Origin of the sequence: Actinomadura sediminis, from assembly GCF_042675525.1 — a bacterium.
GTDB classification, from domain to species: domain Bacteria; phylum Actinomycetota; class Actinomycetes; order Streptosporangiales; family Streptosporangiaceae; genus Spirillospora; species Spirillospora sediminis.
On record NZ_JBHTJA010000046.1, the window covers coordinates 1 to 54,435 of the forward strand.

General features: G+C 73.1%; 55 protein-coding genes. 30 read left to right on the forward strand and 25 right to left on the reverse strand.

Annotation, left to right across the window (positions count from 1 at the left end; genetic code table 11):
* The 6 genes from ACFQ11_RS21540 to ACFQ11_RS21565 all read right to left on the reverse strand — a co-directional run.
* A partial coding sequence (locus tag ACFQ11_RS21540) for an SseB family protein (RefSeq protein WP_378301338.1) occupies positions 1-1,001 on the reverse strand: 1,001 nt, incomplete at its 3' end.
* A gap of 88 nt (positions 1,002-1,089) precedes the next feature.
* Positions 1,090-2,292 carry an SseB family protein gene (locus tag ACFQ11_RS21545; RefSeq protein WP_378301340.1) on the reverse strand — a complete coding sequence of 401 codons (1,203 nt, stop codon included), beginning with the start codon at positions 2,290-2,292 and terminating at the stop codon, positions 1,090-1,092.
* Positions 2,293-2,390: 98 nt separating this feature from the next.
* Positions 2,391-3,923 carry a hypothetical protein gene (locus ACFQ11_RS21550; protein WP_378301452.1) on the reverse strand — a complete coding sequence of 511 codons (1,533 nt, stop codon included), beginning with the start codon at positions 3,921-3,923 and terminating at the stop codon, positions 2,391-2,393.
* Between the two features lie 150 nt (positions 3,924-4,073).
* Complete coding sequence (locus ACFQ11_RS21555; RefSeq protein WP_378301342.1) at positions 4,074-4,322, reverse strand: hypothetical protein; 249 nt, start codon at positions 4,320-4,322, stop codon at positions 4,074-4,076.
* 154 nt (positions 4,323-4,476) lie between these two features.
* Positions 4,477-5,175, reverse strand: a complete 699-nt coding sequence (locus ACFQ11_RS21560; RefSeq protein ID WP_378301344.1) for a cytochrome b/b6 domain-containing protein — start codon at positions 5,173-5,175, stop codon at positions 4,477-4,479.
* Between the two features lie 67 nt (positions 5,176-5,242).
* Complete coding sequence (locus ACFQ11_RS21565; protein ID WP_378301346.1) at positions 5,243-5,947, reverse strand: molybdopterin-dependent oxidoreductase; 705 nt, start codon at positions 5,945-5,947, stop codon at positions 5,243-5,245.
* Positions 5,948-6,031: 84 nt separating this feature from the next.
* Here ACFQ11_RS21565 and ACFQ11_RS21570 point away from each other — a divergent pair, with 84 nt between their 5' ends.
* From ACFQ11_RS21570 to ACFQ11_RS21580, 3 genes are all read left to right on the forward strand, one after another.
* Positions 6,032-6,622, forward strand: a complete 591-nt coding sequence (locus ACFQ11_RS21570) for an HhH-GPD-type base excision DNA repair protein (protein ID WP_378301348.1) — start codon at positions 6,032-6,034, stop codon at positions 6,620-6,622.
* A gap of 396 nt (positions 6,623-7,018) precedes the next feature.
* Positions 7,019-9,145, forward strand: a complete 2,127-nt coding sequence (locus tag ACFQ11_RS21575) for a SpoIIE family protein phosphatase (protein WP_378301350.1) — start codon at positions 7,019-7,021, stop codon at positions 9,143-9,145.
* A 265-nt stretch (positions 9,146-9,410) separates the two neighbouring features.
* Positions 9,411-11,042, forward strand: a complete 1,632-nt coding sequence (locus tag ACFQ11_RS21580) for an RNA polymerase sigma factor (RefSeq protein WP_378301352.1) — start codon at positions 9,411-9,413, stop codon at positions 11,040-11,042.
* 147 nt (positions 11,043-11,189) lie between these two features.
* Here the strand turns inward: ACFQ11_RS21580 and ACFQ11_RS21585 are convergent, their stop codons facing one another.
* The 4 genes from ACFQ11_RS21585 to ACFQ11_RS21600 all read right to left on the reverse strand — a co-directional run bounded on the left by ACFQ11_RS21585 (position 11,190) and on the right by ACFQ11_RS21600 (position 14,400).
* Complete coding sequence (locus ACFQ11_RS21585) at positions 11,190-11,933, reverse strand: YaaA family protein (protein WP_378301354.1); 744 nt, start codon at positions 11,931-11,933, stop codon at positions 11,190-11,192.
* Positions 11,934-12,077: 144 nt separating this feature from the next.
* On the reverse strand, positions 12,078-12,308 hold the full coding sequence (locus tag ACFQ11_RS21590; protein WP_378301356.1) for a DUF7455 domain-containing protein: 231 nt from the start codon (positions 12,306-12,308) through the stop codon (positions 12,078-12,080).
* Between the two features lie 119 nt (positions 12,309-12,427).
* Entirely contained in the window at positions 12,428-13,501 is a 1,074-nt protein-coding gene (locus tag ACFQ11_RS21595; RefSeq protein WP_378301359.1) for an ABC transporter permease, read from the reverse strand.
* The gene (locus tag ACFQ11_RS21600; protein ID WP_378301361.1) at positions 13,498-14,400 is read right to left on the reverse strand and encodes an ABC transporter ATP-binding protein; all 903 of its coding nucleotides are present in this window, start codon (positions 14,398-14,400) and stop codon (positions 13,498-13,500) included. The genes ACFQ11_RS21595 and ACFQ11_RS21600 overlap by 4 nt, the downstream gene beginning before the upstream one ends.
* A gap of 386 nt (positions 14,401-14,786) precedes the next feature.
* Here ACFQ11_RS21600 and ACFQ11_RS21605 point away from each other — a divergent pair, with 386 nt between their 5' ends.
* Positions 14,787-16,877 carry a DNA gyrase/topoisomerase IV subunit B gene (locus ACFQ11_RS21605; protein ID WP_378301363.1) on the forward strand — a complete coding sequence of 697 codons (2,091 nt, stop codon included), beginning with the start codon at positions 14,787-14,789 and terminating at the stop codon, positions 16,875-16,877.
* Positions 16,878-17,014: 137 nt separating this feature from the next.
* On the opposite strand, the gene ACFQ11_RS21610 is transcribed toward ACFQ11_RS21605, so the two are convergent.
* Complete coding sequence (locus ACFQ11_RS21610; protein ID WP_378301365.1) at positions 17,015-17,836, reverse strand: hypothetical protein; 822 nt, start codon at positions 17,834-17,836, stop codon at positions 17,015-17,017.
* A gap of 226 nt (positions 17,837-18,062) precedes the next feature.
* On the opposite strand from ACFQ11_RS21610, the gene ACFQ11_RS21615 reads away from it, so the two are divergent.
* The 3 genes from ACFQ11_RS21615 (at position 18,063) to ACFQ11_RS21625 (ending at position 20,456) form a co-directional block, all read left to right on the forward strand.
* On the forward strand, positions 18,063-19,229 hold the full coding sequence (locus ACFQ11_RS21615; RefSeq protein WP_378301367.1) for a sensor histidine kinase: 1,167 nt from the start codon (positions 18,063-18,065) through the stop codon (positions 19,227-19,229).
* A 7-nt stretch (positions 19,230-19,236) separates the two neighbouring features.
* Positions 19,237-19,890 carry a response regulator transcription factor gene (locus ACFQ11_RS21620; protein ID WP_378301369.1) on the forward strand — a complete coding sequence of 218 codons (654 nt, stop codon included), beginning with the start codon at positions 19,237-19,239 and terminating at the stop codon, positions 19,888-19,890.
* Between the two features lie 221 nt (positions 19,891-20,111).
* Positions 20,112-20,456: a steroid Delta-isomerase gene (locus ACFQ11_RS21625; RefSeq protein ID WP_378301371.1), complete on the forward strand. Its 345-nt coding sequence runs from the start codon at positions 20,112-20,114 to the stop codon at positions 20,454-20,456.
* A 24-nt stretch (positions 20,457-20,480) separates the two neighbouring features.
* Here ACFQ11_RS21625 and ACFQ11_RS21630 read toward each other — a convergent pair whose 3' ends face one another.
* Both ACFQ11_RS21630 and ACFQ11_RS21635 read right to left on the reverse strand, forming a co-directional pair.
* Entirely contained in the window at positions 20,481-21,641 is a 1,161-nt protein-coding gene (locus ACFQ11_RS21630) for an esterase-like activity of phytase family protein (protein ID WP_378301373.1), read from the reverse strand.
* An 87-nt stretch (positions 21,642-21,728) separates the two neighbouring features.
* Positions 21,729-22,214 carry a nitroreductase family deazaflavin-dependent oxidoreductase gene (locus tag ACFQ11_RS21635; RefSeq protein WP_378301375.1) on the reverse strand — a complete coding sequence of 162 codons (486 nt, stop codon included), beginning with the start codon at positions 22,212-22,214 and terminating at the stop codon, positions 21,729-21,731.
* A gap of 304 nt (positions 22,215-22,518) precedes the next feature.
* Between ACFQ11_RS21635 and ACFQ11_RS21640 the strand changes: the two genes are divergently transcribed.
* From ACFQ11_RS21640 to ACFQ11_RS21650, 3 genes are all read left to right on the forward strand, one after another.
* Entirely contained in the window at positions 22,519-23,121 is a 603-nt protein-coding gene (locus ACFQ11_RS21640; RefSeq protein WP_378301378.1) for a PadR family transcriptional regulator, read from the forward strand.
* 116 nt (positions 23,122-23,237) lie between these two features.
* Positions 23,238-23,615 carry an SgcJ/EcaC family oxidoreductase gene (locus ACFQ11_RS21645; protein ID WP_378301380.1) on the forward strand — a complete coding sequence of 126 codons (378 nt, stop codon included), beginning with the start codon at positions 23,238-23,240 and terminating at the stop codon, positions 23,613-23,615.
* Positions 23,612-24,010, forward strand: a complete 399-nt coding sequence (locus tag ACFQ11_RS21650) for a hypothetical protein (protein ID WP_378301382.1) — start codon at positions 23,612-23,614, stop codon at positions 24,008-24,010. Before ACFQ11_RS21645 ends, ACFQ11_RS21650 begins: the two co-directional genes overlap by 4 nt.
* Positions 24,011-24,082: 72 nt before the next feature.
* Here the strand turns inward: ACFQ11_RS21650 and ACFQ11_RS21655 are convergent, their stop codons facing one another.
* Positions 24,083-24,217, reverse strand: a complete 135-nt coding sequence (locus ACFQ11_RS21655; RefSeq protein WP_378301384.1) for a hypothetical protein — start codon at positions 24,215-24,217, stop codon at positions 24,083-24,085.
* 434 nt (positions 24,218-24,651) lie between these two features.
* Between ACFQ11_RS21655 and ACFQ11_RS21660 the strand changes: the two genes are divergently transcribed.
* Positions 24,652-24,897 carry a hypothetical protein gene (locus ACFQ11_RS21660; RefSeq protein ID WP_378301387.1) on the forward strand — a complete coding sequence of 82 codons (246 nt, stop codon included), beginning with the start codon at positions 24,652-24,654 and terminating at the stop codon, positions 24,895-24,897.
* Between the two features lies 1 nt (position 24,898).
* Here ACFQ11_RS21660 and ACFQ11_RS21665 read toward each other — a convergent pair whose 3' ends face one another.
* Positions 24,899-25,501 (reverse strand): cysteine hydrolase family protein, encoded by a 603-nt coding sequence (locus tag ACFQ11_RS21665; protein WP_378301389.1) that lies wholly within the window; start codon positions 25,499-25,501, stop codon positions 24,899-24,901.
* 61 nt (positions 25,502-25,562) lie between these two features.
* Positions 25,563-26,534: a GlxA family transcriptional regulator gene (locus tag ACFQ11_RS21670; protein WP_378301391.1), complete on the reverse strand. Its 972-nt coding sequence runs from the start codon at positions 26,532-26,534 to the stop codon at positions 25,563-25,565.
* Between the two features lie 141 nt (positions 26,535-26,675).
* Between ACFQ11_RS21670 and ACFQ11_RS21675 the strand changes: the two genes are divergently transcribed.
* A complete protein-coding gene (locus ACFQ11_RS21675) occupies positions 26,676-27,743 on the forward strand; it encodes a hypothetical protein (RefSeq protein ID WP_378301393.1) in 1,068 nt (355 codons plus the stop codon).
* Positions 27,744-27,882: 139 nt separating this feature from the next.
* On the opposite strand, the gene ACFQ11_RS21680 is transcribed toward ACFQ11_RS21675, so the two are convergent.
* Genes ACFQ11_RS21680 through ACFQ11_RS21690 form a run of 3 tightly spaced genes read right to left on the reverse strand, consistent with a single transcriptional unit; the run spans position 27,883 to position 29,295 of the window.
* Positions 27,883-28,173 carry a DUF397 domain-containing protein gene (locus ACFQ11_RS21680; protein WP_378301395.1) on the reverse strand — a complete coding sequence of 97 codons (291 nt, stop codon included), beginning with the start codon at positions 28,171-28,173 and terminating at the stop codon, positions 27,883-27,885.
* Between the two features lie 55 nt (positions 28,174-28,228).
* On the reverse strand, positions 28,229-28,438 hold the full coding sequence (locus ACFQ11_RS21685) for a DUF397 domain-containing protein (protein WP_378301397.1): 210 nt from the start codon (positions 28,436-28,438) through the stop codon (positions 28,229-28,231).
* Between the two features lie 2 nt (positions 28,439-28,440).
* Complete coding sequence (locus ACFQ11_RS21690) at positions 28,441-29,295, reverse strand: helix-turn-helix domain-containing protein (protein WP_378301399.1); 855 nt, start codon at positions 29,293-29,295, stop codon at positions 28,441-28,443.
* 254 nt (positions 29,296-29,549) lie between these two features.
* Between ACFQ11_RS21690 and ACFQ11_RS21695 the strand changes: the two genes are divergently transcribed.
* A complete protein-coding gene (locus ACFQ11_RS21695; RefSeq protein ID WP_378301402.1) occupies positions 29,550-30,266 on the forward strand; it encodes an ATP-binding protein in 717 nt (238 codons plus the stop codon).
* 33 nt (positions 30,267-30,299) lie between these two features.
* On the opposite strand, the gene ACFQ11_RS21700 is transcribed toward ACFQ11_RS21695, so the two are convergent.
* Genes ACFQ11_RS21700 through ACFQ11_RS21710 form a run of 3 tightly spaced genes read right to left on the reverse strand, consistent with a single transcriptional unit; the run spans position 30,300 to position 35,230 of the window.
* Entirely contained in the window at positions 30,300-32,792 is a 2,493-nt protein-coding gene (locus ACFQ11_RS21700; protein WP_378301404.1) for a DNA gyrase/topoisomerase IV subunit A, read from the reverse strand.
* Between the two features lie 54 nt (positions 32,793-32,846).
* Positions 32,847-34,061, reverse strand: coding sequence for an acyl-CoA dehydrogenase family protein (locus tag ACFQ11_RS21705; RefSeq protein WP_378301406.1), 1,215 nt, complete (start codon positions 34,059-34,061; stop codon positions 32,847-32,849).
* Complete coding sequence (locus tag ACFQ11_RS21710; protein WP_378301408.1) at positions 34,058-35,230, reverse strand: CaiB/BaiF CoA transferase family protein; 1,173 nt, start codon at positions 35,228-35,230, stop codon at positions 34,058-34,060. The genes ACFQ11_RS21705 and ACFQ11_RS21710 overlap by 4 nt, the downstream gene beginning before the upstream one ends.
* A gap of 114 nt (positions 35,231-35,344) precedes the next feature.
* On the opposite strand from ACFQ11_RS21710, the gene ACFQ11_RS21715 reads away from it, so the two are divergent.
* The 5 genes from ACFQ11_RS21715 to ACFQ11_RS21735 all read left to right on the forward strand — a co-directional run bounded on the left by ACFQ11_RS21715 (position 35,345) and on the right by ACFQ11_RS21735 (position 39,751).
* Positions 35,345-36,025, forward strand: a complete 681-nt coding sequence (locus ACFQ11_RS21715) for a GntR family transcriptional regulator (protein WP_378301410.1) — start codon at positions 35,345-35,347, stop codon at positions 36,023-36,025.
* A complete protein-coding gene (locus tag ACFQ11_RS21720) occupies positions 36,022-37,185 on the forward strand; it encodes a lactate 2-monooxygenase (protein ID WP_378301413.1) in 1,164 nt (387 codons plus the stop codon). The genes ACFQ11_RS21715 and ACFQ11_RS21720 overlap by 4 nt, the downstream gene beginning before the upstream one ends.
* 119 nt (positions 37,186-37,304) lie before the next feature.
* A complete protein-coding gene (locus tag ACFQ11_RS21725; RefSeq protein ID WP_378301415.1) occupies positions 37,305-37,982 on the forward strand; it encodes an ABC transporter ATP-binding protein in 678 nt (225 codons plus the stop codon).
* Positions 37,983-38,015: 33 nt separating this feature from the next.
* Positions 38,016-39,149, forward strand: a complete 1,134-nt coding sequence (locus ACFQ11_RS21730) for a sensor histidine kinase (protein WP_378301418.1) — start codon at positions 38,016-38,018, stop codon at positions 39,147-39,149.
* Positions 39,146-39,751: a response regulator gene (locus ACFQ11_RS21735; RefSeq protein ID WP_378301420.1), complete on the forward strand. Its 606-nt coding sequence runs from the start codon at positions 39,146-39,148 to the stop codon at positions 39,749-39,751. The genes ACFQ11_RS21730 and ACFQ11_RS21735 overlap by 4 nt, the downstream gene beginning before the upstream one ends.
* A gap of 12 nt (positions 39,752-39,763) precedes the next feature.
* Here the strand turns inward: ACFQ11_RS21735 and ACFQ11_RS21740 are convergent, their stop codons facing one another.
* Positions 39,764-40,453, reverse strand: a complete 690-nt coding sequence (locus ACFQ11_RS21740; protein ID WP_378301422.1) for a class I SAM-dependent methyltransferase — start codon at positions 40,451-40,453, stop codon at positions 39,764-39,766.
* 67 nt (positions 40,454-40,520) lie between these two features.
* Complete coding sequence (locus tag ACFQ11_RS21745) at positions 40,521-41,090, reverse strand: hypothetical protein (RefSeq protein WP_378301424.1); 570 nt, start codon at positions 41,088-41,090, stop codon at positions 40,521-40,523.
* A gap of 712 nt (positions 41,091-41,802) precedes the next feature.
* Between ACFQ11_RS21745 and ACFQ11_RS21750 the strand changes: the two genes are divergently transcribed.
* The 12 genes from ACFQ11_RS21750 (at position 41,803) to ACFQ11_RS21805 (ending at position 53,436) form a co-directional block, all read left to right on the forward strand.
* A complete protein-coding gene (locus tag ACFQ11_RS21750) occupies positions 41,803-42,825 on the forward strand; it encodes a methionine ABC transporter ATP-binding protein (RefSeq protein ID WP_378301426.1) in 1,023 nt (340 codons plus the stop codon).
* Positions 42,822-43,478, forward strand: a complete 657-nt coding sequence (locus ACFQ11_RS21755) for a methionine ABC transporter permease (protein ID WP_378301429.1) — start codon at positions 42,822-42,824, stop codon at positions 43,476-43,478. Before ACFQ11_RS21750 ends, ACFQ11_RS21755 begins: the two co-directional genes overlap by 4 nt.
* Before the next feature lie 15 nt (positions 43,479-43,493).
* Positions 43,494-44,330, forward strand: coding sequence for a MetQ/NlpA family ABC transporter substrate-binding protein (locus tag ACFQ11_RS21760; RefSeq protein ID WP_378301431.1), 837 nt, complete (start codon positions 43,494-43,496; stop codon positions 44,328-44,330).
* Between the two features lie 93 nt (positions 44,331-44,423).
* Positions 44,424-45,443: an STM4015 family protein gene (locus tag ACFQ11_RS21765; RefSeq protein WP_378301434.1), complete on the forward strand. Its 1,020-nt coding sequence runs from the start codon at positions 44,424-44,426 to the stop codon at positions 45,441-45,443.
* Between the two features lie 66 nt (positions 45,444-45,509).
* Positions 45,510-46,418: an STM4015 family protein gene (locus ACFQ11_RS21770; RefSeq protein WP_378301436.1), complete on the forward strand. Its 909-nt coding sequence runs from the start codon at positions 45,510-45,512 to the stop codon at positions 46,416-46,418.
* Positions 46,419-46,443: 25 nt separating this feature from the next.
* On the forward strand, positions 46,444-47,394 hold the full coding sequence (locus ACFQ11_RS21775) for an STM4015 family protein (protein ID WP_378301438.1): 951 nt from the start codon (positions 46,444-46,446) through the stop codon (positions 47,392-47,394).
* Positions 47,391-48,347, forward strand: coding sequence for an STM4015 family protein (locus tag ACFQ11_RS21780; RefSeq protein WP_378301440.1), 957 nt, complete (start codon positions 47,391-47,393; stop codon positions 48,345-48,347). The genes ACFQ11_RS21775 and ACFQ11_RS21780 overlap by 4 nt, the downstream gene beginning before the upstream one ends.
* A 27-nt stretch (positions 48,348-48,374) precedes the next feature.
* The gene (locus ACFQ11_RS21785; protein ID WP_378301442.1) at positions 48,375-49,343 is read left to right on the forward strand and encodes an STM4015 family protein; all 969 of its coding nucleotides are present in this window, start codon (positions 48,375-48,377) and stop codon (positions 49,341-49,343) included.
* Positions 49,340-50,434 (forward strand): STM4014 family protein, encoded by a 1,095-nt coding sequence (locus ACFQ11_RS21790; protein WP_378301444.1) that lies wholly within the window; start codon positions 49,340-49,342, stop codon positions 50,432-50,434. Before ACFQ11_RS21785 ends, ACFQ11_RS21790 begins: the two co-directional genes overlap by 4 nt.
* 1 nt (position 50,435) lies before the next feature.
* Entirely contained in the window at positions 50,436-51,227 is a 792-nt protein-coding gene (locus ACFQ11_RS21795; RefSeq protein ID WP_378301455.1) for an STM4013/SEN3800 family hydrolase, read from the forward strand.
* Positions 51,224-52,570, forward strand: a complete 1,347-nt coding sequence (locus ACFQ11_RS21800) for an STM4012 family radical SAM protein (RefSeq protein WP_378301446.1) — start codon at positions 51,224-51,226, stop codon at positions 52,568-52,570. Before ACFQ11_RS21795 ends, ACFQ11_RS21800 begins: the two co-directional genes overlap by 4 nt.
* Positions 52,570-53,436, forward strand: a complete 867-nt coding sequence (locus ACFQ11_RS21805) for an STM4011 family radical SAM protein (protein WP_378301448.1) — start codon at positions 52,570-52,572, stop codon at positions 53,434-53,436. Before ACFQ11_RS21800 ends, ACFQ11_RS21805 begins: the two co-directional genes overlap by 1 nt.
* Before the next feature lie 87 nt (positions 53,437-53,523).
* On the opposite strand, the gene ACFQ11_RS21810 is transcribed toward ACFQ11_RS21805, so the two are convergent.
* Positions 53,524-54,435: DUF6745 domain-containing protein (locus ACFQ11_RS21810; protein WP_378301450.1), on the reverse strand; the 912-nt coding region annotated here is incomplete at its 5' end.

Here is a 54,435-nt window from a genome sequence, read left to right on the forward strand (position 1 = left end):
GTGGCGCCGGGTGGGCCGCGGAGCGGGCACGGCGGCGCGCCGGGGGCTTCGGGCGGTGGGGCCTGGGTGGGCACGGGATCGGCGGGGGTCTCGCGGGAGGCGCGGCGGCGGCCGGGCTTGCGGGTGCGGCGGGACGGGCGCGGGGGGTCGGGGCGTTCGGGCTCGAACAGGGCGTTGGCGTCCAGGTACGAGGCGCTGGGCAGGCCCGGGTTGACGGCGAGCTGCCAGCGGGGGTTCGGCCAGTGGCGGGCGAGGCGGGCGAGGGACGCCTCCCGGTGGTGGACGGCCTGGCCCTGCAGGGATCGCTCCATCGCCTCGGGGGAGGTGAACGCCAGGATGAAGGTCCCGTCGCCGAACTGGGCGGTCGCGTACTGCGGGTCGGCGGCGCCGGCGTCGCCGGGGGCCGGGAGGTAGAGGGTGGCGCGGGCCAGGAGCTCGAGGTACCCGCGCTGGTCGCCGCGTTCGCGGGCGTCGGCGAGGGCGGTCTCCAGGGCCGAGCCGGACGGGCGTTCGGCGGGGCGCTCGCCGCCGTCGGGGAGCGCGACGGGGATGCCGAGGCCCGGGAGGGCGAGGGGGCCGCCGTCCTTGCCGATGCGGGCGGCCTGGTAGACGAGTTCGAGCGGGGAGTCGATGCCGTAGACGTCGCGGAACGCGCCGACCATGCGGCCCGCGAGCATCGCGCAGGCTTCGAGGCGTTCGGCGGCGGCGCGGCCGTCGCGGTCGCGGCGGCCCGGTTCGCGGACGTCGAAGTGGTCCCACCAGTTGCGGCGCCGCGCGTCGTCCGGGGGTTCCCAGCCGAGCGACCGGAGGCGGCGTTCCTGCAGGTGGCCGAGGGGGCGGGGGAGGAAGGCGCTGCCGACGGCCTCGGCGTCCACGCCCTCGTCGCCGCGCATCGCCTGCACGTAGGGCATGCCGGACGGCGCCTGCACGATGATGAACGACCCAACGGGGAGCCGGGAGAGTTCCAGGGTCAGCCGTTTGGCGAAGTCGTTCCAGTCCAACTCGGGTCCACTCTCACGTCCGTGGGGGCGGGGACCGCCGTACCCGGCGGTAGTAAGACGTTAGCGGAATGCCGCGCCGCGCGGACCGTCAGTCGGAGCGGGGCGCGGGCACGGCGTCGGCGCGGGCGGGCGCCCATACGCCGCCGATGGCGTCGTAGACGGCCACCGGGGCCTGGTCGTTGGCGCCGTTCCACCGCCAGAGCCGGGTGCCGTGCGGCGGCCGGATCGGGACGCCCGCGGGTTCGGCGACGCGGGGCGGCGCGCCGAGCGGTTCCGGTTCGGGCACGGCGTCGAAGTAGGGGGTGCCGGCGTCGAGGGCCTTCTGCAGGTCCTCGACGGAGTAGGCGTCGATCGTCGTCTGCGGGACCTCCTGCTCGCCGTTCACCGACGGCGAGCCGTGCTCGGCGCTGAGCCGGGCGAGCGCGGTGACGTCGAGGAGGACCTCGCTCGGCAGCCCCGCGTTGATCGCGAGCTGCCAGGACGGGTCGGGCCAGCCGGCCGACAGCGCGGCGAAGGACGTCCGCCGGTACAGGCCGGGGTGGCGGTCGCCGGTGCGGGCGAGGGCGCCGGGGGAGGTGAACACGGTGACGTAGGTGCCGGTGCCGATGGTGACCGTGGGCAGTTCGGCGCGGTCGGGGTCCTCCACGGCGGGCCCGGTGGCGGGCAGGACGAGGTCGGCGCGGCCCAGCAGCGAGAAGTACGCGCCGTGGTCGCCGCGCTCCTTGGCCTCGGCGAGGAGGGGCTCCAGCCCGTCGGAGTCGGCGCCCAGCAGCCCCCCGGCCGGGGGGACGGCGCCCGCGGACGCCTCCACCGCGGCGTCGGGGTACGCGTCGCGGCGCCGGGTGACCCGGGACGGGTCGGCGATGTCGATGCCGAAGCCGGGCAGTTCGATCAGCCCGGTGCCGTGCCGGTGGAACGACTCGTACACCAGCTCGGACGGGCGCCGCACGCCCTGGACGTCCCGCAGCGCGGTGACCATCACGTCGGCGAGGCGGGCGAAGTCGCCGGGCAGGCCGCCGCCGGGCAGCTCGGTCCACCAGTTGCGGGGGGCCGGGTCGGCGGGCGGCCGCCAGCCGGCCTCGCTCATGACCTCCTCGTCGGCGGGCGTGAGCAGCAGCGGGCCGACGAGGAAGTTGTTGCTGACGGCCTCGGCGTACAGCCGGTCGGGCTCGCGCATGGCCTGGACGTAGTGCCGGCTCTCGTCCCGCTCGCGCACGATGAGGATCGTGTCCCGTTCGAGCGCCGCCAGCTCGCGCGCCAGCCGCCGGCCGAACTCGGACCACTCCAACAAGATCACTCCCTACGGCCGGGGGCCGGTCTCTCGCCCCCTGGAGACCGTGCCCGGAAACCGATGATTGTCGCAGGGGCCGCCGCGCGCAAACCGGCGCGTCACCCCGGCGGGGGTTCGTGACGCAGCCCACGCAGGGCGTCGCGGAGGGCCCGCGGGTCGCCGTCGTGGTCGTCCAGGACGTCGATGAGGCGGTGCAGGATCTCGTGCCGCGGCCAGCCGTCGTCCAGGAGGGCCTGGGCGGTCTCCCACAGTTCGGGCGGGTCGCCGTCCCAGAGCCGGGCGGTGACGCGCTCGTGGGCGTCGAGGTGCTCGTCGCCCGCGCTGGGATGCTCGAACTCGAGGATCACGCGGCGGTCGTCCGGGTCGGACGGGTCGAGGGCCGACAGGTCGATCGCGCCGTGCCGTCCCGAGCTGCGGTGGGTGCCGGTCAGGAACGGCAGCGCGAACGCGCGGCGGGGCAGCGCCTCGAGGTCGCCGTCGGGCAGCAGGCGGCCGACGATCTCGCGGTCGAGGCCGAACACGGACGGGTCGCGGTAGGCGTCGGCGAACGTCGCGGTGGCGTCCCAGACGGCGTCCAGGGTCGCGCGGACGCCCTCCTCGGGCAGGCCGGTGCGCCGCCCCGCCCACCGCACCCACGCGGCCAGCACGTGCGGTGCGGCCTCCTGCTCGCTCGGGGACAGCAGGACCTTGCGCGGCAGCCAGTCGAGCAGGAACATCTCGCACTTGACGGGGCTGACCCGCAGCGGGCGGCCGAAGTCGTGCGCGCAGCCGTACTCGATGATCCGGTCGACGCAGCGGCTCGCGGCGGAGCGGTCGGAGAGCTCCTCGGCCTCGTCGGACGCGAGGAACCGCGCGGCGAGCGTGGCGCGCCGGTCCCGCCCGTACACCGGGGGCTGCGGGAGCCGCCCGCCGGGCGGGAGGATCCCGGCGCGCGCGCGGACGAACGCGTGGTACGACCCGAAGTTGTCGTTCACGGGCGGGTCGTCGACGGCGTCGGTGAGTTCGAGGGCGCTCTGCAGCAGTGCCTTGGTGTCGCGGGGGTCGAGCTGCTCGAACCGCATCAGCGGGTTGTCGCGGCCCTCCGTGCGGCAGTGGTCGAGGAGCTTGTCGACCCGCGACGACACCCACGCGTCCCGGACCATCCCGCACGCGGGCGGGCGTCCGCGGCGCGCGCCCGGCGCCTCGCCCGGGTCCGGGACGGTCTCGGCCTTCGTCCGGTCGACCAGGACGACGAGCGCGTGCCGTTCGGCGTCGCCGTAGGAGTAGACGCAGACGATCGAGTCCTGGTCGCCGTAGACGTCGCGGGACACGAAGCACTGCTCGGGCGTCACCGTCCCGACCCGGTCGGCCCAGCCGGGACGGGCGACGCCGCGCCGCATCAGCCCGAGGGCGGCGCGCTCGGCCAGTGCGGCCTGCCGGGGCGTGCCCAGGTAGGCGACGCCGGTCAGCAGGGCGAGCGCGGCGGGCGTCGCGGCCCGTTCGGCGTGCCCGATCAGGGCCTCGCCGATGACCTCCTCGACGTCGCCGCCGGGCACGCGGTGCCCCCACCACGACCCGAGGATCTCGCTGACGATCAGCTCGGCGTCCAGGGGGCTGCGGACGGCCAGCAGTTCGCGGGCGTGGTGGAGCATGCCGTCGAAGATCTCCGCGACCTCGCCGGAGGGCGCGTGCTGCGCCGGTTCCCCGGGGGAGCGGTGGCGGCTGCGGGGAGTCACGCCCCTAGCTTGTCAGATTCCGGGCGGCCGGTCTCCGGAACGCGGAGGCGGTTCGGCGGAGTCGGTTCAGCCGTCGGCGCCGCCCGGGAGACGTCCCGAGGGAGGCTCGGATTTCAGCATGCCCGTGAGGTGCTCGCGCGCCATCCGCTCGACGCGATGCGGCGTGGGCTCGAGACCGAGGTGGGACATGCGGGCCTGGACGTCCGCCACGCAGCGGTGCACGGCGTCCGGGGAGACGTTCGCGAACTCGTCCGAGAGCCGGCGGGCGAGCGCGTCGCTCCGGTGACCGGCCAGTGCAGGCAACTGTGCAGGCATCTGCGCACACCTCCGCGCACGGGGTTCCGGCGGACGGGGACGGCCCGCCGGGCGAGGCGCGGCGCGCACCGGCCGCCCGCGCCGATCACCTGCGCGCGGTCGACCCGCCCACACCTTGCCTCGATGTCCCATTCCAGCCTTTTTGCGGGGAGAGTCAAGGCATGCCGGGTGGTCGTTTCGCAAATTCTGGACCGGCTCGCGGGCGTTCCGCGCCGCGCCCGGCGTCCGCCCGCCCCGCCGGGTCGTTCACGGCCGCGTCCGCCCAGCCCGCGTGGTGGCGCCGCGCCCAGCCGAGGTCGGCGCGCCCGGTGCGCATCGCGGTGAGCGCTCCCCGGTCCCCGAACGCCATCCACAGGTGCCCGGCCGTGACCGCGAGGACGATCAGGAACAGCCAGTCGTGGACGAACGTCGCGCCCGTCCGCCACTCGTCCGGCCACGGCCCCGGGAACGTGAGGATCTCCCCGGTCGCGAGCATGAGCAGGATCGCGCCGGCGGTGAACGCCGCGTTGAGCTTCTGGCCCGCGTTGAACTTCCCCACCGGCAGGATCCCGCGCCCGCCGCGCACGTCCCGGCGGTCGCGGCGCCGCAGCCACTCCCAGTCGTGCGGGGCGAACCTGTTCAGCCGCCGGACGTCCGCCCGGAAGGCCCGCGACAGCAGACCGAGCACGATGGGCACGGGCAGAGCGAAACCGCACCACACGTGAACGGTCTTGACCGTCTCCCGACGCCCCACGAGCGTCGTCAGGAACGGGAAGTACAGCAGCGCCGCCGTCACCAGGCACACCAGCATCAGCAGGGCGGTCGCGTGATGAACGGACCGTTCCGCCCTGGTGAACCGCATGAGCCACTGCACGGACGACCCGTCCGAACCCGGCCCGCGCGGGTTCGGCTCAGGCCGGGGCGGCTCAGGCCGGGGCGGCTCAGGTGGGGACATCGTCGCGCCCGTTCGACCGCCCCACCCAGGCGTCGATGTCGTACCCGCGTTTCTCCCAGTAACCCGGTTCGACCTCCTCGGTCAATTCGATGCCGTCCAGCCACTTGAGGGACTTGTAGCCGTACATGGGCGCGACGTAAAGGCGCGTGGGCCCGCCGTGGTCGTGCGTGACCGGCTTGCCCTCCATCTGCGTCGCGACCAGGACGTCCCGGCGGCGCGCCTGCTCCAGCGTCAGCGACTCGGTGTAGACCCCGTCGAACGACGTGAACCGCACCGCGCGCGCCCGCGGCGACACCCCGACCGCGTCCAGCAGGTCGGGCAGCGCGACGCCCGCCCACCGCACGTCCGCGACCCGCCATCCCGTCACGCACTGGAAGTCGCGGGTGAGGGCCGTCTGGCGCAGCCGCGCGAGATCCGCCATCCGGAACGTCCTGGGCCGCGCCACCAGCCCGCCGACGCGCAGCCGGTACGCCGCGGCGGTGCGCCGGTCGACGCTCGGTGTCACCGAGTAGTAACGAAAACCGCCCGCCGCGGGCAGGACGTTCTGGATCGTCCCGACGGGCGCCAGGGCCTGGCTCACCCTGTCCTGCAGGGAGGCGCCCACCGCCACCCCCGCCGCGCCGAGCCCCAGCATGCCCAGGACGATCCGTCGCCCGACCGGTGCGCCTTCTTCCGCATCCTCCTCGTTCACGCCCCCCATTAAGGCAGCACGGTCCGGGCGCGAACAGGCCCGTGCCGCCGCCCGTAAGAGTTCCGACAGATCTAAGCTGAGGGCATGGCCACGAAGGTTCATCTCGCACAGCGGCCCGAGGCCGACGAACTGCTGGGGCGCAGCCCGCTCGCCGCGCTCATCGGCATGCTCCTCGACCAGCAGGTGCCGATGGAATGGGCGTTCTCCGGCCCCTACACCATCATGGAGCGCCTCGGCGCGGACGACCTGGACGCCGGCGAGATCGCCGCCTGCGACCCCGAGCGGTTCGCCGCGCTGCTCTCGGAGAAACCGGCCGTCCACCGGTACCCGGGGTCGATGGCCAAACGCGTCCAGCAACTGTGCCGGTACCTCGTGGAGCACTACGACGGGGACGCCGAGCGGCTGTGGACGGACGTCGCCGACGGTAAAGAACTGTTCAAGCGATTGAACGCCCTCCCCGGCTACGGCAAGCAGAAGGCGCAGATCTTCGTGGCGCTCCTCGGCAAGCAGTACGGGGTCCGCCCGGACGGCTGGCGCGAGGCCGCAGGCGACTACGGAGAAGAAGGCGCGCGCCGCTCCGTCGCCGACATCACCGGGCCCGACTCGCTGGCCGAGGTCCGCGCGTTCAAGCAGCAGATGAAGGCCGCGGCCAAGGCCGCGAAGGCGTCCGGATAGGGCCCGGCGGACGGGCGGGCGCCGCGCGCCCCCGCGGACTCGCCGAAGGACCCGAGATCCCATCGTTCGGCGCGCGCGCACCGTAACATCTCCTACTCGCCGATCCGATGGAGCGCCGCCGGCGTGCCGCGGGCCGGCGGCCCGAGCCCGAGGAGGTCGCCCATGGCCGGAGGACGACGATGTCGCCGGGGGTTCCGTAGGCGGCGAACCATCGGGATGATGAGTACCTGACTCCGACCGGTGTTGTGATGGAGGCGGGAGCGCTAACCTGCTCCCATTCACTCATAGTGATGAAAACTTGCCGCGCGGTACGGGATCTTCGGGGCGGAGGTGGTGTCCGTGAGCACTGAGACGTCCGTCCCGCATCCCCGCGTTTCAGGGGTGGAGGAGCAGCCCATGGATGCGTCCGACGCCGCGCTCTACGCGACCCTGCTGAAGGAGGCCCCCGGCGGGCTCGCCTTCTACGACGCCGACCTGCGCTGCCGCCGGGCCAGCGACGGGCTCGCCGCCCTGCTCGGCCGGCCCGTCCGCGACCTGCAGCAGCACCGCCCCGCCGAGTGCCTGCCCGAGCCGCTGGCGACCGCGTTCGAGACGGCGCTGCGCACCGTCCTCGCCGAAGGCCGCCCGCTGGACGACGAACTGGTCGTCCCGGCGCCGGACGCCGCGCCCGCCGCCGAACCCGCGGCGGCCGCGGAGGCCGCCGGCGGGGCCGTGGACGCGCCGCCCGCCGCGGCCGTCGGCGAGCGGGTCCTCGCCTGCACCTGGGTGCCCGCGCGCGGCCCCGGCGGCGAACGTCCCGGCGGCGAGCCGTCCGGCGTCGTCCTCACCGTCCTGGACGTCACCGAGCGCCGCCGCGCCGAGGAGATCGTCCGCCGCAAGGAGCAGCGCTACCGCTCGCTCGTCGAGGCCGGGGAGCAGGTCGTCTGGGTGGCCGCCGCGGACGGCCGGGTCCTCGACGACGCGCCCGAGTGGCGCGCGATCACCGGCCAGGCGCCCGACGAGTACGCCGAGGGCGGCTGGCTGTCGGTCGTCCACCCCGAGGACCGTCCCCGCATCGAGGCGATCTGGGCGGGGGCCGTCGAGGAGAACCGCGTCTTCGAGACGAACTACCGCATCCGCACCAAGAGCGGCGCCTACCGGCACTTCGACGTCCGTGCCGTGCCGATCTGGGAGGGCGGCGCGGTCATCGAGTGGGTCGGCGCCAACACCGACGTCACCGGGCAGCGCGAGGCCGAGGAGATGCGCGGCCGGCTGACCGAGCAGCTGTCGGCCGCCGCGCTGCGCACCGCCCGGCTCCAGCAGGCCACCTCGATGCTCGCCGAGGCGCTCACCGTCTCCCAGGTCGTCCAGGTGATCACCGAGGTGGGGCGGTCGGCGATCGGCGCCGACTACTCCGCCGTCGCGCTGCTGGACGACGACAAGCTGCGGCTCAGCATCGTCACGCCGTCCCAGCCGGGCGCCGAGGACGACGCCGGGCACGACCACGCCGCGGAGATCAAGGTCAGCGACCAGACGGTCATGTCGATCGCGGTGCGGGAGGGACGGCCGTTCCTGGCCGAGCACCCCGACAGCCTCCGCCTCCAGCTCGGCCGCGACGAGAAGGGGCTGTTCGCCCGGCACACCGAGGAGCGCGCCTGGGTGGGCCTGCCGCTGCTCGCCGCGGGCGCCCCGATCGGCGCGCTGCGGTTCTCCTTCACCCGCCCCCGCGAGATCACCGAGGAGGAGCGGGTCTTCCTGGAGGCCCTCGCCGGCCAGTGCGCCCTGGCCGTGGAGCGGGCGCTGCTGTTCGAGCGCGAGCACAAGACCGCGGAGGAGCTCCAGCGCAGCCTGCTGCCGAGCGACCTGCCGCAGCTGCCCGGCATGGTGCTCGCCGCGCGCTACAACCCGGCGACGCGCCACGTGCAGGTCGGCGGCGACTGGTACGACGTGTTCCGGCTGCCCGACGACCGGCTCGCCGTCGCGGTCGGCGACGTCATGGGCAAGGGCGTCCTCGCCGCGGCCGGCATGGGCCGGGTCCGCAACGCGCTCCGCGCCCTCGCGCTCAACGACGCCCGCCCGGCCGCCGTCCTCGCCGGGCTCGACCGGCTGTTCAGCGCCACCGAGGACGAGGAGCAGTTCACGACCGTCGCGTACGCCGTCATCGACCCCGAGACCGGGCGCGGCGCGTTCAGCAACGCCGGGCACCCGCCGCCCCTCCTGATCTCGCCGGACGCGCCCGCGAAGGTCAGCGAGGAGGAGGCCGGGACGCCGCTCGGCTGGCCCAGCCCGAGAGAGCAGACAAGTTTTTCCATCGAAACCGGCAACACTGTCGTCTTCTATTCCGATGGACTTGTGGAGAACCGTAGACGTGGGGTGCACGCAGGTCTGGAGGAGCTGGTCGCCGTGGCCGAGGACGCCCCACCCGAAGTGGTAGGAGATCCCGAGAGACTCGTCGACTTCCTGGTCGATCGGATGCTTGCCGGATACGAGCAGGTAGACGATGTGACCGTGCTCGCCCTGCACGTCCCGCCCAAGCCCGCGTGAGATCGTCCGGACGCGACGCGAAGACGTCACGAAGACGGAGCCGTACGTACGAAGGACCGCCCCGCGCCCTCTAAGGTGGAGAGTTACCGGGTAGGACATCAGAGGCGGAAAGCGCAGCAGTACCGGAATGCTCGACCCAGTGAGAGCAGGTACGCTGCGGTCCGCACCGGAGGTCCCGCCCAGTGTGAGGTCCCACGCCGTGTGAGGCCGGGCCCGTCAGGGCACTTGGGTATATCCAAGCCACACGTTCGTTCGAGAGGTATTTGTGTCGCCTGCTAGCTCGACCTCGAAAGCGTCAGATCTGCACGATCACGTCATCGCGCAACTGATCGAGCGTGGACGGTCCCAGGGAAATCGCCTCGATGCCGACGACATCCGCCGCACGTTCGAGGAAGCCGACATTCCGGTGTCGGCGGGCCGTGACATCCTGCGGAGCGTCAGCAAGGAGGGTGTGATCGTCATGGTGAGCGCTGCCGACTCCGCGGCGCCCAAGCGTTCGCGCAAGCGCGCGGCGCCCGCGACGCGCCGGCCCCGGACGGCCGCCGCGGCCAAGGAGCAGCCCGACACGGTGACCGCCGTCGTCGGCGACGCCGAGGCCGAGGCCCCCGAGGCCGAGCGCCCGGCCCCGCCGGCGCCCGCCAAGCCGGCCGCCAAGCAGGCGAAGCCGAAGAAGGCCGCCGCCAAGACCAAGAAGGCCGCGGCGGCCCCCAAGAAGGCCGCCGCCAAGACCCCGGCGAAGAAGGCCGGCGAGGACGCCGAGCTCGAGGAAGACGTCGACGTCGAACTCGAGGACATGGGCGACGACCTCGAGGTCGAGCTCGTCGACGCCGCCGCCGACGCCGAGGAGACGCCGGAGGTCGAGGAGGAGGAGCCCGCGAAGGCTCCCGCCGCCAAGGCCGGCGCCGCGCCCTCGTCCGACGAGGAGGGCTTCACCCTCAGCGACGACGAGGAGGACGCCCCGGCGCAGCAGATCGCCGCCGCCGGCGCGACCGCCGACCCCGTCAAGGACTACCTCAAGCAGATCGGCAAGGTCCCCCTGCTGAACGCCGAGCAGGAGGTGGAGCTCGCCAAGCGGATCGAGGCCGGGCTCTTCGCCGAGGAGCGGCTCGCCGCCGACGGCCCCGCCCTCTCCGAGGAGGACCTCGAAGACTACGAGTGGATCGCCGAGGACGGGCGCCGCGCCAAGAACCACCTGCTGGAGGCCAACCTCCGGCTCGTGGTGTCGCTGGCCAAGCGCTACACCGGCCGCGGCATGCTGTTCCTGGACCTGATCCAGGAGGGCAACCTCGGTCTCATCCGCGCCGTCGAGAAGTTCGACTACACCAAGGGCTACAAGTTCTCCACGTACGCCACCTGGTGGATCCGGCAGGCGATCACCCGCGCGATGGCCGACCAGGCCCGCACCATCCGCATCCCGGTGCACATGGTCGAGGTCATCAACAAGCTGGCGCGCGTCCAGCGGCAGATGCTCCAGGACCTGGGCCGCGAGCCCACCCCGGAGGAGCTGGCCAAGGAACTCGACATGACCCCGGAGAAGGTCGTCGAGGTGCAGAAGTACGGCCGTGAGCCGATCTCCCTGCACACTCCGCTGGGCGAGGACGGCGACAGCGAGTTCGGCGACCTCATCGAGGACTCCGAGGCGATCGTCCCGGCCGACGCGGTCAGCTTCACCCTCCTGCAGGAGCAGCTCCACTCGGTGCTGGACACCCTCAGCGAGCGCGAGGCCGGGGTGGTCTCGATGCGGTTCGGCCTCACCGACGGCCAGCCGAAGACGCTCGACGAGATCGGCAAGGTGTACGGCGTCACCCGCGAGCGCATCCGCCAGATCGAGTCCAAGACGATGTCGAAGCTGCGTCACCCGTCCCGCTCCCAGGTCCTGCGCGACTACCTGGACTGACGACCACCCGGACTGACCCGAGTCGGCCCTGCGAAGGCCCCGCCGCGCGGCGGGGCCCTCTCGCATGCCCGGAATCATCCGCGGCCCGCCCGTCTCGCCCGGGCGACGGGCCCGCCGCCGCGTGCCCGGCCGGGGCCGGGCCGCCCGTCAGTCGTGCAGGACGACGTCCAGGGCGCCGTCGTTGAGCTCGGCCGTGTGGCCGAGGTCGACGACGGCCTTGAGCAGCTCCTCCGGGGTTCGCGGGTCGGCGCCGGCGGCGAGGAGGTCGTGGGCGATCTTCCCGCGGGTCGCCTTGGCCATGTGGCTGACCACCGACCGCCTGGGCGCGCCGCCGATGATCCGCTCCCGGAACACCCGTACCGCCACGGCCGGCCGCGGAGCCTTCCACACCGAGGCGTAGGGCCCGGACCGCATGTCGACGACGAGGCCGTCGCCGAGGGTGAGGGCGTCCCGCATGGCGGGACGCCACAGGGCGGCGAGGCGGCCCTCGGGCGGCAGCGACACCGCCATCGCGAGCCGGTAGGGCGGGACGCGGTCGGTGAGGCGGAGGGCGCCCCACAACCCGGAGAACACGATGATCCGGTCGGCGGCGGCGCGCTCGTCCAGGCTCGGAAGGTCCAGGTTGTCGTACAGGACGCCGGTGTAGAGGCGCGCGACGGGCAGCGCGGGGGCCTCGCGGAGCGCGCGGTTGCGGGCGAGGGCCTCGTCCTTCTGCCCGGCGGGGAGGCCGAGGACGTCGGCGGCGTCGTCGCGCCCGCAGGTCTCGCCGAGCGCCGCCAGGACGCGTTCGCGCACGGGGTTGAGGCCGGGGAAGCTCAGCGTTCCGAGGTCGAGCGGCGGACCGTCTCCCGCGGTGGCCTTCTTCTCCGACGGCGGCAGCAGAATATGCACGTTCCTCCTGAAAGGCGAGACGACGCCCCCCACGATAATCGCATATGGTGATCAGTCAATTACACTAAGTGCTCGACTGGGAAAGGTGAACGGCGGCCACCGTCTCCGGTGACCGCCGTCCTCGGGTCGTTTCTATGGACAGGCCTACCGCTCGTCCTCGCGAGCCGCAGCCGGGGTTTCGTTGAGCCTGTCGGTCTCGTCCTGAATGTCGGCCCCATTGGCGCGAAGCGCCTCTCCGTACTTGCGTCCGTGGTGGGCGCAGAACAGAAGGTCGCCGCCGCCTACAAGGACTGCACGGACGTAGGCCTGGGCGCCGCAGCGGTCGCATCGGTCGGCGACGGTCAGCGGCTTGGTCGGGGCAAGGGCTCCAGTCACGGCACCTTCCTCATGCTCGGGGTCGGTACTTAGGAGAACATCTAACCCGACGCAGACGTTCCCAACCTGCTTGTTCGTACGCCCACAGCAGAATGGGCCCATTAGTGACCGACGTCACATTAGGCGTCGTCCCATCGGAACAGCCGGACGGCGACCAGCGCGCCGACGATCGCAACGCCCAGCAGGACGCCGATTTGCGGCAGTGCGGACATGGGGCCGAGGCCGCGTCCCATCACGTTCAGCATCCCCTCGTTCAGATATCGCAGCGGGAAGATGTACGAGAGCGTCCGCATCCACTGCGGGGACGCCTCGAGGGGGAAGAACGACCCGCCGAGGAACGCCATCGGCAGGACGATCAGTTGCGTGACGGCCTGCGCGGTCTCCTGCGTCTTCGCCCACGCGCCGATCACCATCCCGATCGACAGGAACGCCAGGACGCCCGCCAGGACCATCGGGACGGCCATCCACCAGGCCCCGCTCAGCCGCAGGCCGAACATCGGGAGCTGGGCGACCAGGACGAACAGGGCGAACTGGATCAGCGCGACGGCGAGGCTGACGGCGACGCGCGCGGCGAACACCGTCGGGATCGGCGCGGGCGAGAGCTGAAGGCGGCGCAGGATGCCCTTCGTGCGCCACGACACGAGCGTCTGCGACGCCCCGAACACCCCGGCGGACGCCAGCGCCCACCCGAGCAGGCTGGGCGTGAAGAACTGGATCGCCTGCAGGGAGTCGTCCTCGACCTGCTGCGCCGACATCGAGTACGCGGGCGGCCGCCCCGTGGCCGCGACGTTCGACGACTGCACGATCCGGTTCATCACGCTGCGCACCGTCCCCGCCCGGACCTGGTCGGCGGCGGAGTAGTGGACGATCAGCTCGTTCCCGCGCTGCTCCACCACCGCGGCGGCGTCGCCCTTCTCGACCTCCCGCAGGGCCTTCGCCCGGTCGGGCGCCGCGGTCACCTCGAGCACCCCGCCGAGCTCGTCCGGCGCCCCGGCCATGGCGCGGTCCACGATGGGCACCGGCCCGACCTTCAGCACCTCGACCTTCGAGGTCGACTGGCTCCCGAAGATCCCGGCGAAGATCACCAGGAACATCAGCGGGAACACGATGGTGAAGGCGAGAGCGCCCCGGTCCCGCAGGAACCCGAGGAGCATGGCCCGCGACAGGCTCTTGAAACTGGCGTAGGTGCTCATGCCCGGTATTCCCGTCCCGTGACGTGGAGGAAGACGTCCTCGAGGGTGGCGCCGTGGATCTGGACGCCGTCCAGCGCGTCCTTCGCGGCCATCGCGGCGACCACGGCGGACGGCTCCCGCGTGGAGATCGTCAGCGACACGCCGTCGTCGGCCGCCGTGTCCGCGCCGGGCAGCCGCCGCGCGTCCTCGGCGGGGAGCACCCCGCTCGGCACGCTGATCCGCGCCGGGGCGTCCAGGCCGCGCACCAGGACGGCCGGCGGGCCGAGGCGCAGCATCCGCCCCGCGTCCATGATCGCCACGCGGTCGCAGAGGATCTCCGCCTCGTCCATGTAGTGCGTCGTCAGCACGATCGTGCGGCCGCCTGTGTTGATGCCGCGCAGCAGGTCCCACAGGTTGCGGCGCGCCTGCGGGTCGAGCGCGGCCGTCGGCTCGTCCAGGAACACCAGCTCCGGATCGTGGACGAGCGCGCACGCGATCGACAGCCGCTGCGCCTGCCCGCCCGACAGCTTCTCGACCCGCACGTCCGCCTTGTCGTCCAGCCCGACCGTCTCCAGCATCGCGTCGGCCCTGCGTGCCGGGACGCCGTAGAGCGAGCCGAACGTGCGCAGTTGCTCGCGCGCGGTCAGCCGCTCGAAGAACGAGGACGCCTGCAACTGGACGCCGATGCGGGGTAGCAGCCGGGGGTTGCGGGGCCACGGCCGCGCCCCGAGCACCGAGATCTCGCCCCCGTCGGCCTCCCGGAGGCCCTCGATGATCTCCAGCGTGGTCGTCTTGCCGGCCCCGTTCGGCCCGAGGATCCCGAAGAACTCGCCCTCGCCGACCTCGAAGGTGACCCCGTCCACCGCGTGGACGTCTCCGTAACGCTTCCGGAGGCCGGAGACCTCGATCGTGTTCGCCATGCCGAGGACACTAAGGAGGCGGCACCTGCGGACACACCCCACGCAAGGTGGATATTCCGGATGTCCACCCGCAGGTCCAGAGCCTCCCGTGATCGCCGCGCGCCGGGCGCGTCCGATGCGGCGGGACGGCGACGCCTTCCGCGAGTTCGATTGCGTGTTCGAATCCCGTGGCTTAGTGTCTCCGCCGTGGTGCGCGATGGGAGGCGCGCCCGAACGCAGGATCAGCCACGGACGGCACCGCCCCGCGACGCGGAGGCGGGGACGGACGCGGGGGACCGGCGTGCCCGAGCCGGATCGGACACGCGACGGAACACGCAACCCGTGTTCCGTCTCATAAGGGCGGTACCCTCGTGCCGAATGTCCTACCCCCGAGGAGCACACGCACGTTGACCGCCGCGACCGCCGAAGTGACGACCGAAGACCCGCACGGCTACTCCGCCCGGCACCTCTCGGTGCTGGAGGGGCTGGAGGCCGTGCGCAAGCGACCCGGCATGTACATCGGGTCGACCGACAGCCGCGGCCTCGCCCACTGCCTGTGGGAGATCGTCGACAACTGCGTGGACGAGGCGCTGGCCGGGTACTGCACCCACATCGGCGTGACGATGCACGCCGACGGTTCCTTCGAGGTGGCCGACGACGGCCGCGGCATCCCCGTCGACCTGGAGCCCAAGACGGGCCTGCCGGGCGTCGAGCTGGTCATGACCCGGCTGCACGCGGGCGGCAAGTTCGGCGGCGTGTCGTACACCGCGTCCGGCGGCCTGCACGGCGTGGGCGCGTCCGTCGTCAACGCCCTGTCGGCCCGGCTCGACGTCGAGGTCGACCGCGACGGCCACACCCACGCGATCAGCTTCCGGCGCGGGCTGCCCGGCGAGTTCGCCGACGACGGGCGGCCGAACGCGCGGTTCAAGAAGAAGTCCGGGGTGCGGCAGATCCGCAAGGTCGCCAAGAAGGTCACCGGGACGCGTGTCCGGTTCTGGCCAGATCTGCAGATCTTCCTGAAGGACGCGACGGTCGAGCGCGAGCTGGTCATGGACCGGATGCGGCAGACCGCGTTCCTCATCCCCGGCCTGACCATCGACGTCCGGGACGAGCGCGGCGACGAGGTCGTCGACGAGACGTTCCGGTTCGACGGCGGCATCGGCGAGTTCTGCACGTACCTGTCCAAGGACGCCCCGCTCATCGACGTCCTGCGCCTGCAGGGCCGCGGCCACTTCACCGAGACCGTCCCCGTCCTGGACGAGCAGGGGCATCTCACCCCGACCGACGTGGAGCGCGACCTGGAGGTCGACATCGCGCTGCGCTGGGGGAGCGGCTACGACACCGTCACCCGCTCGTTCGTCAACGTGATCGCCACCCCGAAGGGCGGCACCCACGTGCGGGGGTTCGAGAAGGCCGTGGTCAAGGTCATCAACGACCAGCTTCGGGCCGCCCGGCTGCTGAAGAACGGCGACGAGGACGTCATCCGCGACGACGTCCAGGAGGGGCTGACGGCCGTCGTCACGGTCCGGCTGCCGGAGCCGCAGTTCGAGGGGCAGACCAAGGAGATCCTCGGCACCTCCGCCGCGACCCGCATCGTCTCCAAGGTCGTCGACCGCGAGCTGCGGGCGATCTTCGAGAACCCGCCGCGCGCGCAGAAGCAGGCGCTCCGGGCCGTCCTCGAGAAGATCGTGGGCGCGGCCAAGACCCGCATCGCCGCCCGCACGCAGCGCGACAACCAGCGCCGCAAGAACGCCCTGGAGAACTCGGCGCTCCCGGCGAAGCTCGTCGACTGCCGGACGACGGACGACCGCAGCGAGCTGTTCATCGTCGAGGGGGACTCCGCCCTCGGCACCGCCAAGCTCGCCCGCAACTCCGAGTTCCAGGCGCTGCTGCCGATCCGCGGCAAGATCCTGAACGTGCAGAAGGCGTCCGTCGCCGACATGCTGAAGAACGCCGAGTGCGCCGCGATCATCCAGGTGATCGGCGCGGGCTCGGGCCGCACGTTCGACATCGACGCCTCCCGCTACGGGCGGATCATCCTGATGGCCGACGCCGACGTCGACGGCTCCCACATCCGGACGCTGCTGCTGACGCTGCTCTACCGGTACATGCGGCCGATGCTGGAGGAGGGCCGCGTGTACGCGGCCGTCCCGCCGCTGCACCGCATCGAGCTGATCAAGCCCCGTAAGGGCCAGGACAGGTACGTCTACTGCTACAGCGACGCGGAGCTGCGGCAGAAGCTCGTCGAGTTCGAGCGCAAGGGCCGCCGCTGGAAGGAGCCCGTCCAGCGGTACAAGGGCCTCGGCGAGATGGACGCCGACCAGCTCGCCGAGACGACGATGGACCCGCGGCACCGCATCCTGCGCCGCATCCGGATCGGGGACGCCGAGGAGGCCGCGAAGGTGTTCGACCTGCTGATGGGCAGCGAGGTCGCGCCGCGGCGGGCGTTCATCACCGCGGGCGCGTCCGAGCTGGACGCCGAGCGCATCGACGTCTGACCCGCGTCCGGGCGGGGCACCGAGCGCCTGCTCGGCCGGAGAGAGCGTCGGACTTCTGATCCGATGCCCTCTGGGGCGCGCCCGTGCATGTCGTCGGGGCGAGCCCGGGGCCGCGCGGCGGACCCGGGCTCGCGGCGTCAGCCGCCGATCCGCAGGCTCTTCAGCCTCTGGACCGGGTCGCCCGCCGAACGCGCGGCGGCGCCGGTGAGCGGCGCGTACGTGGCGAGGGCCAGGTACGTGTCGAACTCCGCCGTGTTGTCGCCGGACGGCGACGGGAGCCCGGCCAGGTGGTCGGTGATCGGGCCGAGCAGCCAGCACCCGGACGTCTTCGGCACGGAGAACGTCGTGTCGCGGGCCGGCATGTTCAGGATGGGCGGGTGGTGGAAGGTGTCGTTGACGTCGCCCTCGGTCACGATGGTGATCTCGCTGAAGTCGACGCCGAGGTTCAGCCGCAGCGGGTCCTGCGCGGAGCCGATCGCGCAGCCCTCCGGGGCGAGCGCGTTCAGCACGTTGATCTTCATGTCGAGTCCCGCGTTGGGCAGCTCGAAGGTGAAGCCGCCGGTGTACTCGGGCTGCACCTCCACCTTCACCCCGGGCCAGTCGTCGATGGCGGGGATCGGGTAGCCGAGGAGCCCGAACACGCCGCCCGGGATCTTCATCGGCCTGCCGCTCATCGTCACGCTGGTGAACTCGGAGTTGCTCGTCGGCGTCCGCTGCAGCGCCTGCACGACGATGCGCATCTCCTCGGAGATCTCCTGGGTGATGCCGCCCAGCTTCATGGACCCGTCCTGCACCACCATGATCATGCAGGTGGCGAGCCGCGGGTCCTGGCCCGCGGGCAGCGGCGGGCACTCCGCCGACGGGTCGATCGCGGGCACGCCGGCCACGGGCGCCGCCGGAGCGGCCTGGGCGGGCTGGGCCGCGAACGCCGCCAGGGCGATGCTGAGGGGTGCCGCCATCAGGGCAGCGCGAATCTTGGCTTTCACAAAGGGCCTTCCGTGCGTGGACGCGGGACCTGGAGCGGTCCACGCGTTCCCGGACACCGATTCAAAAACCTGAGAGTTTCTCAAACAAGATCGCGAGTGTGGCCGCATCCGGCCAAGTCGGTCTCCACCCGGCGGTGGAGACGGGGTTCCAGCCGGGCGCCGATGCCTCCGGCGGCCGGGAACGCATACCGTCTGTTCCATGGACGAGTCGGTGAACTGCGGCGGTGTGTTCCGGCGCGCCGATCTGGTCGCCCGGACGATCGTCGTCGGCGCCCTCATCGGCTGGGGAGTGGGTTCCTACGTCTACCGCCTGTTCACCACCGATCCGGCGCCAGGCCTCTCCGGTGCGGGGCTCCCCGTCCTGCTGCTCAACATCGCGCTGTTCGCCCTGCTGATCTGCGGGCTGCGCGGGCGGAAGGACCCGGGTCCGTGCGCGGGCTCGCGCTCCCGCAGCCCGCTGATCCCCTGCCTGGTCGCGGCCTTCCCGGTCGCGGCGGCGCTGTACATCGTCAACCCCGACTTCGACGGCGCCTTCTACCTGTGCATGCCCGCGCTCTGGGCGCTGAGCATGCGGCTGCCCCTGCACTGGGGGCTGGTCAACGGCGCGCTCATCGCCGCCGCCGTCGCGGCGCTCGGCCATGTCGTCGGCGGCGGCGCCGACCTCGGCCTCCTGATCGCGTTCGCCGGCATCATCCTCGGCGGCGTCGCCACCCGGCAGGGCATGGCCGCCCAGCAGGCCGCCCGCCGCGCCGAAGCCGCCAACGCCGTGCTCGCCGAACGCTCCCGCATCGCCCGCGAGATCCACGACATCCTCGCGCACTCCCTCTCCGCCCAGGTCGTCCACCTGGAGGGGGCGCGGCTGCTGCTGTCCCGGGACGGCGACCGCGTGCAGGCCCTCGACCGGGTCGAGCGCGCCCGCAACCTCGCGCGCTCCGGCCTCGAGGAGACCCGCCGGGCCCTCGCCACCCTCCGCGGCGACGTCCCCGAACCCCGCGAGGTGCTCGCCGACCTCGCCGAGGACTTCTACGCGTCCACCGGCCGTCCGTGCGACGTGCAGGTCACCGGCCCGGTCCGCGAACTGTCGCCGCAGGCCGGGCTGACCGTCGTCCGGACGGCCCAGGAGGCCCTCACGAACGTCCGCAAACACGCCCCCGGCGCGCGCGCGAACGTCTCGCTGCGCTACCTCAAGGACATCGTGGAACTGGAAGTGACGGACACCGGCGGGACGGAGCCGGGCCTACACTTGGGCGGCGGCGGATACGGCCTCGTGGGCATGCGCGAACGCGCGGAGCTCATCGACGGAACGCTCGAAACGGGCCCCGACGGGCAGGGCTTCCGGGTCGCCCTCCGCGTTCCGGTGGGATGAGGGAACGGTGAGCAGCACGAGAATCCTGGTCGTGGACGACCAGACCGTGGTCCGCGAGGGACTCGTCCTCCTCCTCGAACTGCTTCCCGGCATCGAGGTCGCCGGTTCCGCGGCGGACGGCGAGCAGGCCCTCGCCATGGTCGCCGACAGGCGCCCCCACGTCGTCCTCATGGACCTGCGCATGCCCCGCATGGACGGCGTCGAGGCGACGCGCCGCATCCGCGAGGAGCACCCGGACACCGAGGTCGTCGTCCTCACCACCTACGCCGACGACGAGTCGATCTTCGCCGCGCTCCGCGCGGGCGCGCGCGGCTACCTCACCAAGGACGCCGGCGCCGACGAGATCGCGCAGGCCGTCGCGGCCGTCCGCGACGGCGCCGCCCAGCTCGACCCGTCCGTGCAGCGCCGGCTCATCGAGGCGGTCGCGACGGGAGACCGCCCGCGCACGTCCCGCACCGGGCTCCCCGACGGGCTCACCCGCCGCGAGGGCGAGGTCCTCGCCCTCATCGCCCGGGGCCGGTCCAACGCCGAGATCGCCGGTGACCTGTACATCAGCGAGGCCACCGTGAAGACCCACATCAACAACCTGTTCGCGAAGGCGAACCTGCGCGACCGCGCCCAGGCGGTCAGCTACGCCTTCAAGCACGGCCTCGCCGACTGATCCCACCGCCGTAACTCGGGCGGTGTAACTCGGGCGGTGTAACTCGGGCGGTGTAACTCGGGCGGTGTAACTCGGGCGGTGTAACTCGGATGGTGTAACTCGGATGGTGTGATTACAGCGGCGTCATCGCCGGCCGCGATCGGGGTGTCCGCCCACCGGGAAACGGCCGGGGCCGGGCGGCCGACCGTTGCTAGCCTCCCGCCATGCCATCTCAAGAGCACATGAAAGCCGCACTCCAGGCCTACGTGGACGGCTTCAACGCCGGTGACCCCGCCGTCGTCGTCGCCCTCTTCGCCGACGACGCCACGATCGAGGACCCGGTCGGCAATCCGCCCATCACCGGACGGGACGCGATCGCCGAGTTCTACGCGAACAACGTCGCGTCCGGCGCCAAGCTGTCCCTCGACGCCCCGATCCGCGGCTCCCACGGCAACGCGGCGGCCATGGCCTTCACCGTGGAGATGCCGAACATGCGCATCCGCGTCATCGACGTCATGACGTTCGGCGACGACGGCAAGATCAGCACGATGCGGGCGCACTGGGGCCCCGCCGACATCGAGTCCTGAGCGCGGGCTCCCCGGCCGGTCCCGTCACGGGAGGGCGAGGGCGATGATCTTCGTGGGGAGGTCGGGGCCGAAGGCGCCGAAGTTGTCGTCGGCGACGAGCACCAGCGTCCGCTCTCCGGTGCGGAGCCTCGGCCCCCAGGTCATCCCCTCGACCACGCCCACGCCCGCCAGCTCCGCCACCGGCCTCTTGCGGACGGGACGGACCCACGGCGCATCCGCGAGCGAGTGCACGCGCGCGACGTCCGTGGCGCCGTCGAGGACGGCCTCGTGGATGCGGACCCGCGTGCCGAGGCTCCCCCCGGCGCCGACCCCGACCTCCCGCTCCAGCACCAGGTAGCGGCCGTGACCGGCGGCGAGGATCGCGGAGACGCCGGTCGCGCCCGCGGCGGCCGACAGCGGCCCGACCGGGTACGCGTACTGGCCGGTGACTCCGCCGCCGCGCGTCTGCACGGTCAGCCGGACGAGCGCGCCCGCGTCCGGCCCGGGCTCCGGGCCGTCCTGCAGCAGCGGGGCCTCCAGGACGCTCGTCACCAGCCGGCCCCCGGCCGCGAACGTGAAGCCCTCGATGCCGCGGTTCTGCCGCGGCCCCCGGTCGTCCGCGACGATGTGCCCGTTGCGCGGCAGGCGGAGCCGCCCCGCGAACCGGCCGTCCGGCCGTGCCCGCCGGATCGAGGGGTCGATCAGCGTCGGCGCACCGCTCCGCGGGACGATCCGCTCGCCCTCCTGGCTCCACCACACGTGCCCGCTCAGCGGGTCGAACCGGATGTCCTCGGGGTCCACCGGGGCGAGAGGGTCGCATCGCGCGCGCGGGCCCGCGCACGGGGCGGCCGTCCACGCGTCCATCGACGGGTAGGTCGTGCCGTCCGGCCGCAGGAACGGGCGCGTCCCGGTGATCTCGACGGCGCCGAGCCCGGACGCGGAGACCTCGATGTCGGCCGTGTAGAACCGGGCGGGGGCGAGCCGGGACCGGTCGTCGGCGACCAGCACGTACCGTCCGGTCCGCGGATCGCGGTCGATGCCGGACAGCCCGCCCACGGTCGTCCCCGCGTACTGCAGGCCGGACGGGAGCGTCCTCGTCCCGAGCACCCGCGCCTCCCGGTGCGGCGGCGCCGCCGCGGCCGGCGGTGGAGCCGCCGCGAGGGCGGCCACGGTCAGCCCGGCGGCGATGCACGCGCGTGAGATCATGCCCGTATCGCAGCAGCGGAGCGGGCCCGCGGACATCGACCTTCCCGGTCTGCGGGAAACGAGGCCGGACGGCACGGGCCGCGCGGGTCAGCCGGATCCGCCCTCGCGGGGGACGAACCGGACGAACGGCGTCCGTTCGCCGACGGCGCGGAAGTCGTCCACGCCGCCGTCGACCGCGTAGCCCATGATCGAGCAGAGGCGCCGGGCGGTGCGGGGATGCCGCGGCCCGTACCGGGCCATCAGCTCCGCGCCCTCCTCGCGCGTCAGCGGGACGGCGGTGACCGGGACGACGCGCCGCCCCACCTGCACCGTGACGTCCGGAGTCTTCAGCACGTTCCGGTACCAGTCGGCCCGGGGCCCGAAGCCGGACGCCGCCACGTACCCGTCCGGCCCTCGTTCGACGACCTCGATCACGGCGCGGCGCGTCCTGCCCGACGTGCGGCCGATGTGGGTGAGCAGCATGATCCGCCGCGGCATGAGCGCGCCGAGCCGCCATCGGTAGAAGTGGATCGGCAGCCGCCAGAGCAGGCGGCGCACGCCGGACGGCGGTGCGGGCGTCCTGACGATCTCCACGATGGCCTCCGCGCGATCGGGCGTTCGCTTGAGTTGGTCGCCCGATCAATGTAGGGGCGGCGGGCCGCTCCCGTCATCGCGATTCCGCGCGGTGCTCAGGGGCCGCAGATGCCCGGCGCCCTGCCGGTCACGGCCGGGTTCTCGGTCGTGCCCACGCTCGGCCCCCTTCGCCAGCGCGTGCACGCCCGTCCGGCCCGTCGCGTCGATGACCAGGAGGCGCCTGTGATGCCTCCCTCCATAATGCAGGTTGCTCTATAGAGGACGCAGACAGCTATAATGCAAGCTGCACTATGAAGGGAGGCGCATGGCCCGGCGCGCCGATCTGGTCGGCCTGACGGTGCTCGCCCTGCTCACGGTTCGGGCGAGCCACCCGTACGAGCTGCACCGCCTGATCGTCGACACCCACAAGGACTACGTGACGGGGCTGCCCAGGAGCCTCTACCACGCGGTCGAACGGCTCACCGCCGACGAGCTGATCGCGCCGGTCGAGACGGTCCGGGAGGGGCGCCGCCCGGAACGCACCGTCTACGAGATCACCGACGAGGGCCGCCGCGAACTGGCGACCCGCCTCCGGACGCTCCTCGAGACCCCGGGCCCCGACCGCCGCACCTTCACCGCGGCCGTCTCGCTCGTCGGCGTCCTGCCGCCGGCCGACGCGCTGCAGTCGCTGCGCACCAGGGCGGCGACGCTCGAGGGGATGCTGGCCGGGGCGGACGGCCACCTGGGCGCCATGCGCGAGAGCGGCCTGCCCGACCTGCTGATGATCGAACTCGACTACGAGCGGACGTTGACCGCGGCCGAGCTCGACTGGGTGCGGGCGCTCGTCGCGCGCCTGGAGTCGGGCCGGCTGGACTGGTCGAGCACCACGGACCCGGAACTGCTGGCCAAGGTGCTCGGCGAGCGATGAAGAAAGCGGCCGCCGGGGTGCGCCAACACCCCGGCGGCCGGACATCCGAACAAGGCGCCTGGCCTGTCCGAACACGCGATCCCAGGATAGGCGCCGCGACCACGAGGAGTTGCGTCGTGTCCGTACACACCGAAGTCGCCGGCCTGCTGGAGGGCCTCGCCCGGGCATGGAACGCCGGCGACGCCGCCGCCTACGCGGCCGCGTTCACCGAAGACGCCGACTACATCTCGTTCGACGGGCGCCGCACCCGCGGGCGGGACGCCATCGAGTCCTCCCACCGGTGGCTCTTCGAGGGTCCGCTGAAGGGCTCCACGATGGGCGGGGCCGAGAGCGAGGTCCGCCCGCTGACCGACGGCGCCGCCCTGGTGATCTCCGTGGGCGGCACTGCCGTCGCGGACGGCCCGCGGCGCCCGTCGATCGCCACCCTGACCGCCGTCCACACCCCGGACGGCTGGCGCTTCGCCTCCTTCCAGAACACCCGGGTCACGGCATGAGGAGGCCGCGACCGCTCGCCGAGGCGGCCGGGATCGTCGAGGCGCCCGCCGCACGCGTCTGGGACGCCCTCGCCGCCGAGCTGCTGCCGGACGGCAGGCGCACCGGACGGTTCCGGGTCCAGGACGCTCCCGGCCACACCTCGACGGTCGAGGTGACCGGCCGGACGATCGCCTTCCAGGGCGGCTGGTGGTACCGCGGCGAATGGAGCGTGGAGCCGCACGCCGACGGCGCCCGGATCGTCCACCGGGTCTTCAACGTCGCGCGCGCGACCCGCTGGGCCGTCCCGCTCGCCAACCGCATGTTCGTCGGCTTCGCCGACGACACGCGCACGGCCTTCATCGAACGGCTCGACCGCGTCGGCCACCGTTTGAACCGCCCCACCCGCCCGGCCTGACCCGCCCGCATCGGTGGCCGCGGGGGCAGCCGCGGCCACCGATGCGGGCGCCGGCACCGGCGCCGGACGTGCCTACCCGCCGAGAACGTCCACCCGCAGACCCGCGTCCCTGAACCGGGTCGCGAGTAATTCCAGCTCGACGAACGTCCCGTCGATCCCCCGGGACCGCAGGCGCGCCGCCGTGGCCGTCACCTCGGAGAGGGGCACCCCGAGGTGATCGCGGACCGCTTTCAGGGTGAGAAGGGGGCCCGCGGGTTCTCCGGCGATCGTCAAGGTGGCCGGGCCGTGCTCCGACAGGAGCGCCCGCCTCAGCTCGTCCGGCGCTCTCCCCGGCCCGCAAGCGTGGGTCTGGGAGCCGCACGGCTCGCATCGCCTCTCGATGTTCCATTGCAGCTCATCGCGAAAGACGAGCTGCGATCCGGTGCATTCGAGCGGTGAGCGGCACTCGGGGCACCGGGCGCGCCACGACGCCGATCGGCCGATCGGAACAGGCCCGGCCATGATCGCTAGGCCGGTAGTGCGTCGAGGACACGGGCGAGCGGGTCGATGTCGCTCGAATCACCTGCCACTGGACCTCCGTACGGATCGGTTTCCGGCTATGACTGATAGCACGATCGGCGCACCGATCCTTGGGAGGCCCCGTGTCCGGCGGCGTCCTGCTCGCCGTCCGGCGCACCGAGGAGGACCGCATGCCCATCCGGCGACCGTCGTTCCTGCCGTCCCTGGACGAGCTGGAACGGCAGGCCCAGGACCGTTCGGCCCGCCGCAGCCCGCCCGGCTCGCAGTTCGATCACCCCACGGCGAAGTACGTCCTCCTCGCCGTCCTCGCCGTGACCGTGCTGGCGCACGTCATCGGGGGCATCGTGTTCGCGATCGTCGGGTTCTGACTCAGCCGGGCAGGTCGTCGACGCGGGGCGCGACGAGCCCGAACAGGTCGCCGATCGTGGTCAGCGCGGCGGCGTGCAGCGCGTCCGCCGGCACGGCCGAGCCGTCCGGACCCGCCAGCGGACGGGTCGCGCACGCCTCGGCCACGACGGTGGGCCGGTAGCCCAGGTTGAACGCGCCCTGGGCGGTGAACTGGACGCACATGTGCGTCATGAAGCCCGCGATGACCAGGTCCGGCCCCGCGTCCATGCGGCGCAGCACGTCGTGCAGGTCGGTCTCGTGGAAGGAGTTCGGGAACCCCTTCACCACGACCGGCTCGCCGTCCCGGGCCGCGACGGGCGCCGCGATCTGCCCGATCTCGGCGCGGATGTCGTACGGGCTCCCCTCGCCGCCGTCGTTGACCACGTGCACCACGGGGGTCCCGGCGGCGCGGGCCCGTTCCAGGAGGCGGGCGCCGGCGTCCAGCGCGCGGTCGGCGTCCGGCAGCGCCATGACGCCGGTGCGGTAGGTGTTCTGGAAGTCGATCAGGACGAGCGTGGCGGACGACAGCGCGGGCAGGGCGCCGTCGAGGCCGATCACGTCGCGCAGGGTCGTCGAAACGGTCATGGATGCTCCTTCGGATGGCAGGGGTGATCACCGGCCGGACGGCCGGGGGTACGGGGGATCGTCAGGCGGCGACGCGGAACCGTCGCCGGTAGGCCGCCGGGGTGGTGCCGAGCCGCCGCCGGAACGCCCGGTGCAGCGTCTCCGCCGAACCCAGCCCGCACGCGGCGGCGACCCGGTCGAGCGGCTCGTCGGTGCCCTCCAGCAGGCGCCGGGCCTCCTCCACCCGCGCGGCCTCGACGTAGGCGGCCGGGGTGCAGGAGGTCTCCTTGCGGAAGACGCGCGCGAAGTGCCGCTCGCTCAGGCACATCCGCTCGGCGAGGGCCGCCGCCGACAGGTCGGCGGTCAGGTTCGCGGTGATCCACGCCCGCAGCTCGTCGATGTCGCGGCGCTCGGCGGGGGCCTGCCACAGCGGGACGCTGAACTGGCTCTGCCCGCCCTGCCGCTTGAGGTACATCACGAGCTGCCGCGCGACCGCGAGCGCCACCCGCTCGCCGTGGTCCTCCGCGACGAGGGCGAGCGCGAGGTCCATGCACGCGCTGATGCCCGCGCCCGTCCACACGTTCCCGGACCGGACGTAGATCGGGTCGGGGTCGACGGTCACGTCGGGGTGGTCGGCGGCCAGCCGGTCGGCGGTGGCCCAGTGCGTCGTCGCCGTGCGGCCCGCGAGCAGCCCGGCGGCGGCGAGCAGGTGCGCGCCGACGCACACCGAGGCGACGCGGCGGGCGTGCGGTGCGGTCTCGGCGATCCACCCGACGAGGGCCGGGTCGATCACCGGCGCGCCGTCGCCGTCCACCGCGCCGGGCACCAGGAGGGTGTCCACCCGGTCGCCGACCTGCTCGAACGTCAGGTCGGTCGCGACCCGCACCCCGGCGCTCGTCCGCACCGTGCCGCCGTCCGGCCCCGCGAGCAGCACCTCGTACGGCGTCCCCGGCAGCTCCCGGCCGGCGAGCGCGAACACCTCGGCGGGTCCGGTGACGTCGAGGAGGTCGACGTCGGGGAACACGGCGATCACGACACGGTGCGGAGCGGGCATGAGTCCATTGTCGCCGTTCCCGCAGGTGACCGCCATGACGAGGACCTGTCACATCCGGACACCCGACCGCCGCACGACTTCGCCACCGACGGCGGAAAACCCGTCGCGCCGGTGATGGACGGCCCGCCATGCTGCCGGACGATGGACGGCGAAGAGTTCTACACCTCTCCCGACACCCTGCTCGGTGCGCTCCAACACGGCCTCGGACGGGGCGCGGCCCGCGCGATGCGCGATCCGGAAGCCGCGTCCTCGGCGGTCCTGGCCTGTCTGCGGCGCGATCACCGCTGGTGGTGGACGGTCGACGAGCGCGCCGTCTACCTGGCCCGGCTGGTCCGCGACCTGAAGATCCCCATCGCCCGGGTCTTGGCGGTACTGGACGGCGTTCCGCCCGAGGACGACGAGAACGGCGCGGGCCTGACGCTGGAGGTCCTCGAGGTGCTCGGCCGAACCGGAAACCGGGAGGCCGTCGAGGGCGTACGCCGCCACATCATCGAGGGGCCGCACTGGGCCGAGGCTCTCGAGACGGTGGCCTCCACCTGGGACGCCGCGCTCTGGGACGACCTGTACCCGCATCTGCGCGGCCGCCTGGCCACCGCCGACCTCGGCCGCGTCCTGTGGATAGGTGCGCCGTGGACCCGATGGGCCGAGCGGGACGAACGCATCGCGGCGGTGATCGAGGCCGCCCCCGACGGCCGGAGCCGAAGTACCCCCGAGCCGACGCGGGAGCCCGATCTGGCGCAGGCCCGGCGATGGGTGGAGGCGCCCGGCCACCCCCGCTACTGGGCCTCCGCGCACGTGCTGGCCCGCGAGGGCGAAGAACGCGACGTCCCGGCTCTCCTGGCGGCCGTGGACCGGGTGCATACGCGCGCGGAGGGCCTTGACCGGTGCTACCGCGGCTTGATCGAAGGGCTGGCCCGCATCGGCGGCGGAGAGGCGGCGCGGATCGTCCCGCGGCTGCGGCGGCTGTGGTTCACCCCGCACACCTACGAAAGGGCAGCCGTACTGCGAGCGCTCATGCTGTTCGCCCCGGCGGGCGAGCCTCCCCGTCACCTGCTCGAAGGATTGGGGGACTGCGAAGCGGACGTCCGGGAACTGGCGGCCACCCACGTCGGACTCACCGACCGCACTCGCCGCCACCTCGCCTACCTGCGCGAGGACCCCATGGAGACGCCCGAGGTCCGCGCCGCCGCCGCACGCCGCCTGGACTGAAACGGCGGATCGGCCCAGATGGCCGCCCCGTAACGGGCGCCGATGCCGCGCCCCCGGCGAAAGCGCCCGGCGGCGGTTTCTCCGTGCACCTCGACCGAGACGAGGCCCGGCACGGCCCGCTCACCGGCGAGCCCGACGTTCATCCTGGCGGCATCCCAGGCGGCGGGTCCGTAACCCCGGCGTGCCGGACACCGCACGCCCGGGCCCGCGAGCCGAAGTCAGGGGAGGTCGTGGGCGCCGGTCTTGATGCCGGTGAGGAGGGCGGCCCAGACGCGTGGGGGAGGGTCAGGCGGGGGCCGTCCGGGTCCTTGGAATCCCGGACGGCGCACAGTCCGAGACCTTCCGCGACCTCGACGCAATCGTCGCCTGCGGGCTGGGAGTAGCTGCTCTTGCGCCAAGTGAGAGCCGTGTCGATGGGGGGCTGGGGCATGATTAGCACTCCTCCGCGACTCTGGAGATCAGGTCAAGCGACTCGGCCGAGCCGATCAGGGGAGGTCGTGGGCGCCGGTCTTGATGCCGGTGAGGACCCCGGACCAGGCGCGCGGGGTGAGGGCGAGGCGGGGCCCGTCCGGATCCTTGGAATCGCGGACGAGGCAGAACTCGGGAGTCCTGGCCAGTTCGACGCACTGTCCGTTGGCCTGCGTGTGGCTGCTCTTGCGCCAAGTGAGAGCCGTGTCGATGGGGGGTTGGGACATGACTAGCACTCCTCCGCGACTCTGGAGATCAGGTCAAGCGACTCGGCCGGGCCGATCGCCTTGGCCGTCAGAAATGACCACGCCAGGTTGCATGTCCGTATTTCTTCCGGTTTCTCCAAATATAGATCGCCGGCGATGGTTTCGATGTACGGGATCGGTTCCGACGTCTCCGCGAAGCGAATGATCGCGAACGAGCCGGCGGTGCCGGGGTGGGCTCCTGCGGCCAGCGGTAGAACCTGGACCTTCACGCGTGGCAGCTTGGCGCGATCGAGGATGTGGCGCAGTTGCGCTCGCATGACCTCCGGGCCTCCGACGAGTCGGCGAAGAGCGGCCTCGTCGATGATGAACCAGAGGCGGGGCGAAGGGGTTTCGGTCAGGAGAGTCTGCCTGGCCATCCGAACTTCGACGCGCCGCTCGATCTCCTCCTCGCTCATCTCGGTCAAGGTGCCCGACATCATCGCCCGTGCGTAGTCCGCGGTCTGGAGGAGGCCGGGCACGGACAACGGCTCGAAGTTGAGGACCTCTGATGCTTCGGCCTCCAGGCCGATGTACTCGGCGTACTGGGGAGGGAGCACGTCACGGTATGCGTGCCACCAGCCCCGTTGGCGTGCTTCCTTGGCGAGCCCAATCAGCTTGTCCCGATAATCGCCCGGCTCGACCCCGTAGACGTCGAGGAGGCGTTTGAGGTCTTTGACCTGAATGCCGCGCGCGCCGGTTTCAATCCGACTTATCCACGGTTGTCGGACGTCCATGGCCTCCGCCACCTGGGCATTCGTCAGTTGGCGGTCGTGGCGAATTTTCCGGAGTTCGCGTGCGAGAAGCCTGCGGCGGAAGGTCGGGCTGTGCTCTCGAGACATCAACACCTCACTCTATGGCTTGATCTCATGCGGTGATCGGGTGTCCAGTAGAGGAATTATTCCAAAGGACTTGTGCCACATTCGGGGATCGTGAATAGTCCCACCTATCACGAAGAGCGAGCGGCTTGTGACTCTTGGTGCGGCTGTCTCGTAGCGACGGATCGCGGGTGGTGGTCATGGTGTGGGACACGATTGGCGGGCCGGAGCCTGGGGCCGAGGCTGGGGCGGAGCTGGTGCGGCGGGGTGGGTGTGCCGTGCGGGGGCTGCCCGTGGACGGGACGTGCGCCGGGACCGCGCGGGGGTTCGTGCGGGACGTCCTCGCGGGGCTCGGCCTTCCGGGCGGCCTGGTCGGGGACGCGGTGACGATGGTCTCCGAGCTGGCGACGAACGTGTTCGTCCACACGCTCGGCGGTCGCGTCCTCGGCGTCGCGCCCACGGCCGGGCTGCCGGAGGTGCGGATCTACGGCAGGGAGAGCGGGACGGAACTCGTCGTGAAGGTGTTCGACTCCGGGCCCTGGATCGGGGCTCCGCCCTGCGGGGACCTCCGGCCGGACGCCGGGGCGGAGGGCGGGCGGGGACTCGAGATCGTCGATGCCCTGGTGCGCGAGCACGGGGGCCGGTGGGGGCTCCATCGGAGCCGGGCTTCCTTGGGGCCCGCGCCGGTGTCGGGGAAGGTCGTCTACTTCGGGCTTCCCGTGGACGGGCGCCTGCCGGCGGCTCCCGTCCCCGACTGCCGCCGGGCCGTCGCGGAGCTGGCGCGGGAGCTGGCCGCGCGGGGGATCGAGCGCACGAACCTCAGTGTCGGGTGGGGGATGGCCGTCCTGTCGGTGCGGGCCGGGATCACCGCGTGGGTGCGGGACGGGGTGGTGTCGGTGACCTTGCCTCCCGTGGGGACGCGCGCGTTCGCGGCCTCCGACCTGGCCGATGTCGCCGAGGAGATCGTCCGGTGCGGGGAGGAGATGGACGTGTGAGCGGGCCGGGCCGCGCGGCCCGGCCCGCTCGCGTCACTCCTCGGGTGCCTCGGGCTCCTCGGGGGGCGGCGGGCCGAGGGGGCCGCTGATCGTGGTGATCGTCGTGTCGAGTTCGTCGCCGGAGCCGTCGCGGCGGCCCAGCGGGGCGTTGAGGTTGGCGGGCTTGCCGCCCGGGCCCGCGGCCCGCAGGGGCGTCGGCGCCGCCCACGCCTGCAGGAGGACGTCCTCGCCCTTCAGGAACCGGTGCGAGCGGACGCCGCCGGTGGCCCTTCCCTTCGAGGGGAAGTCCGCGAAGTCGGCGATCTTGATCGCGCCGGTCTGCGTGCCCGGCAGGGCCGAGGACGAACCGGAGATGGTGATCACCCGCGCCTCGCGCGCCGGGTCGATGGCGCCGAACCACAGGACGCGGGCGTCCGCGCCCAGCTTGATGCCCGCCATGCCCCCGGCCATCCGGCCCTGCGGACGGACGAGCGACGCCGAGTAGTGCAGGAGCTGCGCGTCGTTCGTGATGAAGACGAGGTGATCGTCTTCGGAGCGCAGGTGGACGGCGCCGACGACGCGGTCGTTCTCCTTGAGGGTGATGACCTCGAACTCGTCCCGGTTGTGCGGGAAGTCGGGGACGACCCGTTTGACCACACCTTGGACGGTGCCGAGGGCGAGGCCGCCGCCGGTCTCGTTCACGGACGCGAGGCCCACGATCGTCTCGTCCGGTTCGAGGTCGACGTACTCGGTGACCGGGGCGCCCCCGGCCAGCGACGGCGGCGTGGCCGTCGGCGGCAGGGCGGGGAGGTCCACCACCTCGATGCGGATCATCCGCCCGAGGTTCGTCACCGCGCCGACCTGGCCCCGGACGCTCGAGGGGACCGCGGAGATCAGGACGTCGTGCGGCGCCCGGGGCCCGCTGTCGGGGATCGGGGCGGCGTCGTGGGTGCGGGCGAGGAGGCCCGTGGACGACAGGAGCACGAAGCACGGGTCGTCCGCCACCTGGAGCGGGACGGCGCCGGCGGCCTGCTGGCCGGACGCCTCGAGCAGCACCGTGCGGCGGGGCGTCGAGTACTCCTTCGCGACCTCGCCGAGTTCCTTGGAGACCAGGTTGCGGAGCTTGCGCTCGGACTCCAGGATCGCGGTCAGCTTCGCGATCTCCTTCGCGAGCTGCTCCTTCTCCTTCTCGAGCTCGATCCGGTCGAAGCGGGTCAGCCGGCGCAGCGGCGTGTCGAGGATGTACTGCGCCTGGATCTCCGACAGCTCGAAGATCTCCATCAGCCGCTGCTTGGCCTGCGCGGCGTCGTCGCTCTCCCGGATGATCCGGATGACCTCGTCGATGTTCAGCAGCGCGACCAGCAGGCCGTCGACGAGGTGGAGGCGGTCCTCGCGCTTCTTGCGGCGGAACTGCGAGCGGCGCCGGACGACGTCGATGCGGTGGTCGATGTAGACCTGCAGGAGGTCGCGGAGGCCGAGGGTGCGGGGCTGCCCGTCGACCAGCGCGACGTTGTTGATGCCGAAGGTCTCCTCCATCGGCGTCAGCTTGTACAGGTCGGCGAGGACGGCCTCGGGGTTGAAGCCGTTCTTGATCTCGATGACCAGGCGGAGGCCGACGTTGCGGTCGGTGAGGTCCTTCAGGTCGGCGATGCCCTGCAGCTTCTTGGCGTTGACCAGTTCCTTGATCTTCGCCTTGACGCGCTCGGGCCCGACCGCGTACGGGAGCTCGCTGACGATGATGCCCTTGCGGCGCGGCGTGACGTTCTCGATGGTCGTGGTGGCGCGGGTGCGGAAGGTGCCGCGGCCCTTCTCGTAGGCGTCGCGGACGCCGTCCAGCCCGACGATCTTGCCGCCGGTGGGCAGGTCGGGGCCGGGGACGAACCGCATGAGGTCGTCCAGGGTGGCGTCGGGGTGGTCGATGAGGTGCCGGGCGGCGGAGACGACCTCGCCGAGGTTGTGCGGGGCCATGTTGGTGGCCATCCCGACCGCGATGCCGGACGCGCCGTTCACCAGCAGGTTCGGGAACGCCGCGGGCAGGACCTCCGGCTCCTGCTCCTGGCCGTCGTAGTTCGGCCGGAACTCGACGGTGTCCTCGTCGATGGACCCGACCATCAGCATGGCCTCGCGGGTCATGCGCGCCTCGGTGTACCGCATGGCGGCGGGCATGTCGTCGCCGCCGAGGGACCCGAAGTTGCCGTGCCCGTCGACGAGCGGCATCCGCATGGCCCAGCGCTGCGCCATCCGCACCATCGCGTCGTAGATGGCGCTGTCGCCGTGCGGGTGCAGCTTGCCCATGACCTCGCCGACGACGCGGGCGCACTTGACGTGCCCGCGGTCGGGACGCAGCCCCATCTCGTTCATCGAGTAGAGGATGCGGCGCTGGACGGGCTTGAGCCCGTCGCGCGCGTCCGGGAGCGCCCGCTGGTAGATGACCGAGTAGGCGTACTCGAGGAAGCTGCCGCGCATCTCCTCGGAGACATCGACGTCGACGATGTTCTCTTCGAAGTCCGGCGGCGGGGGAGGGGCTTGGGATCCGCGTCGTGCCATGCGCCTTATTGTGGCCGGTCCCAGGGACAGTTGCGCACACGCCGCCCGGGCGCGTCAGCCGCGGAACGCGGGGATTCCGGTCATGGCCTGCCCGAGGACGAGCGTGTGCATCTCGACGGTGCCCTCGTAGGTCAGCACGGATTCCAGGTTGTTCATGTGCCGGATGACCGGATATTCCAGGGAGATCCCGTTCGCTCCGAGGACGGTGCGGGCGGTGCGGCACACGTCCAGGGCCTCGCGGACGTTGTTCAGCTTGCCGAAGCTGACCTGCTCGTGCCGGAGCGTCCCGGCGTCCTTCATGCGCCCGAGGTGCAGCGCGAGAAGGAGCGCCTTGTGGATCTCGAGGGTCATGTCGGCGAGCTTCGCCTGCGTGAGCTGGAACCCGGCGATGGGCCTGCCGAACTGGACGCGCGTGCCCGCGTAGTCGAGGGCCGCCTCCAGCGCGGACCGCCCGGCGCCGACCGAACCCCACACGATCCCGTAGCGGGCCTCGTTCAGGCAGCTCAGCGGCGCCCCGAGGCCCGCCGCGCCGGGCAGCATCGCGGACGCGGGCAGCCGCACCCCGTCGAGCACGAGCTCGCTGGTGACGGACGCGCGCAGCGACATCTTCCGGTGCATGAGCGGCGCCGAGAAGCCGGGGGAGCCGGTCGGGACGACGAAGCCGCGGACGCCGTCGTCCGTCCGGGCCCACACGACGGCGACGTCGGCGATCGAGCCGTTGGTGATCCACATCTTGCGGCCGTCGAGGATCCAGTCGGCGCCGTCGCGGCGCGCGGTGGTGCGCATGGAGCCGGGGTCGGAGCCGTGGTCGGGCTCGGTGAGGCCGAAGCAGCCGATCGCGTCGCCCGCGGCCATGCGCGGCAGCCACTCCCGCTTCTGCTCCTCGGAGCCGTACCGGTGGATCGCGAACATCGCGAGGGAGCCCTGCACGGACACGAGGGAGCGGATCCCGGAGTCGCACGCCTCGAGTTCGAGGCAGGCGAGCCCGTACGCGACGGCGCTCGTCCCGGCGCAGCCGTACCCGTCCAGGTGCATGCCGAGCAGGCCGAGCCCGCCCATCTGCTTGGCGAGGTCGCGGGCGCCCGGCAGTTCGGCGCGGTCGAACCAGTCGGCGATGTGCGGGGCGACGTTGTCGGCGCAGAACCGCCGGACGGTGTCGCGGACGGCCAGTTCCTCCTCGGACAGCAGGGCGTCGACGGCCAGCGGGTCGTGCTTGTCGAAGCTCGGCTTGGCGGTGTTCGGCTCGGTGTTCGGCTCGGTGTTCGTCACGGGGTGCTCCAAGGGGTGTCGGACGGTTCGCGCAGCCACGCGCGGACGGTGTCGCCGTGCTCGTCCAGGCCGGGCGGCGGGGACGGGACGTGCGGCGGGGCGGCGGAGAGGTCGATCGGCGTCCGGATCTGGCCGGGGCGCCCGGGACCCAGGTCGAGGACGGGTGCGAGCCCGAGGTCGTCGGCGTACCGGACGGCGGACGCGATGTCGTTCACGGGGGCGCACGCGATCCCGGCGGTGTGCAGGCGCTCCTCCCAGTCGCGGGCGGTCCGGGCCGCGAGGGCCCGTTCGAGTTCGGCGACCAGTTCGGGACGGTTCGCGACCCGCGCGGCGTTCGCGGCGAAGCGCGGGTCGCGCGCGAGGCCGTCGACGCCGAGGGCGGCGGCGAACCGCGCGAACTGGGCGTCGGTGCCGACGGCGACGGCGAGCAGCCCGTCGGCGCAGCGCAGCGTCTCGTACGGGGCGATGCTCGGATGCCGGTTGCCCATGCGGGCGGGCGCGTCCCCGGTGGTCAGGTACGCGGCGACCTGGTTGGTGAGGCCGCCGAGGAGGCTGGACAGCAGGTTCACCCGGACGTGCTGCCCGGCGCCGGTCCGGTCGCGGTGCCGCAGCGCCGCGAGGACGCCGATCAGGGCGTCCTTGCCGGTGAGGGCGTCGACGAGCGCGACGCCGGCCTTCAGCGGGTCGCCGTCCGGCTCGCCGGTGATGCTCATCAGCCCGCCGGCGGCCTGCACGACGAAGTCGTATCCGGGCAGGGCGGCGCCCGCGCCGTCGCCGAACCCGGTGATCGACGCGTAGACGAGCCGCGGGTTGAGGTCGCGGGCGCTCGGGTAGTCGAGGCCGTGCCGGGCGAGGACGCCGGGCCGGAAGTTCTCGACGAGGACGTCCGCGCGGCGGACGAGTTCGGCGGCGGCGTCGCGGTCCGCGGGGGCGTCGAGGTCGAGGGCGACGCTGTGCTTGCCGCGGTTGAGGCAGTCGAAGTACGCGCTCGCGCCGTCCGTCCCGGCGAGCCAGGGCGGCCCCCAGTGCCGGGTGTCGTCGCCGGTCCCCGGCCGCTCGATCTTGATCACGGTCGCGCCGAGGTCGGCCATCGTCATGGTGGCCAGCGGCCCGGCGAGGACCCGGCTGAAGTCGGCCACGAGCAGGCCGGACAGGGGGCTGTCGGTCATTCGCCCGGATTCCTCCTGAGATAGATTGGATCCAGGATACATTCGCCGGTTCGTCGGGTATGCGGGCGCACGGCGATAGGTTGGGTCGGCTGCCGAGGGAAGCGGGTGAGGACGATGCGGGAGGCGTCACGCCCGCCGACCGTGCAGGAGTTCGTGCTCGCCGAGCTGCGCCGCGCGATCGGCGCCGGCGAGCTGCGGCCCGGCCGCCCGATCCGGCAGGAGACGATCGCCGCCGAGCTGGGGGTCAGCCGGGTGCCGGTCCGCGAGGCCCTGCGGATCCTCGAGGGCGAGGGCCAGGTCGTCCACCGGCCGCACCACGGGTACAGCGTCGCCGAGCTGTCGCTGCCGGACCTGCGGGAGGTGTACCGGATCCGGCGCCTGCTGGAGTCGGAGGCCGCGCGCGAGGCGGCCCGCGCGGTGGACGACGCCGCGATCGAGGAGATCGACGACGCGCGGCGGCGGGTCGAGGACGCGTCGGCGCGCGCCGACCTGATCGCGATGACCGAGGCGAACCGGCGGTTCCACTTCCTGATCCTGGACGCCGCCGGGATGCCGCGCCTCGGGCGGATCGTCCGGTCGCTGTGGGACTCGACGGACGCGTACCGGTCCGTGTACTACAACTCCGCCGACAACCGGGACCGGGTCGAGCGGGAGCACGCCGCCGTGGTGGAGGCGCTGCGCGCGCGGGACGGCGACCGGCTCGTGGCGCTGCTCGACCGGCATCGCGAGCACGCCGTCGAGGCGCTGGCCGCGATCATCTCGGATGGAACGAACCGCGAGGAGGACGCTTCGTGAGCGGACTGGCCGACTTCCAGAACTCGATCTACCTGCAGGGGCTCGGCGACGTCACGCCGCCGTTCCCCACGGACCTCACGAAGCTGGAGGGCGCCGCAGAGCGCGTGCTGTCGGCCCAGGCGTTCGGCTATGTCGCCGGTTCGGCCGGGAGCGAGGCGACCGCGCGCGCCAACCGGGCCGCGTTCGACCGCCGCCGGATCGTCCCCAGGATGCTCCGGGACGTCGCGGAGCGCGACCTGTCCGTGAACGTGTTCGGCACCTCGATGCCGTCGCCCGTCCTGCTCGGCCCCATCGGCGTCCTGTCGATCCTGCACCCCGACGGGGAACTGGCCGTGGCGCGCGCGGCGGCCGCCGAAGGCGTCCCGATGGTGCTGAGCACGGCGGCGTCCCACTCCATGGAGGAGGTCGCCGAGGCCGGTGGGGAGGGCCCGCGCTGGTACCAGCTCTACTGGCCCAAGGACCGGGACCTCGCCGCCAGCTTCCTCGAACGCGCCAAGACGTCCGGGTACACGGCCCTGGTCGTCACCCTCGACACGTTCACGATGGCGTGGCGCCCGCGCGACCTCGACCGGGCGTACCTGCCGTTCCTGCGCGGCATCGGCGTCGCGAACTACTTCGCCGACCCCGTCTTCCAGCGGGCGGTCGGCGGGCCGGTCACCGACGCCAACCGCGACACCGCGCTCCTGCACTGGGTCGCGAACTTCGGGAACCCGTCGCTGACCTGGGACGACCTGGCGTTCCTCCGCGAGCACTGGGACGGCCCGATCGCCCTCAAGGGCATCCAGCACCCGGACGACGCGCGGCGGGCCGCGGACGCGGGCATGGACGGCGTGATCGTCTCCAACCACGGCGGACGGCAGGTGGACGGGGCGATCGCGTCCCTGGACGCGCTTCCCGGCGTCGTCGAGGCCGTCGGAGACCGGACGACCGTGCTGTTCGACAGCGGGATCCGGACGGGCGCCGACGCGGTGAAGGCGCTCGCGCTCGGCGCGAAGGCCGTCCTGCTCGCGCGCCCGTACGCGTACGGGCTCGCGCTGGGCGGGCAGGCAGGCGTCCAGCACGTCCTGCGGTGCTTCCAGGCCGAGATGGAGCTGACGATGGCGCTCGCCGGGATCGCCCGGCCCGACCAGATCGTCCGGGAGATCCTCGCCGAACACTGAAAGCCGAACACTGAGGGCCGAACACTGACATTCGTCACGGGTCGCCCCCGCGTTCTTCACCGCCGACTCCTGATGCCCGTGACTGCACGTCCGCTTCCCGCGCGGGAAGCATGGACGGCATGAAGGCACCCGTGATCGAGGTCCGCGACCTGGAACTGAACGACGCCGTCCGGGACGTGGCGTTCACCGTCGCGCCCGGCGAGATCTACGCGGTGCTCGGCCGGTACGGCGCGGGCAAGACCACGCTGCTGGAACTGCTCGCCGGGCTGCGGCGGCCCACCGCGGGGACCGTCCGCGTGCACGGCGCCGACCCGTACGCCGACCGGGACGCCGCGCGCAGCGGCGCCGTCTGGCGCGACGGCGGCCTGTTCCCGGGGCTGACCGTAGCCGAGATCGTCGACACGTGGCGGCGCTGGACGCTCGACCCGCTGACCCGCGCGGACGTCCTCGACCGCGTCGGTCTCACGGGGGCCGCCGGCGTGCCGTTCGAGCGGCTCGGGCAGGGGGAGCGGCGGCGCCTGGACCTGGCGCTCGCCCTCGTCGGCCGCTCCGACCTGCTGCTCCTGGACGAGCCCACGGCCGGGCTCGACGACGGACCGGCCCGCGAGGTGCGGGCGGTGCTGCGCCGCCTGGCCGCGCACGGCACGACCGTCGTGTTCGCCACCCGCGACCCCGGCGAGGCGTGCCGCGCCGGCCGGGTCGGCGTCCTCGACGAGGGGCGGCTGCCGGCGGGCGGCGACTCCGCCCGCCTCCCCGGCCGCCCGTCCGGCCGGGCGACCGGCTCCCGCGCGGCCTGACCCGCCGGCGTGGCGGGCACGTACGCTGGGCGCGTGCAGCCCTGGATTCCGCGGCCCACGGCGATCGCCGCGACGATCGTGGGGATGACGGTCCTCACCCTGAGCGGCTTCATGGTGCCCGCGCTGTGGAACGAGGCCGTGGCGGCGCGCGACGCCGCCGGGTTCGCCGCCGGGCTCGTCGGGGTCGCGGCGGTCTTCGCCGGATACGCCCGGCTGCTGTGGCTGAACCTGATGCGCCGCACCCGTCCCGCGCACCGGCTCGGGCTCGCCGCGATCGCCCTGGCGTGCTGGACGGCGCCGCTGCTGGGCGCCGACCAGGGCTGGGGCAACGCGCTGCTCGTCCCGTCCGGGCTGATCGCGGTGGTGCTGCCGGTGCGCGAGGCCGTCCCGGTCGCCGCCGCCGCGACCGTCCTGACGCCGGTCTACGGGATGCTGCTGGGACTGCCCGCGCTGACCGTCCTGTACGAGGTGACGGGCGTCCCGCTGGGCGCCTTCTCCGGGTACGTCACGGTCTGGCTGTTCCATGTCGTGCAGGAACTCCGGGAGGCGCGCGCCGAGCTGGCCAGGTCGGCGGTCGGGGAGGAGCGGCAGCGGTTCGCGCGCGACCTGCACGACGTGCTCGGGCACAGCCTGCAGGCGGTCGCGCTGCGCGCCGAGGTCGCCGAACGGTTCCTCGACCGCGACGGCGGGCGCGTCCGCAAGGAGCTCGCCGAGATCCAGCGGATCGCCCGCGAGTCGGTGCGCGACGTGCGCGAGGTCGTCCGCGGCTACCGGGCGACGTCGCTGGCCGCCGAGCTGGCCGGCATGTCGGCGGTGCTGCGCGCGGCGGGCATCCGGTGCGACCCGCCCGAGGTGTCGCCCGCGCTGCCCGCCCACGTGCACGAACCGCTGGGCTGGGTGGCGCGGGAGGCCGCGACGAACGTGCTGCGGCACTCCACCGCGACCTGGTGCGAGATCGGCGTGCGGGCGGACGGCGGCGGCGTCCGCGTCGAGATCGTCAACGACGGCGCCGCGCGGCGCTCCGCCGGGGACGCCGGCAGCGGCCTGCCGGGGCTCGCCGAGCGGATCGCGGCGGCCGGCGGCGAGTTCCACGCCGGACCGGCCGGCGACGGGACGTTCCGCGTCACCGCGGCGCTGCCCGCCGCGCCGGTGGAGGGAGACGCATGATCCGGGTGCTGCTGGCCGACGACCACCTCCTGATCCGGGAGGCGCTCGTCCTGCTGCTGGAGACCGAGGACGGTATCGAGGTCGTCGCCGACGTCGGGCGCGGCGACGCGGCCGTCGACCGGGCGCTCGCGCTGAAACCGGACGTCGCGGTCCTCGACATCGACATGCCGGGCCTGGACGGGCTCGCCGCCGCCGAGCGGCTGTCCCGCGACCTGCCCGGCTGCCGGCTGGTGATCGTCACCGCGCACGGCCGCCCGGGCAACCTGCGCCGCGCGATGGCCGCCGGGGTGCGCGGGTTCCTCGGCAAGGACGCGCCGGGCGCGCGGCTCGCGGAGGTGATCCGGCAGGTCGCGGGCGGCGCCCGGTACATCGACCCGCAGCTCGCGGCGGACGCGCTCGCCGCCGAGGAGTGCCCGCTGACCCCGCGCGAGCTGGACGCGCTGCGCGCCGCGGCGGACGGCGCGCCGGTGGCGCGCATCGCGCGGAGCCTCGGCCTGTCGGAGGGAACGGTCCGCAACTACCTGTCGGCGGCGGTCACCAAACTCGGCGCCGACAACCGGCACGCCGCCGTCCGCGCCGCCCGCGACCTCGGCTGGCTCTGACCCGCCCGCGCGTCAGCGGCGGGCCAGGATCAGGGCGCCGCGCTTGGTGACCGGCCGCGGGGTCGGCACCCGCGCGGCGGCCTCCTCCGCGTCCGCGCGGGCGACCTGCCGCGCGATGAGGTAGTCGCGGACGGCCGCGCGGTGCGGGAGCGTGATCAGCGGGGCGTCCCAGCGCTCCACCTCGACCTCGCCGAACACCGCGCACACCAGCGCGGGCGCGTCCTCGGCGTCGAACGGGGTGCGCGGCGGGGACCAGACGGGCGCGAGTTCCGGGCTGTCGGCGCGGCTGATCGCGGACGCCAGCAGCAGCCCGCCCGGCACCAGCACGCGCCGCGCCTCCCGCAGCGCCGGCACCGGATCGTCCAGGTGGTCCAGCACGTTCACGGCCGTGACCGCGTCGAACGTCCCGTCGCGGAACGGCAGCCGCGCCGCGTCCCCCCGCACCGCCGGGCGGGGGTGGCCGCGCAGCAGCGTCGCGGACGCGTCCAGGCCCACGAGCGGGAACGGGGGCGGGTCGGGCAGCGCGCCGTTCAGCGCGCCCTCACCGCAGCCGACGTCCAGGACGCGCGCGGCGCCCGCCGCCCGCAGCTTCGCGGCGACATGGTCGTGCAGGCTGCGCGCGCCGATCAGGTACCGGCGGGTCACCCGCGCGGCGAGGCGGAAGCGCTCGGGGTCGGCGTCGTAGTCGGGCGTCACGGCCATGTCCGCAGTCTGCCCGGCCCGGGACGCGCGGAAGCGTCGCCGCGCGGTCACGCCTCCGGGCGGGCGGTCACGCCTGGGAGCGCACGGGGGCGGGCGCGGGCGCGAGGTCGAGCGTGTCCAGGACCGCGCCGTCGGCGTCGAGCGCCTCCACGACCGGCGCGCGGCGGGCGCCCCACACGACGGCGACGTGCCCGTGCGGCGGGACGTCGAGCAGCCGCTTGCCCACCCGCACGCGCGCGACCTCGGCGGCCGCGCGCAGCCGGGCCTCGCTCACCCACTTGGCGCCCCACGGCAGCAGCCGGTTCGCGTTGCGCACCGTCCGGCCCGACCCGTACTTCTGCAGGTGCCGGCCCATCTCGCCGGACGAGCGGCGGGCGAGGGGCTCGTCGGGGGCCGAGCCGGCGGCGCCGCCGATCTCCATCCATTCGCCGTCGCGCTGGTGGAACGTCCAGCCCTCGATGAGTGGAACGGTCCCGCCGTCGCCCCACTGGAGGAACGTGACGACGGCGACGTCGCCGTCGCGGTCGACTCCCAGCGGCAGGAAGTCCAGTGCGTCGTCGACGGCGTGGGGGGCGGGGTCGGGCAGGCCGTCCCGCAGGAGCCGCAGGCACTCCTCGTGCACCTTGTGGTCGTACATGGTGGGGGACCTCTGATCGCGCGGGCGGGATGTTGATGCAGACCGGGGGGTTGCGCAGGGCGAGGGGCCCTCGCGCGAGGGCCCCGGCCGTCTGCTGCATCACTCTAGAGGTCCGGCTCGTCTGGTTTCATCCGTCCGGCCCACTCACGTCAGCGCTTCGCAAGCGGTCCGTCACCAAATCGTTGTTCGGGGGGCGATGTGGGGGTTTGTGACGATCCTCTCCCGTTGTGATGGTGCTCACGTGGAGTCGCCCCCCGATCGTGGGATGTCCGGCGGAGAAGGGGTTCGCGGGGCTTCATGCTTGATTTGCGTCATCTGTCTTTCGTGGATTAACTGCTGGCATGACCGCCGTACGCCCGCGCCCGGAGCACCGCCCGCAGATGTCGCGGGCCCCGCGGTGTGCGCGCTGCCGTCGAATGTGTGACCACTGAGGGCCCCCGTCTGAGCCTCGCGCCCCGAAGCGAGCGAACCCCGACACCCGAGTCACGCATGATCATCGAACGCCACCTGCTGAGCCACGCCCCGTACCCGCCCGGCCTCGCCTGACCGGGCCGGCCGAGCGTCCGCCCGCAGCAGCCCCCCGGGGCGCCCGCGCCCGCACCCGTGCGCCGCGCGGCCCCGTCCGTCCCGGGACCGCACGCACCACCCGCACGCCTCATCCGCACGCACCGCCGCCCCTCCGGCGGCGCCTGTCCGCACGGGTTGATTCTCTGTGATCCAGATCGAAGAACTCCGCAAGGTCTACCGCGCCCGAGGACGCGAGGTGACCGCCGTCGACGGCGTCGACCTCACCGTCCGCGAGGGCGAGGTGTTCGGCGTGCTCGGCCGCAGCGGCGCCGGGAAGAGCACCCTGCTGCGCTGCGTCAACCTGCTGGAGCGTCCCGACTCCGGACGCGTCCTGGTCGACGGCGCGGACCTGCTCGCCCTGCGCGGCGCGGAGCTGCGCCGCGCCCGCCAGGGCATCGGCATGATCCACCAGCACTTCGGCCTGCTCGGCAGCCGCACGGTCGCCGGCAACGTCGCGTTCCCGCTGGAGGTCATGGGCGTCCCGCGCGCCGAGCGGGCGGCGCGCGTCGCCGAGCTGCTCGACCTCGTCGGGCTCACCGACCACGCGAAGGCGTACCCGGCGCAGATCTCCGGCGGGCAGAAGCAGCGCGTCGGCATCGCCCGCGCCCTGGCCGGACGCCCGAAGGTGCTGTTGTCGGACGAGGCGACGTCGGCGCTCGACCCCGAGACCACCGCCTCGATCCTGGAACTGCTGCGCGACCTCAACCGGCGGCTCGGCCTCACCGTCCTGCTGATCACCCACGAGATGGAGGTGGTCAAGCGGATCTGCGACTCGGCCGCCGTCATGCGCGCGGGCCGGTTCACCGAGTCCGGCCCGGTCACCGAACTGCTCGCCCGTCCGGGATCGGAGCTGGCCCGGGGCCTGTTCCCGCTGCCGCCCGTCGAACCCCGGCCCGGCTCGACCGTCGTCGAGGTCACCTTCGTCGGCGGCGCCACCGACGAGCCGTTCGTGTCCGCGCTGGCCCGCAAGTACTCGCTGGACGTCAACATCCTCGGCGGGGCCGTCGAGACGATCGCCGGGGAGCGCGTCGGACGCCTCCGGCTCGAACTGCCCGGCGACCCGTCGGTGAACGCGGCGCAGCTCGCGTTCCTGCGCGAGGCGGGCCTGTCCGTCGAGGTCCGCGAACCCGCCGCCGAACCCCTGACCGCCGAGGAGGACGCCCGATGACCTGGGACGAGGTCATGCCGCTGCTGTGGCCGGCCACCTGGGAGACGCTCTACATGACGGGCGTCGCCACCCTGTTCACCGCCGTGTTCGGGCTGCTGCTCGGCGTGCTGCTGGTCGTCACCGAGCGCGGCGGGCTGCTGCCGGCGCCGCCGGTCAACAAGGTGCTCGGCGTCGTCGTCAACATCGGGCGGTCGCTGCCGTTCCTGATCCTGATGGTGGCGATCATCCCGTTCACCCGGCTCGTGGTCGGCACCAGCATCGGCAACGAGGCGGCGATCGTCCCGCTCACCATCGGCGCGATCCCGTTCTACGCCCGCCTCGTGGAGATCGCGCTCCGCGAGGTCGACCCCGGCGTGATCGCCGCGGCGGACGCGATGGGCGCGACGCGCCGCGAGATCGTCCGCAAGGTGATGCTGCGGGAGGCGCGGCCCGGGCTGGTGTCCGGGCTGACCGTCACCGTGATCGCGCTCATCGGCTACACCGCCATGGCCGGGACGGTCGGGGGCGGCGGCCTGGGCAACCTCGCCGTCGTCTACGGCTACCAGCGCTTCGAGACCAACGTCATGGTCGCCACCGTGGTGCTGCTCATCGTCCTGGTCCTCGTCATCCAGGCGGTCGGGGACTTCGTCGCCCGCCGCCTCACCCACCGCTAGAGAAAGGCACTTGTCGTGCTTCGCAAGATTTCCGTCGCCGTCGCCTCCCTCGGGCTGCTCGCTGGCCTCACCGCCTGCGGCTCGTCCGGCGCGTCCGACGACCCGAACGCGCCGCTGAAGGTCGCGGTCAACCCCGTCCCGCACGGGGAGGTCCTCCAGCACGTCAAGGACGAGCTGGCCGCCGACGCCGGCCTCGAGCTGGAGATCGTGACCTTCAACGACTACAACCAGCCCAACACCGCGCTGGTGGAGCAGCAGGTCACCGCCAACTACTTCCAGACCGTGCCGTTCATGGAGGAGTTCGAGAAGAAGTCGGGCGACGACCTTGAGTGGATCGCGCCCGTCCACCTCGAGCCGCTCGGCATCTACTCCGAGAAGGTCAAGGACCTGAACGCCGTGCCGCAGGGCGCGACCGTCGCCGTCCCGAACGACCCCGCCAACCAGGGCCGCGCGCTGAAGCTGCTCGCCGACAACGGGCTGCTCACGCTGAAGCCGGACGCCCCGACGAGCGCGACCGAGCAGGACATCGCCGACAACCCGAAGAAGCTCGAGATCAAGCCGCTGGAGGCCGCGCAGCTTCCCCGCTCGCTGCCGGACGTCGACCTCGCGGTCATCAACGGCAACTACGCCATGGAGGCCGGGCTGACGCCGAAGGACGACGCGCTCGCCGCCGAGAAGGCCGAGGGCAACCCGTACGCCAACGGCATCGTGACGCTGCCGGAGGACAAGGACGACCCGCGGGTGAAGAAGCTCGTCGAGCTGTTGCAGGGCCCGGAGGTCGCGAAGTTCGTGGAGGGCAAGTACAGCGGCTCGGTCCTGATCACGACCGGAAAGCCGGCGGCCACCTCCTGATCACCGTTCCCTGAACTCGCGTTTCGCCGAAGCGCGGCGATTTGTCCGCCCGTCCTGATAGGACAGGGCGGACAAATCCGTTCAGGGGGAGCCTTGGGTATCTGGAGTCAGCAGGACGAGTACGCGGGTCTGCCCGTGTTCCGGTTCGATCAGGAGAGGCTCGACGACGACGCGGACGACGCGGACGGCGCGGACGAGAACGGCGCGGGCGAGAACGACGCGGGCGAGAACGACGCGGGCGAGGACGGGGAGGAGTTCGAGGACCTTCCGGCGCCCGGGGACGTCGCGTGGTGCGTGGCGACCGCGTTCGACGAGGCGCCCTGGGACGACGTGTGGAAGCTGTTCCTCGAATCCGTCGACACCACCGAGATCACGACGCTGATGCTCGGCTACTGGGGGGCCGACTACGACACGGACTACACCTATCCCGTGCCGCTGCTGGTGGCGGCCGCGGCCTCCTTCCCCAAGCTGAGGCACCTCTTCCTCGGTGAGATCACCGCCGAGGAGTCCGAGATCTCCTGGATCAACCACGGCGACATCACGCCGATCTTCGGGGCCTTCCCGAACCTGGAGCGGTTCGACGTCAGGGGCGCGCAGGGCCTGACCATGGAGCCGGTCGAGCACGCGTCGCTGCGGGTGCTGCGGTTCGAATCGGGCGGCCTGCCCGCGCCGATCGTCCGGGCGGTGGGGGCGAGCGACCTGCCGAACCTGGAGCACCTCGACCTGTGGCTCGGAACGGACAACTACGGCGGCGACGCGACGGCCGCCGACCTGGCGCCCGTCCTGTCCGGCGAGCGGTCGCCGTCGCTGCGGCACCTCGGGCTGGAGGACGCGGAGATCCAGGACGAGATCGCCGAGGCGGTCGCGGGCGCGCCGATCGTCGCGCGGCTGGAGTCGCTGAGCCTGGCGATGGGCACGCTCACCGACCGTGGCGCCGAGGCGCTCCTCGCCGGCCAGCCCCTCACCCACCTGCGCGAGCTCGACCTGCACCACCATTTCCTGTCCGAGGACATGATGGCGCGCGTGCGCGCGGCGCTGCCCGGGGTCGAGGTGGACCTCGACGACCGGCAGAAGCCGGACGGCGAGTGGTTCTTCATCGAAGTCTCGGAGTGACCGGGTCGGCATGACCTGCCCGCTCTTCCGGCGGGACGCGGCAGGCGAGAACATGAAAGGGGCGGCATGATCGGCGAGAACCTGGACCGGTACGTCGGTCTCCCGGTGGCCCGCTTCGGTCCGGACGGCGGCGGCGAACCGCCCGCCGGGCCGGTGGCGTGGAGGGTGGCGACCGGCTACGACGAGGAGTCGTTCGGCGAGGTCTGGAAACGGTTCCGCGCGACGGTCGACACGGCCGCGGTGACCGCGCTGGTCATCGGCTACTGGGGCGCGAGCTACGACGAGCACAGCGAGTACCCGGTGCCGCTGCTCGCCGAGTCGGCCGCGGCGTTCCCGAACCTGCGGTCGATCTTCCTCGGCGACATGACCTACATGGAGTCCGAGATCTCCTGGATCGAGCACGAGGACGTGTCGCCGCTGTTCCGCGCGTTCCCGGGCCTGGAACGGCTGGACGTCCGGGGTGCCGGCGGGCTCGTGCTCGACCCGGTCCGCAGCACGTCGCTGAAGGTGCTGCGGTTCGAGTCCGGCGGGCTCCCGGCGAGCGTCGTGCGGGCGGTCGGGGCGAGCGACCTGCCGAACCTGGAGCACCTCGACCTGTGGCTCGGGACGGAAGACTACGGCGGCGACGCGACCGTCGACGACCTCGCGCCGATCCTGTCGGGGGAGCGCTTCCCCGCCCTCCGGCGGCTCGGCCTCGAGGACTCGGAGATGCAGGACGAGATCGCCGAGGCGGTCGCGGGCGCGCCGGTGGTGGCGCGGCTGGAGTCGCTGAGCCTGGCGATGGGCACGCTCACCGACCGCGGCGCCGAGGCGCTCCTCGCGGGGCAGCCGCTCACGCACCTCAAGCGGCTCGACCTGCACCACCACTTCATCTCCGCGCCGATCCAGCAGCGGATCCGGGCGGCCCTTCCCGGTGTCCGGGTCGACCTGGAAGAGGCGTCCCGGGACGAGCCGTACATCGAAGTGTCGGAATGAACCGGTGACAGGCCGAGGAGCGCCCATGGGCAACTGGGAGCACAAGGAACGCTACGCGGGGCTGCCGGTGTTCCGGTTCGACCAGGACCGCCTCGACCCCGACCGGGCGGCCGGTCTCGCGGACCCGCCCGCCGCGGGCGCGGCGGCCTGGTGCGTGTCGACCTGGTTCGACGACCCGCCGTTCGAGGACGTGTGGGACCTGTTCCGCGCGTCCGTCGACACGACCGAGGTCACCGCGCTGCTCGTCGGCAACTGGTGCGCCGAGTACCGCGATCCGGACATCTACCCGGTCCGGCGCCTGGTCGCGGCGGCGGACGCGTTCCCGAAGCTCGAGTCGCTCTTCTTCGGCGAGATCACGGCCCGGGAGGTCGAGATCTCCTGGATCGCGCACGGCGACGTCTCGCCGATCTTCCGGGCCTTCCCTGGGTTGCGCCGGTTCGAGATCCGGGGCTCCGACGGCCTGACGCTGGAGCCGATCGAGAGCGACGCGCTGCGCGTCCTGCGGTTCGAGTCCGGCGGGCTGCCCGGGGAGGTCGCCCGCGCGGTCGCGGCGAGCGACCTGCCGAACCTGGAGCACCTCGACCTGTGGCTCGGCGACGAGAACTACGGCGGGTCGGTGACCATGGACGACCTCGACGCCGTCCTGACGGGGGAGCGGTTCCCGTCGCTGCGGCACCTCGGCCTGATGAACGCCGGGGGGCAGGACCTGATCGCCGAGGCGCTCGCGTCCGCACCGGTCGTCGCGCGGCTGGAGTCGCTCAGCCTGGCGATGGGCACCCTCACCGACGCGGGCGCGGAGGCGCTGCTGTCCGGCCAACCGCTCACCCACCTGCGGAAACTCGACCTGCGCCACCACTTCCTGTCCGAGCAGATGACGGAGCGCGTGCGCGCCGCGCTGCCCGGCGTCGACGTGGACCTCGGCGACCGGCAGGAGCCCGAGGACGACGACTGGTTCTACGTGGAGGTAGCGGAATGACCTATCGGGAACCCGTGGCGCGGCACGCCGGCCTGCCGGTGGTGCAGTTCGACCCCGAGGCCGCCGATCTGGGCGGCATGGCGTCGTCGCCGGGCGAGGTCGCCTGGCGCCTCGAGGGCGACCTTCGAGGGAAGTACGACGACGTCTTCACGGCCTTCGCGGCACTCGTGGACCCCGCCCAGGTCGTCGCGGTCGTCCTCGGGGGCTATTCCGACGCCACGCCCCTCGCGGCGTCGAGTCTGGCCGGGGCCGCGTCCTACCCGCGGCTCAGGACCCTGCTCGTCGGCGACATCCTGCTCGTCGGCGACATCACGTCCGAGGCGCCGATCTCCTGGATCGAGCACGAGAACGAGGAGAGCCTCTCGTCGATCTTCCAGGCGTTCCCGAGCCTGGAGCGGTTCGAGCTCCGCGGCGCGAACTTCCTCGAACTCGATCCGTTCGCGAGCGCGTCGCTGAAGGTGCTGCGCTTCGAGTGCGGCGGGCTCCCGGCGGGCGTCGTCCGGGCGGTGGGCGCGAGCGACCTGCCGAACCTGGAGCACCTCGACCTGTGGCTGGGCGTGCGGCACTACGGCGGCGACGCGACCGTGGACGACCTGGCGCCGGTCCTCTCGGGGGAGCGGTTCCCGTCCCTGCGGCACCTGGGCCTGGAGGACTCCGAGATCGCCGACGAGATCGCCGAGGCGGTCGCGGCCGCGCCGGTGGCGGCGCGGCTGGAGTCGCTGAGCCTGGCGATGGGCACGCTGTCCGACCGGGGCGCCGAGGCGCTGCTGGCCGGGCAGCCCCTCGGCCACCTGCGGAGGCTCGACCTGCACCACCACTTCGTCTCCAGGCCGCTGATGGAGCGGCTGACGTCCGAACTGCCGGACGTCGACGTCGACCTGACCCCTGCCGCGAACGCGACCCTCGACGGGAGCCGGCCTCCGGATGGCTTTTACGTCGAGGTGTCGGAATGATCTGGGCGGCGGGCGCGAAGGGGGAGCATGGAGATCTATGAGCCGCTGGCCGAGTACGCGGGGCTCCCGGTGTTCACGCACGGCGGCGACCCGGACGGCGAGACGCCTCCGCCCCCGGACGGCGAGACGCCCGCGGCCGGGGAGGTCGCCTGGCGCGTCGCGACCTCCTACGACGGCCCCGAGTTCGCCGAGCGGTTCGCGGCGTTCGTCGAGGAGGTCGACACCGCGGCGGTCACCGCGCTGGTCATCGGCTTCTGGGACATGGAGCCGCTGCCGGTGCGGGTGCTGACCGACGCGGCCGCGGCCTTCCCGAACCTGCGGGCGCTGTTCGTCGGCGACATCGACATCGAGGAGGAGGCGCACCTCTCCTGGATCCAGCACACCGACATCACGCCGGTGCTGCGCGCGTTCCCCGGCCTGGAGCGGTTCGAGGTCCGCGGCGCCGACGGGCTGACGCTGTCCCCGTTCCGGAGCGACGCGCTGAAGGTGCTGCGGTTCGAGTCCGCGGGGCTCCCGGCGGACGTGGTGCGGGCGGTGGCGGCGAGCGACCTGCCGAACCTGGAGCGCCTCGACCTGTGGCTGGGCATCGAGTACCGGGGCGGCGACGCGACGGCCGACGACCTCGCGCCCTTCCTCGACGGGGGACGGCTGCCGTCGCTGCGGCACTTCGGGCTGCTCAACACCCCGAACCTGGACGACCTCGCTGGGGCGGTCGCGTCCGCGCCGGTCGTGGCGCGGCTGGAGTCGCTCACCCTCGCGTGGGGGGCGCTGACCGACCGCGGCGCGGAGGCGCTGCTGGCCGGGCAGCCGCTCACCCACCTGCGCGGACTCGGCCTCGACGGGCACTACCTGAGCCCGGAGACGACCGGACGGCTGAAGGCCGCGCTCCCCGGCGTCGCCCTCGCCCTCGAAGCGGCGCGCGACCACATGGGCGGCGAGTTCCCGTGGGGCGACGACGACGGGGACCGCGACTACTACATCGCGGTGTCGGAATGACGCCCCCGGCGGCCGCGTTCACCGTCGTCGCGACGCCCGGCGACCGGCGGCCCGTCCTGTTCGCGGACGCGTGTCGCGCGTGCGGGCTGCCCGAACCCCGGGTCGTCCCCTGGACGGACGTACTGCGCGGCCGCGAGCTGCCGTTCGCGCCCGGCGACCTGGTGCGGATCGACTCGCCGGGCGAGGACGCCGAGGCGGACGCGCTGCTGCGCGGGCCCGGCGACCCGGCCCGGGTGGGCGGCGGCGCCCGCTGGTACCGCGCGTTCACCGCCGCGCTCCGCCGGATCGACGCGGCGGCGTCGGCGGCGGGCGCCCGCGTCGTGGGCGACGTCGGCGACATCGCCGTCATGTTCGACAAGCGGCTGTCGCACGCCCGCATGCTGGCCGCCGGGGTGCCGGTGCCGCCCGCGCTCGCGCCCGTCCACGACTACGCCTCGCTGCGGGAAGCGATGGACGCCGCGGGGGAGCGGCGGGTGTTCGTCAAGCCCGCGCACGGGTCGTCCGCGTCCGGGGTCGTGGCGGTGCAGACCGCTCCCGGCGGCCGGATCCGCGCCATCACCTCGGCGGCGATGACGCCGGACGGGTTGCGCAACTCGCTGCGGGTCCGCACCTACCTCACCGAGGCGGAGGTCGCGTCCCTCATCGACGCGCTCGGACCGGACGGCCTGCACGCGGAGCGCTGGATGCCGAAGGCGTCGACCGGCGGGCGGACGTTCGACCTGCGCGTCGTCGTCATCGGCGGCGAGCCGGCGCACGCGGTCGTCCGGACGAGCCGTCACCCGATGACCAACCTGCATCTGGGCGGCGCCAGGGGGGACCTGGACGTCGTCCGGCGCGCGCTCGGGCCGGACGGCTGGGACGAGGCGATGGACGTGTGCGCGCGGGCGGCCGCGTGCTTCCCCAGCAGCCCGATGGTCGGAGTGGACCTCCTCGTGCTGCACCGGCGGCGGAGCTTCGCGGTGTGCGAGGTCAACGCGTTCGGCGACCTGCTGCCGCGCCTCACCGGCTTCCCGGGCGGGCCCGCCGAGGGCGTCGACACCTACGCCGCCCAGGTCCGGGCCGTCCTCGCGGGGAGCGGCGCCCGTGCGTGACATGAACCGGATCATCGGCACCCACGACGTGCTGCTCGTCACGCTCGACACCCTCCGGTACGACGTGGCCGCCGAACTGGCCGCGGCGGGGGAGACGCCCACGCTCGTCCGGTACCTGCCGGACGGCCGCTGGGAGCGCCGCCACACGCCCGGCAGCTTCACCTACGCGGCCCACGCGGCGATGCTCGCCGGGTTCCTGCCGACGCCCGCCGAGCCCGGCCCGCATCCCCGCCCGTTCGCGGGCGCCTTCCCCGGCAGCGAGACGACGGCGCCCGGCACCTGGACGTTCGACGCCGCCGACCTGCCGTCCGGGCTCGCCGCCGCCGGGTACCACACGGTCTGCATCGGCGGCGTCGGGTTCTTCAACAAGCGGACGCCGCTCGGCTCCGCGCTCCCGGCGCTGTTCGCCGAGAGCCACTGGGAACCGGAGTTCGGGGTGACCGATCCGGACGCGCTGCCCAACCAGGTCGGCCGGGCCGCCGAGGTCGTGGCCCGGCTGCCGCCCGACCGCCGGCTGTTCATGCTGGTCAACGTCGCGTCCCTGCATCAGCCGAACTGGTTCTACCTGGACGGCGCGTCCCGCGCGGACGGCGACACGCGCGCCAGCCACGCCGCCGCCCTGCGCCACGTCGACGCCCATATCGGGCGCCTGTTCGCCCTCATGCGCCGCCCCTGCCTCGTCATCGTCTGCTCCGACCACGGCACGGCGTACGGGGAGAACGGCCACACCGGGCACCGCATCGGCCACGAGGTCGTGTGGACCGTTCCGTACGGAGAGTTCGTTCTGTCTTGACTGTGACCAGCACCGCGACCGGCAGTGCGACCGACGGGTCGCCCTATCAGGGATACGTCTACGCGTACCCGCACAAGACCGCCTACCGGCCTCTCGAACCCGCGCCCGCCCTGCGGGACGTGTGGGCGGGCGAGCCCCTCGACGCGCTCTTCCTCTACCTGCACATACCGTTCTGCGAGATGCGGTGCGGGTTCTGCAACCTGTTCACCCGCACGGGCGCGCCCGAGGAGCTCACCGGCGCCTACCTGGACGCGCTCGACCGGCAGGCCACGGCCGTCCTGCGCGCGCTGGACGGCGCGGACGGCCGGGACGGGCGGGACGGCGCGTCGTTCGCCACCGCGGCGTTCGGCGGCGGCACCCCCACCTACCTCACCGCGCCCGAACTCGAACGACTCTGCGACATCGCAGGACGATTCCCCGGATTCGGGACGGGGCCGCTGGGCGTCGAGACGTCCCCGGCGACCGCCACCACCGACCGGCTGACCGTCCTGGCCGAGCGCGGCACCACCCGGATCTCCATCGGCGTGCAGAGCTTCCTCGACGACGAGGCCCGCGCGGCCGTCCGCCCGCAGAAGCGCGCCGAGGTGGAGGCCGCCCTGGACCGCATCCGCGCAGTGGGGTTCCCGACCTTGAACATCGACCTCATCTACGGCATCGACGGCCAGACACCCGAGACGTGGCTGCACTCCCTCGACGCCGCACTCGCGTGGCGTCCAGAGGAGCTCTACCTCTACCCCCTGTACGTGCGTCCGCTCACCGGGCTCGGACGTCGCGTCCGCGACTGGGACGACCAGCGCCTCACCCTTTACCGGCTCGGACGCGACCACCTCCTGGCCGAAGGCTACGAGCAGGTGTCCATGCGCATGTTCCGCCTGCCCGGCGCGTCAGCGAACGGGACCGAGTACTGCTGCCAGACCGACGGCATGGTCGGCCTCGGCTGCGGCGCCCGGTCCTACACGTCCCGCCTGCACTACTCGTTCGAATACGCCGTGGGGGCGTCCCAGGTCCGCTCGATCATCGACGAGTACGTGCGCGAGACCGACTTCGGCACCGCCCGGGTGGGCTTCGCCATGACCGAGGACGAACGCCGCCGACGTCACCTCGTCCAGTCCCTCCTGCAAGCGGACGGGCTCGACCTCGCCCCCTACCGCGCGCGCTTCGGCGACGACCCGTCCGCGCACTTCCCGGACGAACTCCGCACGTTCGGCGAACGCGGCTGGCTGGAGCCGTCCCCCGGCGTGCTCCGCCTCACCCCCGAAGGGCTCGCCCACTCCGACGCCATCGGCCCCGCACTGTTCTCCGGATCCGTGCAGTCCCTCATGGCCGCGTACGAGGCGCGCTGATGGATCACCTGACGATCCTTTACCGCGGCCCCCTCGCGAGCTGCGACTACGACTGCCCGTACTGCCCGTTCGCCAAGCGCCGCGACACCTCCGAGCAGCTCCGCGCCGACCGGGCCGCCCTCGAAAGGTTCACCGCCTGGGTCGCCGCCCGGGAACACCCGGTCTCCGTGCTGTTCACGCCGTGGGGCGAAGGGCTCGTCCGCTCCTGGTACCGGCGCGCCCTCGTCGAGCTGAGCCACCTCCCGCACGTCGAGCGCGTCGCGATCCAGACGAACCTCAGCCACCGCGTGTCCTGGACCTCCGACGCCGACCCGTCCCGCCTGGCGCTGTGGGCCACCTACCACCCCGGCCAGGTGCCGTACGAGCGCTTCCTCGGCAAATGCCGCGACCTGCACGCGCGCGGCGTCCGGTTCAGCGTCGGCATCGTCGGGCAGCTCGAGCACCTCGACGCCGCGCGCCGGCTCCGCGCCGACCTCCCCGCCGACGCGTACCTGTGGGTCAACGCCGCCGAGGGCCGCCGCTACGACGACGCCGAAGCCGACGCGTGGACCGCCATCGACCCCCTCTTCCCCGTCAGCCGGAACCCGCACCCCAGCCGGGGCCGGGCCTGCCGCACCGGCGACACCGTCGTCTCCGTGGACGGCGACGGCACCGTGCGCCGCTGCCACTTCGTCCCGACCGTCCTCGGCAACCTCTACGACGGCACCTTCCGGGACGCGCTCGGCCCCCGGCCCTGCCCCCTCGCCACGTGCGACTGCCACATCGGCTACGTCCACCTCGAACCGCTCCGCCTCTACGACGCCTTCGCCGGCGGCGTCCTCGAGCGCATCCCCGCCCTGCTCGGCGGCCGCGCGCGCCCGGCGTGACGCGGCGGGCGCCCGTTGGCGACTGGGGAAGTGCGGCCAACGGACGCCCGCCGGGGGACCGGAACCACCGGTCGTTCAGGGGCCCGCTCAGGTCTGCTTCTCGGGGCGGTAGTCGGCCTCGTCCACGCCGAACGTCCAGGCGACGCCCTCCCGCGCCGTCCGGGTGGACGGCGGGACGCGCAGGTAGTACGTCCGGTACGTCCCGTCGGGCTCGGGGGTGGAGTTCACCACCTCGACCATCACCACCGGTTCGTCGCCCGGCAGGTCGATCGACCAGAGCACGCCCGTCTCGTCCTGGTGGACCGGCTTGGCACCGACCTCGGCGAGGTAGCGGTCGTAGCCGAAGATCTCCAGCATGACCCGGCGGAGCTCGGCGTTCTCCTCGCGGAGGATCCGGTCGGCGTTCAGGTCGGTCAGCGAGGCGACGAAGTCGGGCGGGATGGGCATCCCCCGCCAGGCGTGCAGCGCGAACCCGTCCGGGTGCGCGAGCGCCGGCCCGTCCCCGCGATGCAGCCGCCCCGGCTCGTCCCGGTGCAGTTCCGTCGGACGCTCGCAGCAGATCGCCAGCCGCTCGTACGGCCACCACCAGCCGGCGGAGCGGGCGACCTCGGCCAGGCCGGAGAGCCGGCCGTCGAGCCGCCCCAGCGACTCGAACAGCGCGAGCCACGGCGCGTCGTGCTGGCCCAGCACCGCGTCGAGCGTGGCCGCGCGCAGCAGCGACCCGGCGCGCTCCTGCTCGTCCGTCGCGGCCTCCGGGTCGGGCGCCGCGGCCGCGCCGACGGCGGACCGCACCCGCGTGACCAGCGACTGCACCTGGTCCCACAGGAGGCCGCCGCTGTCGGCCCACGCCCGCGGCCAGCCCTCGGCGCCGAGCTCGGCCGCCGCCGCGGCCAGCTCCGCCTCCCAGGGCCGCGTCCGCACGTCGTCGCGGACGCTCGCGCCGGCGTCGGCGTCCGCGCCCAGGTCGGCGCGGGCCTGCTCGTCCCCGGCGGCGGGCTG

Excerpts from the sequence above, each read along its gene's own strand:
- ACFQ11_RS21550 (WP_378301452.1), bottom strand. The coding sequence starts at position 3,923 with ATGCTCCACCACGCCCGCGAACTGCTGGCCGTCCGCAGCCCCCTGGAC.
- ACFQ11_RS21555 (WP_378301342.1), bottom strand. The coding sequence starts at position 4,322 with ATGCCTGCACAGTTGCCTGCACTGGCCGGTCACCGGAGCGACGCGCTC.
- ACFQ11_RS21570 (WP_378301348.1), top strand. The coding sequence starts at position 6,032 with ATGGCCACGAAGGTTCATCTCGCACAGCGGCCCGAGGCCGACGAACTG.
- ACFQ11_RS21575 (WP_378301350.1), top strand. The coding sequence starts at position 7,019 with ATGGATGCGTCCGACGCCGCGCTCTACGCGACCCTGCTGAAGGAGGCC.
- ACFQ11_RS21595 (WP_378301359.1), bottom strand. The coding sequence starts at position 13,501 with ATGAGCACCTACGCCAGTTTCAAGAGCCTGTCGCGGGCCATGCTCCTC.
- ACFQ11_RS21600 (WP_378301361.1), bottom strand. The coding sequence starts at position 14,400 with ATGGCGAACACGATCGAGGTCTCCGGCCTCCGGAAGCGTTACGGAGAC.
- ACFQ11_RS21610 (WP_378301365.1), bottom strand. The coding sequence starts at position 17,836 with ATGGCGGCACCCCTCAGCATCGCCCTGGCGGCGTTCGCGGCCCAGCCC.
- ACFQ11_RS21615 (WP_378301367.1), top strand. The coding sequence starts at position 18,063 with ATGGACGAGTCGGTGAACTGCGGCGGTGTGTTCCGGCGCGCCGATCTG.
- ACFQ11_RS21625 (WP_378301371.1), top strand. The coding sequence starts at position 20,112 with ATGAAAGCCGCACTCCAGGCCTACGTGGACGGCTTCAACGCCGGTGAC.
- ACFQ11_RS21630 (WP_378301373.1), bottom strand. The coding sequence starts at position 21,641 with ATGATCTCACGCGCGTGCATCGCCGCCGGGCTGACCGTGGCCGCCCTC.
- ACFQ11_RS21640 (WP_378301378.1), top strand. The coding sequence starts at position 22,519 with ATGGCCCGGCGCGCCGATCTGGTCGGCCTGACGGTGCTCGCCCTGCTC.
- ACFQ11_RS21650 (WP_378301382.1), top strand. The coding sequence starts at position 23,612 with ATGAGGAGGCCGCGACCGCTCGCCGAGGCGGCCGGGATCGTCGAGGCG.
- ACFQ11_RS21665 (WP_378301389.1), bottom strand. The coding sequence starts at position 25,501 with ATGACCGTTTCGACGACCCTGCGCGACGTGATCGGCCTCGACGGCGCC.
- ACFQ11_RS21670 (WP_378301391.1), bottom strand. The coding sequence starts at position 26,534 with ATGCCCGCTCCGCACCGTGTCGTGATCGCCGTGTTCCCCGACGTCGAC.
- ACFQ11_RS21675 (WP_378301393.1), top strand. The coding sequence starts at position 26,676 with ATGGACGGCGAAGAGTTCTACACCTCTCCCGACACCCTGCTCGGTGCG.
- ACFQ11_RS21680 (WP_378301395.1), bottom strand. The coding sequence starts at position 28,173 with ATGCCCCAGCCCCCCATCGACACGGCTCTCACTTGGCGCAAGAGCAGC.
- ACFQ11_RS21685 (WP_378301397.1), bottom strand. The coding sequence starts at position 28,438 with ATGTCCCAACCCCCCATCGACACGGCTCTCACTTGGCGCAAGAGCAGC.
- ACFQ11_RS21690 (WP_378301399.1), bottom strand. The coding sequence starts at position 29,295 with ATGTCTCGAGAGCACAGCCCGACCTTCCGCCGCAGGCTTCTCGCACGC.
- ACFQ11_RS21700 (WP_378301404.1), bottom strand. The coding sequence starts at position 32,792 with ATGGCACGACGCGGATCCCAAGCCCCTCCCCCGCCGCCGGACTTCGAA.
- ACFQ11_RS21710 (WP_378301408.1), bottom strand. The coding sequence starts at position 35,230 with ATGACCGACAGCCCCCTGTCCGGCCTGCTCGTGGCCGACTTCAGCCGG.
- ACFQ11_RS21715 (WP_378301410.1), top strand. The coding sequence starts at position 35,345 with ATGCGGGAGGCGTCACGCCCGCCGACCGTGCAGGAGTTCGTGCTCGCC.
- ACFQ11_RS21725 (WP_378301415.1), top strand. The coding sequence starts at position 37,305 with ATGAAGGCACCCGTGATCGAGGTCCGCGACCTGGAACTGAACGACGCC.
- ACFQ11_RS21735 (WP_378301420.1), top strand. The coding sequence starts at position 39,146 with ATGATCCGGGTGCTGCTGGCCGACGACCACCTCCTGATCCGGGAGGCG.
- ACFQ11_RS21740 (WP_378301422.1), bottom strand. The coding sequence starts at position 40,453 with ATGGCCGTGACGCCCGACTACGACGCCGACCCCGAGCGCTTCCGCCTC.
- ACFQ11_RS21745 (WP_378301424.1), bottom strand. The coding sequence starts at position 41,090 with ATGTACGACCACAAGGTGCACGAGGAGTGCCTGCGGCTCCTGCGGGAC.
- ACFQ11_RS21755 (WP_378301429.1), top strand. The coding sequence starts at position 42,822 with ATGACCTGGGACGAGGTCATGCCGCTGCTGTGGCCGGCCACCTGGGAG.
- ACFQ11_RS21770 (WP_378301436.1), top strand. The coding sequence starts at position 45,510 with ATGATCGGCGAGAACCTGGACCGGTACGTCGGTCTCCCGGTGGCCCGC.
- ACFQ11_RS21775 (WP_378301438.1), top strand. The coding sequence starts at position 46,444 with ATGGGCAACTGGGAGCACAAGGAACGCTACGCGGGGCTGCCGGTGTTC.
- ACFQ11_RS21780 (WP_378301440.1), top strand. The coding sequence starts at position 47,391 with ATGACCTATCGGGAACCCGTGGCGCGGCACGCCGGCCTGCCGGTGGTG.
- ACFQ11_RS21785 (WP_378301442.1), top strand. The coding sequence starts at position 48,375 with ATGGAGATCTATGAGCCGCTGGCCGAGTACGCGGGGCTCCCGGTGTTC.
- ACFQ11_RS21790 (WP_378301444.1), top strand. The coding sequence starts at position 49,340 with ATGACGCCCCCGGCGGCCGCGTTCACCGTCGTCGCGACGCCCGGCGAC.
- ACFQ11_RS21795 (WP_378301455.1), top strand. The coding sequence starts at position 50,436 with ATGAACCGGATCATCGGCACCCACGACGTGCTGCTCGTCACGCTCGAC.
- ACFQ11_RS21805 (WP_378301448.1), top strand. The coding sequence starts at position 52,570 with ATGGATCACCTGACGATCCTTTACCGCGGCCCCCTCGCGAGCTGCGAC.